Origin of the sequence: Mycoplana dimorpha (genome assembly GCF_003046475.1) — a bacterium.
GTDB classification, from domain to species: domain Bacteria; phylum Pseudomonadota; class Alphaproteobacteria; order Rhizobiales; family Rhizobiaceae; genus Mycoplana; species Mycoplana dimorpha.
This window is the reverse complement of record NZ_PZZZ01000004.1, coordinates 223,195-279,088: the sequence shown is the minus strand read 5'-3', so window position 1 is coordinate 279,088 and position 55,894 is coordinate 223,195. Positions and strand designations below refer to the sequence as shown.

General features: G+C 66.0%; 49 protein-coding genes and 4 tRNA genes (1 of these 53 cut by a window edge). 25 read left to right on the top strand and 28 right to left on the bottom strand.

Annotated elements, in window-relative coordinates:
• Positions 1–164: the beginning of an adenosylcobinamide-GDP ribazoletransferase gene (locus tag C7449_RS11490; protein WP_108003201.1), read on the bottom strand. Its footprint begins 622 nt before the window's first position; 164 of the gene's 786 nt are visible here — the first part of the coding sequence; it begins with the start codon at positions 162–164; its stop codon lies beyond the left edge, outside the window.
• Positions 165–378: 214 nt separating this feature from the next.
• Between C7449_RS11490 and cobT the strand changes: the two genes are divergently transcribed.
• The 3 genes from cobT to C7449_RS11475 all read left to right on the top strand — a co-directional run bounded on the left by cobT (position 379) and on the right by C7449_RS11475 (position 3,176).
• Positions 379–1,395, top strand: coding sequence for a nicotinate-nucleotide--dimethylbenzimidazole phosphoribosyltransferase (gene cobT, locus C7449_RS11485; RefSeq protein ID WP_108003200.1), 1,017 nt, complete (start codon positions 379–381; stop codon positions 1,393–1,395).
• 204 nt (positions 1,396–1,599) lie between these two features.
• On the top strand, positions 1,600–2,001 hold the full coding sequence (locus C7449_RS11480) for a diacylglycerol kinase (RefSeq protein WP_108002935.1): 402 nt from the start codon (positions 1,600–1,602) through the stop codon (positions 1,999–2,001).
• Between the two features lie 71 nt (positions 2,002–2,072).
• Positions 2,073–3,176, top strand: coding sequence for a hypothetical protein (locus C7449_RS11475; RefSeq protein WP_108002934.1), 1,104 nt, complete (start codon positions 2,073–2,075; stop codon positions 3,174–3,176).
• Between the two features lie 17 nt (positions 3,177–3,193).
• Here C7449_RS11475 and C7449_RS11470 read toward each other — a convergent pair whose 3' ends face one another.
• Positions 3,194–4,729, bottom strand: coding sequence for a sensor histidine kinase (locus C7449_RS11470; RefSeq protein ID WP_108002933.1), 1,536 nt, complete (start codon positions 4,727–4,729; stop codon positions 3,194–3,196).
• A 189-nt stretch (positions 4,730–4,918) separates the two neighbouring features.
• Between C7449_RS11470 and C7449_RS11465 the strand changes: the two genes are divergently transcribed.
• From C7449_RS11465 to C7449_RS11455, 3 genes are all read left to right on the top strand, one after another.
• Positions 4,919–5,476: a thermonuclease family protein gene (locus C7449_RS11465; protein ID WP_210204722.1), complete on the top strand. Its 558-nt coding sequence runs from the start codon at positions 4,919–4,921 to the stop codon at positions 5,474–5,476.
• A 16-nt stretch (positions 5,477–5,492) separates the two neighbouring features.
• Positions 5,493–6,146 (top strand): uracil-DNA glycosylase family protein, encoded by a 654-nt coding sequence (locus C7449_RS11460; protein WP_108003199.1) that lies wholly within the window; start codon positions 5,493–5,495, stop codon positions 6,144–6,146.
• Between the two features lie 158 nt (positions 6,147–6,304).
• Positions 6,305–6,790 (top strand): Lrp/AsnC family transcriptional regulator, encoded by a 486-nt coding sequence (locus C7449_RS11455; RefSeq protein ID WP_108002931.1) that lies wholly within the window; start codon positions 6,305–6,307, stop codon positions 6,788–6,790.
• A gap of 210 nt (positions 6,791–7,000) precedes the next feature.
• Here C7449_RS11455 and C7449_RS11450 read toward each other — a convergent pair whose 3' ends face one another.
• From C7449_RS11450 to C7449_RS11435, 4 genes are all read right to left on the bottom strand, one after another.
• Positions 7,001–7,873 (bottom strand): NAD(P)-dependent oxidoreductase, encoded by an 873-nt coding sequence (locus tag C7449_RS11450; protein WP_108002930.1) that lies wholly within the window; start codon positions 7,871–7,873, stop codon positions 7,001–7,003.
• 113 nt (positions 7,874–7,986) lie between these two features.
• Positions 7,987–9,270, bottom strand: coding sequence for an MgtC/SapB family protein (locus C7449_RS11445; protein WP_108002929.1), 1,284 nt, complete (start codon positions 9,268–9,270; stop codon positions 7,987–7,989).
• A 118-nt stretch (positions 9,271–9,388) separates the two neighbouring features.
• The gene (locus C7449_RS11440) at positions 9,389–10,921 is read right to left on the bottom strand and encodes a hypothetical protein (RefSeq protein WP_146165070.1); all 1,533 of its coding nucleotides are present in this window, start codon (positions 10,919–10,921) and stop codon (positions 9,389–9,391) included.
• Between the two features lie 79 nt (positions 10,922–11,000).
• Positions 11,001–11,822: a class I SAM-dependent DNA methyltransferase gene (locus C7449_RS11435; protein ID WP_108002927.1), complete on the bottom strand. Its 822-nt coding sequence runs from the start codon at positions 11,820–11,822 to the stop codon at positions 11,001–11,003.
• Between the two features lie 141 nt (positions 11,823–11,963).
• Here C7449_RS11435 and C7449_RS11430 point away from each other — a divergent pair, with 141 nt between their 5' ends.
• A complete protein-coding gene (locus tag C7449_RS11430) occupies positions 11,964–12,689 on the top strand; it encodes a DUF2270 domain-containing protein (RefSeq protein WP_108002926.1) in 726 nt (241 codons plus the stop codon).
• Positions 12,690–12,708: 19 nt separating this feature from the next.
• Here C7449_RS11430 and C7449_RS11425 read toward each other — a convergent pair whose 3' ends face one another.
• The 4 genes from C7449_RS11425 to C7449_RS11410 form a co-directional block, all read right to left on the bottom strand.
• Positions 12,709–12,975, bottom strand: a complete 267-nt coding sequence (locus C7449_RS11425) for an usg protein (RefSeq protein WP_108002925.1) — start codon at positions 12,973–12,975, stop codon at positions 12,709–12,711.
• A gap of 143 nt (positions 12,976–13,118) precedes the next feature.
• Positions 13,119–13,949 carry an ABC transporter permease gene (locus C7449_RS11420; protein WP_108002924.1) on the bottom strand — a complete coding sequence of 277 codons (831 nt, stop codon included), beginning with the start codon at positions 13,947–13,949 and terminating at the stop codon, positions 13,119–13,121.
• On the bottom strand, positions 13,946–14,749 hold the full coding sequence (locus C7449_RS11415) for an ABC transporter permease (protein ID WP_108002923.1): 804 nt from the start codon (positions 14,747–14,749) through the stop codon (positions 13,946–13,948). The genes C7449_RS11420 and C7449_RS11415 overlap by 4 nt, the downstream gene beginning before the upstream one ends.
• A 156-nt stretch (positions 14,750–14,905) precedes the next feature.
• Positions 14,906–15,688: an ABC transporter substrate-binding protein gene (locus C7449_RS11410; RefSeq protein ID WP_108003198.1), complete on the bottom strand. Its 783-nt coding sequence runs from the start codon at positions 15,686–15,688 to the stop codon at positions 14,906–14,908.
• A gap of 335 nt (positions 15,689–16,023) precedes the next feature.
• Here C7449_RS11410 and C7449_RS11405 point away from each other — a divergent pair, with 335 nt between their 5' ends.
• A complete protein-coding gene (locus tag C7449_RS11405) occupies positions 16,024–18,396 on the top strand; it encodes an OmpA family protein (RefSeq protein WP_108002922.1) in 2,373 nt (790 codons plus the stop codon).
• 117 nt (positions 18,397–18,513) lie between these two features.
• Here the strand turns inward: C7449_RS11405 and C7449_RS11400 are convergent, their stop codons facing one another.
• The gene (locus C7449_RS11400; RefSeq protein ID WP_108002921.1) at positions 18,514–19,674 is read right to left on the bottom strand and encodes an MFS transporter; all 1,161 of its coding nucleotides are present in this window, start codon (positions 19,672–19,674) and stop codon (positions 18,514–18,516) included.
• Between the two features lie 370 nt (positions 19,675–20,044).
• Here C7449_RS11400 and C7449_RS11395 point away from each other — a divergent pair, with 370 nt between their 5' ends.
• Complete coding sequence (locus tag C7449_RS11395; protein ID WP_108002920.1) at positions 20,045–20,734, top strand: pentapeptide repeat-containing protein; 690 nt, start codon at positions 20,045–20,047, stop codon at positions 20,732–20,734.
• Between the two features lie 19 nt (positions 20,735–20,753).
• On the opposite strand, the gene mobB is transcribed toward C7449_RS11395, so the two are convergent.
• From mobB to C7449_RS11380, 3 genes are all read right to left on the bottom strand, one after another.
• Positions 20,754–21,281, bottom strand: coding sequence for a molybdopterin-guanine dinucleotide biosynthesis protein B (gene mobB, locus C7449_RS11390; RefSeq protein ID WP_108002919.1), 528 nt, complete (start codon positions 21,279–21,281; stop codon positions 20,754–20,756).
• A complete protein-coding gene (gene mobA / locus C7449_RS11385) occupies positions 21,278–21,931 on the bottom strand; it encodes a molybdenum cofactor guanylyltransferase MobA (protein WP_108002918.1) in 654 nt (217 codons plus the stop codon). Before mobA ends, mobB begins: the two co-directional genes overlap by 4 nt.
• A gap of 100 nt (positions 21,932–22,031) precedes the next feature.
• On the bottom strand, positions 22,032–22,937 hold the full coding sequence (locus C7449_RS11380) for a DMT family transporter (protein WP_108002917.1): 906 nt from the start codon (positions 22,935–22,937) through the stop codon (positions 22,032–22,034).
• 404 nt (positions 22,938–23,341) lie between these two features.
• Here C7449_RS11380 and C7449_RS11375 point away from each other — a divergent pair, with 404 nt between their 5' ends.
• Positions 23,342–25,885: a methyl-accepting chemotaxis protein gene (locus tag C7449_RS11375; RefSeq protein ID WP_108002916.1), complete on the top strand. Its 2,544-nt coding sequence runs from the start codon at positions 23,342–23,344 to the stop codon at positions 25,883–25,885.
• A gap of 78 nt (positions 25,886–25,963) precedes the next feature.
• Here C7449_RS11375 and C7449_RS11370 read toward each other — a convergent pair whose 3' ends face one another.
• A complete protein-coding gene (locus tag C7449_RS11370; RefSeq protein ID WP_108002915.1) occupies positions 25,964–27,727 on the bottom strand; it encodes an adenylate/guanylate cyclase domain-containing protein in 1,764 nt (587 codons plus the stop codon).
• Between the two features lie 245 nt (positions 27,728–27,972).
• Here C7449_RS11370 and C7449_RS11365 point away from each other — a divergent pair, with 245 nt between their 5' ends.
• A complete protein-coding gene (locus C7449_RS11365) occupies positions 27,973–28,407 on the top strand; it encodes an OsmC family protein (RefSeq protein ID WP_108002914.1) in 435 nt (144 codons plus the stop codon).
• Between the two features lie 14 nt (positions 28,408–28,421).
• On the opposite strand, the gene moaA is transcribed toward C7449_RS11365, so the two are convergent.
• Complete coding sequence (moaA, locus tag C7449_RS11360; RefSeq protein ID WP_245414374.1) at positions 28,422–29,408, bottom strand: GTP 3',8-cyclase MoaA; 987 nt, start codon at positions 29,406–29,408, stop codon at positions 28,422–28,424.
• 199 nt (positions 29,409–29,607) lie between these two features.
• Between moaA and C7449_RS11355 the strand changes: the two genes are divergently transcribed.
• On the top strand, positions 29,608–29,982 hold the full coding sequence (locus C7449_RS11355; protein ID WP_108002912.1) for a gamma-butyrobetaine hydroxylase-like domain-containing protein: 375 nt from the start codon (positions 29,608–29,610) through the stop codon (positions 29,980–29,982).
• Positions 29,983–30,019: 37 nt separating this feature from the next.
• Here C7449_RS11355 and C7449_RS11350 read toward each other — a convergent pair whose 3' ends face one another.
• Positions 30,020–31,087, bottom strand: a complete 1,068-nt coding sequence (locus C7449_RS11350; protein WP_108002911.1) for a GGDEF domain-containing protein — start codon at positions 31,085–31,087, stop codon at positions 30,020–30,022.
• Positions 31,088–31,235: 148 nt separating this feature from the next.
• Positions 31,236–32,627, bottom strand: coding sequence for a class II fumarate hydratase (gene fumC, locus C7449_RS11345; RefSeq protein WP_108002910.1), 1,392 nt, complete (start codon positions 32,625–32,627; stop codon positions 31,236–31,238).
• A gap of 535 nt (positions 32,628–33,162) precedes the next feature.
• Between fumC and C7449_RS11340 the strand changes: the two genes are divergently transcribed.
• Positions 33,163–35,064 (top strand): L,D-transpeptidase family protein, encoded by a 1,902-nt coding sequence (locus tag C7449_RS11340; protein WP_108002909.1) that lies wholly within the window; start codon positions 33,163–33,165, stop codon positions 35,062–35,064.
• A gap of 115 nt (positions 35,065–35,179) precedes the next feature.
• Here the strand turns inward: C7449_RS11340 and C7449_RS11335 are convergent, their stop codons facing one another.
• A complete protein-coding gene (locus C7449_RS11335; RefSeq protein WP_108002908.1) occupies positions 35,180–35,866 on the bottom strand; it encodes an HAD family hydrolase in 687 nt (228 codons plus the stop codon).
• Positions 35,867–36,071: 205 nt separating this feature from the next.
• Here C7449_RS11335 and rpiA point away from each other — a divergent pair, with 205 nt between their 5' ends.
• The 5 genes from rpiA (at position 36,072) to C7449_RS11310 (ending at position 40,953) form a co-directional block, all read left to right on the top strand.
• Positions 36,072–36,770, top strand: a complete 699-nt coding sequence (gene rpiA, locus C7449_RS11330; RefSeq protein ID WP_108002907.1) for a ribose-5-phosphate isomerase RpiA — start codon at positions 36,072–36,074, stop codon at positions 36,768–36,770.
• 17 nt (positions 36,771–36,787) lie between these two features.
• The gene (locus tag C7449_RS11325) at positions 36,788–37,324 is read left to right on the top strand and encodes a DUF2059 domain-containing protein (protein WP_108002906.1); all 537 of its coding nucleotides are present in this window, start codon (positions 36,788–36,790) and stop codon (positions 37,322–37,324) included.
• Positions 37,325–37,469: 145 nt separating this feature from the next.
• Positions 37,470–38,858 carry a glutathione-disulfide reductase gene (gor, locus tag C7449_RS11320; protein ID WP_108002905.1) on the top strand — a complete coding sequence of 463 codons (1,389 nt, stop codon included), beginning with the start codon at positions 37,470–37,472 and terminating at the stop codon, positions 38,856–38,858.
• A 120-nt stretch (positions 38,859–38,978) separates the two neighbouring features.
• A complete protein-coding gene (locus C7449_RS11315; RefSeq protein WP_108002904.1) occupies positions 38,979–40,352 on the top strand; it encodes a class II 3-deoxy-7-phosphoheptulonate synthase in 1,374 nt (457 codons plus the stop codon).
• A 205-nt stretch (positions 40,353–40,557) separates the two neighbouring features.
• A complete protein-coding gene (locus C7449_RS11310) occupies positions 40,558–40,953 on the top strand; it encodes a GFA family protein (RefSeq protein WP_108002903.1) in 396 nt (131 codons plus the stop codon).
• A 39-nt stretch (positions 40,954–40,992) separates the two neighbouring features.
• On the opposite strand, the gene sthA is transcribed toward C7449_RS11310, so the two are convergent.
• The 5 genes from sthA to phaC all read right to left on the bottom strand — a co-directional run bounded on the left by sthA (position 40,993) and on the right by phaC (position 47,192).
• Positions 40,993–42,405 (bottom strand): Si-specific NAD(P)(+) transhydrogenase, encoded by a 1,413-nt coding sequence (sthA, locus tag C7449_RS11305; RefSeq protein ID WP_108003197.1) that lies wholly within the window; start codon positions 42,403–42,405, stop codon positions 40,993–40,995.
• Between the two features lie 347 nt (positions 42,406–42,752).
• Positions 42,753–43,592, bottom strand: coding sequence for a RadC family protein (gene radC / locus C7449_RS11300; RefSeq protein WP_108002902.1), 840 nt, complete (start codon positions 43,590–43,592; stop codon positions 42,753–42,755).
• A 6-nt stretch (positions 43,593–43,598) separates the two neighbouring features.
• Entirely contained in the window at positions 43,599–44,426 is an 828-nt protein-coding gene (gene map / locus C7449_RS11295) for a type I methionyl aminopeptidase (protein WP_108002901.1), read from the bottom strand.
• 30 nt (positions 44,427–44,456) lie between these two features.
• Complete coding sequence (gene sfsA / locus C7449_RS11290; RefSeq protein ID WP_108002900.1) at positions 44,457–45,173, bottom strand: DNA/RNA nuclease SfsA; 717 nt, start codon at positions 45,171–45,173, stop codon at positions 44,457–44,459.
• A 171-nt stretch (positions 45,174–45,344) separates the two neighbouring features.
• A complete protein-coding gene (gene phaC / locus C7449_RS11285; protein ID WP_108002899.1) occupies positions 45,345–47,192 on the bottom strand; it encodes a poly(3-hydroxyalkanoate) polymerase subunit PhaC in 1,848 nt (615 codons plus the stop codon).
• Positions 47,193–47,344: 152 nt separating this feature from the next.
• On the opposite strand from phaC, the gene C7449_RS11280 reads away from it, so the two are divergent.
• The 4 genes from C7449_RS11280 to recJ all read left to right on the top strand — a co-directional run bounded on the left by C7449_RS11280 (position 47,345) and on the right by recJ (position 52,252).
• Positions 47,345–47,662: an SHOCT domain-containing protein gene (locus C7449_RS11280; RefSeq protein ID WP_210204721.1), complete on the top strand. Its 318-nt coding sequence runs from the start codon at positions 47,345–47,347 to the stop codon at positions 47,660–47,662.
• A gap of 167 nt (positions 47,663–47,829) precedes the next feature.
• A complete protein-coding gene (locus tag C7449_RS11275) occupies positions 47,830–49,047 on the top strand; it encodes an LL-diaminopimelate aminotransferase (protein WP_108003196.1) in 1,218 nt (405 codons plus the stop codon).
• A gap of 62 nt (positions 49,048–49,109) precedes the next feature.
• A complete protein-coding gene (locus C7449_RS11270; protein WP_108002897.1) occupies positions 49,110–50,432 on the top strand; it encodes a homoserine dehydrogenase in 1,323 nt (440 codons plus the stop codon).
• Positions 50,433–50,452: 20 nt separating this feature from the next.
• Positions 50,453–52,252, top strand: coding sequence for a single-stranded-DNA-specific exonuclease RecJ (gene recJ, locus C7449_RS11265; protein WP_108002896.1), 1,800 nt, complete (start codon positions 50,453–50,455; stop codon positions 52,250–52,252).
• Between the two features lie 73 nt (positions 52,253–52,325).
• Here the strand turns inward: recJ and C7449_RS11260 are convergent.
• Positions 52,326–52,400 (bottom strand) — tRNA-Glu (locus C7449_RS11260).
• Between the two features lie 156 nt (positions 52,401–52,556).
• Here C7449_RS11260 and C7449_RS11255 point away from each other — a divergent pair.
• Positions 52,557–53,057 (top strand): L-2-amino-thiazoline-4-carboxylic acid hydrolase, encoded by a 501-nt coding sequence (locus C7449_RS11255; protein WP_108002895.1) that lies wholly within the window; start codon positions 52,557–52,559, stop codon positions 53,055–53,057.
• Positions 53,058–53,099: 42 nt separating this feature from the next.
• On the opposite strand, the gene C7449_RS11250 is transcribed toward C7449_RS11255, so the two are convergent.
• Both C7449_RS11250 and C7449_RS11245 read right to left on the bottom strand, forming a co-directional pair.
• A tRNA-Glu gene (locus tag C7449_RS11250) sits at positions 53,100–53,174 on the bottom strand.
• Between the two features lie 148 nt (positions 53,175–53,322).
• Positions 53,323–53,397 (bottom strand) — tRNA-Glu (locus C7449_RS11245).
• Between the two features lie 309 nt (positions 53,398–53,706).
• On the opposite strand from C7449_RS11245, the gene C7449_RS11240 reads away from it, so the two are divergent.
• Both C7449_RS11240 and C7449_RS11235 read left to right on the top strand, forming a co-directional pair.
• The gene (locus tag C7449_RS11240) at positions 53,707–54,981 is read left to right on the top strand and encodes a M20 family metallopeptidase (protein WP_108002894.1); all 1,275 of its coding nucleotides are present in this window, start codon (positions 53,707–53,709) and stop codon (positions 54,979–54,981) included.
• Positions 54,982–55,069: 88 nt separating this feature from the next.
• A complete protein-coding gene (locus C7449_RS11235; RefSeq protein ID WP_108003195.1) occupies positions 55,070–55,738 on the top strand; it encodes a trimeric intracellular cation channel family protein in 669 nt (222 codons plus the stop codon).
• A 57-nt stretch (positions 55,739–55,795) separates the two neighbouring features.
• Here the strand turns inward: C7449_RS11235 and C7449_RS11230 are convergent.
• Positions 55,796–55,870, bottom strand: a tRNA-Glu gene (locus C7449_RS11230).
• Between the last annotated feature and the right edge of the window lie 24 nt (positions 55,871–55,894).

Here is a 55,894-nt window from a genome sequence, read left to right as displayed (position 1 = left end):
GCTGCGGCGGGAAGCGCGATCAGGACGCCGGCGACCGGAAAGGCGCGGACGGTGCGGCTGAGACGCCCGTCGTGGCCGGCGAAATGCCGCTGCGGCACGCGGATCCGCGAGAGGAAGGCGACGGAGCGCGCCACGTCGTCGATGTAGTCGCGGATGTCCACCAGCTTTTCCTCCTGGGCGCCATCGGCCGGCGCGGGCGCACCGGTCGCAAGACCGGAAGGCGATCGCACGCGGCCTGCAATGTATGCCTGTCCTGCATGCCGCAACGCACAGGCGGCGACAAGAACCGCCGCAATTGCGGTTGTCGGACTGGTTACCGATCTCTAATAGGAGGCATCCTCTCCTGCTTTGGAAGCTGAAAACAAGGAATTCCCCAAGATGAGTGCCAGCGGCCTGCCCTTCGATGATTTCCGTGAATTGCTGCGCAATCTGCCGGGCCCGGATTCGGCGGCGCTGGTCAAGGCGCGCGAACGCGACGCGCAGCTGACCAAGCCGGCCGGTGCGCTCGGCCGGCTCGAGGAGATCGCCTTCTGGCTGGCCGCCTGGACCGGCCGGCCGCCGGCGGTTACCCGGCCGCTGGTGGCGGTGTTCGCCGGCAATCACGGCGTGACGAAGCACGGCATCACCCCCTATCCGCCATCCGTCACCGCGCAGATGGTGGAGAACTTTGCCGCCGGCGGGGCGGCGATCAACCAGATCTGCGTCGCCTACGATCTCGGGCTGAAGGTGTTCGACCTGGCGCTCGACTATCCGACCGGCGACATCACCGAAGAGGCGGCGCTTTCCGAGCGCGACTGCGCCGCCACCATGGCGTTCGGCATGGAGGCGGTGGCCGGCGGCACGGACCTGCTCTGCATCGGCGAAATGGGGATCGGCAACACGACGATCGCCGCGGCGATCAATCTCGCCCTCTACGGCGGCACGGCGGCGGAATGGGTCGGGCCGGGCACCGGCTCGCAGGGCGAGGTGCTCGCCCGCAAGATCGCAGCCGTCGAGAAGGCGGTGGAGCTGCATCGCAGCCACCTCTCCGATCCGCTCGAGGTGCTGCGTCGGCTCGGCGGGCGCGAGGTCGCCGCGATGGCAGGGGCGATCCTTGCCGCGCGCATGCAGAAGATTCCGGTGATCCTCGACGGCTATGTCGCGACCTGCGCCGGAGCGATCCTGAGGGCGGCCAATCCGTCTGCGCTCGACCACTGCCTGATCGGCCACGTCTCGGCCGAGCCGGGGCATATGGCGGCCATCGACAAGCTGGGCAAGACGCCGCTTCTGGCGCTCGGCATGCGGCTCGGCGAGGGGACGGGGGCGGCGCTTGCCGCGGGCATCGTCAAGGCGGCGGCCGCCTGCCATTCCGGCATGGCGACCTTCGCCCAGGCCGGCGTCAGCAACAAGGACTAAGGCCGGCCCTTCACGGGCACGGCAGGGGCCGCAGATGCGGGCGGGTGCGCGCAGGCACGCTTGTCTGCGTTGCTCGATTTGCGGCCATGTTTCCGCCATCTAGCCCCGATACGGGGCCGATGCCGCCCGCAATGGTTTTTTTGTGCTTTGCTGGCATCATGTCATGTGCCGGCTTCCGAGACCGGGATAAGCGAGAGAAGAACGATGTCCATGGCTGAAGGCAGGATCGACAGGGGACCGGTGAAGAAGCAGACGGGGCTGCGGCATCTGTTCGCCGCCGCAAGCTACTCGCTCGGCGGGGCACGGCGCCTGCTCGGCGAGGCGGCCTTCCGGCACGAACTGATCGCCTTCGGCCTGGTGATGGCGGTCTTCGTGCTGGTCGGGGCGACCTTCTTCCAGTACGTGGCGATGGCGATCCTGTTCCTGCTGATGATGGCGTTCGAGGCAATCAACACGGCGATCGAGGAGATCGTCGACCGGGTGTCGCCGGAGATCTCGGAAATGGGCAAGCACGCCAAGGATCTCGGCTCGTTCGCCGTCTTCTGCCTGATCCTGGCGAACGGGGGGTATGCGGTGTACGTGATCGCTCTCGGGTTGTATTTTTGATTCCGACAATTTCACGTTGACTTGACATTTTCTGCGGGCGTATCCTCCTGCAAAGAGGGGGAGGGCAGTCCGTGCAGGGAATTGTTCTCGGAACCAATCTCGCCGAGCGGGCGGAGCACAATCGAAACCGGAAGGCGCTGTTTCTCGGCGAGGTGGCGCTGGCGCTGGTTGCTGCCGCTCTGCTGTTCCTGATCATCTCGCAGACGAGCGGACTTTCGGCCGCGATCGGGGTTGGCGGCCTGATCCTGGTCAGCTCGGCCGCCATCGGCGGCATGTTCGGCTTTCTCTTTTCCGTTCCGCGGATCCTTGCAAAGGACCCGCTGGCGCCGTTGCCCGACAACGAAGTGCGCCGGCCGGAGGAGGAAGGCAGGGGGAAGGATCGGAAGGTCAGCCTCCTGCGCTCGAATTCCAATCTGGAGCGGATCTCCGAATGGCTGACGACCATGCTGGTCGGCGTCGGCCTGACGCAGATCGGAACGATCGACGACCATCTCGCCGCCTTTTCCGGTTATCTGCGGACTGAAACCAGTCATCTGGGACCAGCCGGCGCGACGATTCCGGTCATCGGCCCGCCTATCCTCCTGTTCGGAATGGTGGCCGGTTTCATCTTCTTCTACCTCTACACCCGGCTCTATCTCTCGCCGCTGTTCCAGTATGTCGAGCAAATCTTGGGCGATGAGCCGGATGGTACGGCCAAGCTCGAACAGGGCGCCGAGGCGGTCATCAAGGAAGCCGCGCAGTTAAGCGATGAGAGCGAGGATCCGTCGGTCAAGCTGGTCTCGGGCGGCGCCGCTCCTTCGGTCAACCAGGGCCTCGATATCATCCGCTCCCTTCTCTACGTAGAGGGCGGCTATCAGCGGGCGATCGACCTCGGCAACAAGATCAGCGGCAGTTCGGCGCGCGGCAGTGCGGAGTACTGGCTGCTGATGGCTTGCGCCTTCGGGCAGAAGTACCATGCGTTGTTGAAGAGTCCGGATAGCGAGTCGCTGCCGGAACCGGAACGGCAAAAGCAGCTGAGCGAAACATCGAACAGCGTCCTGACCTGCGTCCGCAACGCCGTCAACCTCGATCCGGCCTACAAAGCGCGGCTTAAGGCGCTCTCCAATCCCGGCTCCTACGACAATGACCTGCAGGACTTCAAGGACGATGCCGCGTTCCTGGCGCTCGTGAGCTGACGGCAGCCGGCCACCCCTCAGGCGAAGCTGCGGCGGCGGGGGGCGACCGTCTTGATCGATTCGACCGGCGGCAGGCTTTGCAGCACCCGCTTGGCCGGGAGGATGGCGATGGCCTCGGTGCCTTCGCGCAGCTTCGACTTCAGGATGAACTCGCCATTGTGCTTGGCAAGGATCGCCTGGACGATCGGCAGGCCGAGGCCGGTGCCCTGTTCGGCGCTCTTGATGGCGATGGCGCCCTGGCCGAAGGCCGACAGCACGACCGGCATCTCTTCCTCGGGAATGCCCGGACCATTGTCGCGGATGGCGACATACTGGCCGCCGCCGGCGGTCCAGCCGACCCGCATGGTGATCTCACCGCCTTGCGGGGTGAACTTCACCGCATTCGAGAGCAGGTTGAGCACCACCTGCCGCATCGCCTTCTCGTCGGCCCAGACATCGGGCATGCCGGTCTCGAACTGTTCGGTGATGGAGATGTTCTTGGCCTGGGCGCGCAGCTGCACCATGCCGATGCAGTCCTCGCAGATGTCGACGAGCCGGATCGCCTCTTCCGTCAATTCGTAGCGCCCGGCCTCGATCCGCGAAAGGTCGAGGATCTCGTTGATGAGATTGAGCAGGTGCTTGCCGGAATTGTGGATGTCGGCGGTGTATTCCTTGTAGATCGGGTTGTCGAGCGGGCCGAGCACCTCGGTGGACATGACCTCGGAAAAGCCGAGGATGGCGTTCAGCGGCGTGCGCAGCTCGTGCGACATCGAGGCGAGGAAGCGGGACTTGGCGAGGTTGGCCTCCTCGGCCCGGCGGCGGGCCTCGTCCGACATCGACTTCGCCACCTCCAGTTCGACGATCAGGTCGTCCTTCTCGGACTGGAAGGACAAAAGTTGCGTGCTGGTGCGGCGGAGCCGGCCGGTGAGGATGGACAGAAAGACCAGTGCGACCGAGAGGATCGCCGTCATGCCGACGATCATCGGCTCGGGGGTGACGACGGCATATACGGCGAGGGCCGCCACGGTCGGGAGGAAGGCGCAGAGGACGGCGTGGCGCAGCATCAGCGCGGTCATCGTCGTGACGCAAAGGGCGACGAGCAGCGCGGTTCCCTTGTAGAAGGCGAAGGCGTTGCCGGTGCAGGGGTCGCATTCCTGCAGGGCGAAGACGGCCCATGCGGCGCCCATCAGCAACTGGGTGGCCAGAAGCAGGCGCCGCCAGCGTTGCAGTTCTTCCGGCGCAAGTCCCTTCGAGCGCACGTGGCGGGCCAGCAGCAGCCCGATGGCGTGCATGCTCAGCGCCATCACACCCCACATGACGTAGGTGGAATCGCGGCTGAAATGGGTGCCGATGCCGACCAGCGCGAAGATCAGCACCGGCATCGCAAGCGCGCCGCTCAGCACGGCGTCGATGTAGAGCAACAGCATCTCGCGCTCGAACACCGGCGGGGCTCCGGCGGCCGATTGCAGGCGCTCGCGGGTGACGCGGACGGCGCGCGAAACAGCCCGGTTGCGGTGGCTGCGCGATCGGTCGACGATGTTCTTGTCGGTCGTGGTGGTGGCCCCGGTACCCATGGGTTGTCTTGCGGTTGTGATCACGCGCCGGAGTGTAGAGGCAATTTCTTAAAAAGATGCTGCCGGGCGTTAGGAATTTGCAAAGGGTTTCGCCATTATGCGCGGCGCACCACACGGCATGAACGCCGGTCCGAGGCGCACCCGCTTCGGATACATCGAATGATTGAGGATAGTTTGGCGCGCAGTGGCATGAAGAGGCGCGACCTGGTGGTCGCGGTCGCCATCCTGATGCTGATGGCATTGATTGCCGCGCGGCTCGAGCAGCACGCCGGTTCCGAGGTTCTCGGGGGCACGGCCCGGGCGGCCGACGGCGACACGCTGACGATGAACGGCCTGCGCATCCGGCTGTCGGGCATGGATGCACCGGAACTGACGCAGCCCTGCCGCAGGGACGGGGCGGAATGGCAGTGCGGCGCGGCGGCCCGCGCGCGGCTGGCGGAACTCCTGCGGCAAGGGGCGATCGCCTGCACCCTCATCGGCACCGACCGCTACAACAGGACATTGGCGCGCTGCCGCGTCGGCGGCGAGGACCTTGGCGCGCGCATGGTGCGCGAAGGGCTTGCGGTTTCCTACGGCGACTATGAGGATGCGGAAGCGCTGGCGCGGGCGGAGCGCAAGGGCCTCTGGGGTAGCAGCTTCGAACGGCCGCAGGAGTGGCGGCAGCAGCACGGCCGGCCGCAGGAAGAGCCGCACGAGGTGGTCGGTGGCATCCTGGCGATGGTGCTGCGGGCGATCGGCCTGCAATGACGTGAGAGGCATGACGATGGCGGGCCAGGACGACGGACAGGGACGACCGCCGGAGACCGCCGCGCTGGCGGCCGCGATCGCCGCATGCCGCCTCTGCCGCGACGCCCCGGCCGGTGGGTCGGCCTTTTGCCTGCCGCACGAGCCGCGGCCGGTGACGGTGCTGTCGGACAAGGCGCGCATCCTGATCGCCGGGCAGGCCCCGGGCCTGCGGGTGCATCAGACCGGGCTTCCGTTCAACGACGCCTCCGGGGACCGGCTGCGCGACTGGCTGCAGGTCAGCCGCGAGCAGTTCTACGACCGTGACCTGTTCGCGATCGTGCCGATGGGGTTCTGCTTCCCCGGCTACGACGCCAATGGCGGCGACCTGCCGCCGCGGCGCGAATGCGCGCCGCGCTGGCGGGACAAGGTGATGGCCGCCATGCCGCAGATCGAGCTGGTGCTGGCGGTCGGCCAGTATGCGCAGGCCTGGCATCTGGGCGCCTTGCGCGAGAAAACCATGACGGAGACCGTGGCGGCGTGGCGGCGTTTCCTGTCGCGCAACGACGGACCGGCGGTGCTGCCGCTGCCGCATCCGAGCTGGCGCAACACCGGCTGGCTGAAGCGCAACCCATGGTTTGCGGAGGACCTGCTTCCGGAGTTGCGAAAGCAGGTGAAAACCCGCCTCGGCTGAAATGATGTTCTTTATTTCGCCACGAGAGTCGTCCTAATAGGAAATTCGTTTCAAAGGGCATCAATGCCGGTGGCCGGTTGCGGTCTCCGCGCGGTGCGCCGTGAGGATTGCCGCCGCACCGGCCCAAGGGGCAGGGCGGCGCGACAGGGAGAATTTACATGGATCGCCTCGACCGCAAGATACTTCGGCTGCTGCAGGAGGACTCCACCCTTGCCGTGGCGGATCTTGCAAAGAAGGTCGGCCTGTCGACGACGCCGTGCTGGCGGCGCATCCAGAAGATGGAGGAAGACGGCGTCATCCGCCGCCGCGTCGCGCTGCTCGACCCCGTCAAGATCAACACCAAGGTGAACGTCTTCGTCTCGATCCGAACGAATTCGCACTCGATCGAATGGCTGAAGCGCTTCTCGGAAGTGGTGGTGGATTTCCCCGAGGTGGTCGAGTTCTACCGGATGAGTGGCGACGTCGACTATCTCCTGCGCGTGGTGGTGCCCGACATCGCCGCCTACGATGCCTTCTACAAGCGGCTGATCGCGCGGATCGAGATCCGCGACGTCTCCTCCAGCTTCGCCATGGAGCAGATCAAGTACACCACCGAGCTGCCGCTCGACTACATGATGGTGGACAGCAAGTCGGCCGACGACTGACGCCGGCCGGATCCGGCTTTGACGGCCGATCTGAACTGGAGTGCAGTCGTGGGCGCGCGTTCCATGGCGGCGATGTCGGCCGGACCCGAAGTTGGTTGGGCGAGACATTCTTTCCAGGCTGAGGATGTCACCCGAAAGCCCGCAACGGCGTCCGGGCCAAGGCATGGAGCAGATCGCCTGAGATTTGTGTCAGGCGATCTGCTCTAGAATTTACTTCCGATCCAGCCGCGCCAGCAGCGAGGACGTATCCCAGCGGTTGCCGCCCATCTCCTGCACGTCGCCGTAGAACTGATCGACCAGGGCGGTGATCGGCAGCTTGGCGCCGTTGCGGCGGGCTTCCGCCAGAACGATGCCGAGATCCTTGCGCATCCAGTCGACGGCAAAGCCGAAGTCGTACTTGCCTTCGTTCATCGTCTTGTGGCGGTTCTCCATCTGCCAGGAGCCGGCCGCCCCCTTGGAGATCACCTCGACCACCTTCTCGATGTCGAGCCCGGCCCGCTTGCCGAAATGGATGCCCTCGGCAAGCCCCTGGACGAGGCCGGCGATGCAGATCTGGTTGATCATCTTGGTCAGTTGCCCCGACCCGGCCGGGCCCATCAGGCCGACCATGCGGGCATAGGCGTCGATGACCGGCCTGGCCTTGTCGAAGGTCTCCTGGTCGCCGCCGCACATGACGGTAAGCACGCCGTTCTCGGCACCGGCCTGGCCGCCGGAGACCGGGGCGTCGAGGAAGGCGCAGCCGCGGGCCCGTGCCGCTTCGTAAAGTTCGCGGGCCACTTCGGCAGAGGCGGTGGTGTTGTCGATCAGGATCGCGCCCGCCTTCATGCCCGCCAGCGCGCCGTCTTCGGCCGTGGTGACCGAGCGCAGATCGTCGTCGTTGCCGACGCAGACGAAGACATAGTCGGCGCCCTCGGCGGCCGCCGCGGGCGTGCTCGCGGCCTTGCCGCCGAACTGTTCGGTCCATTTCTCGGCTTTGGCGAAGGTCCGGTTGTAGACGGTGACGTCATGGCCGCCCTTGACCTTGAGATGGCCGGCCATGGGGTAGCCCATGACGCCGAGACCGATGAACGCGACTTTTGCCATGCTGGGTTCTCCTCTTTATCCGTGGTGATGTATCGGAAAGCGGGGCTCGGCGGAAGTGCTGCCGCCGGCCTCGGGTGTCGCTGCGTGGCCGAGGCTGCGGCTCGGGCAGCGGTTCAGGCGGGTGCCGGCGCGGGAACGAGCGGCATGAGCAGGAGGTAGCCGGCCAGGCCGCAGCCGATGCAGAACAGCGTCGCGCCGCCGAGCCGCGCAGTGAAGGCGCCTGCGCCGGCTCCGGATGCCGCCAGCCCCACTTTCGTGAGGAGATTGACGACGACGGCGATCAGAATGGCTGTCGCCGCCGTATCCAGCGAGATCGATCCGCCCGCCAGCCGAGCCGTTGAAAGCGTGATCGCATCGATATCCATGGTTCCGGAGATCGCGGCGACGGCGTAGAGCATGGTCGGACCGGTGTCCACGAGGACCTTGGAGACCCAGGTGATCGCCCCGAGCAGCAGGCCGAACTGCAGCACGACGCGGAGATCGAACGGGTTGGTCATGGTCAGTTCGGGGGCCTTGCCCCCCTCCGCGCCATGCCGGGTCGTCCAGAACACCACGGCGAGCATGGCCAGAAACCCAGGCACGAGCGATGCCGCCAGCGCAAGGGCGAGGGCAGGCGCCAGGATGAAGCTGAGGACGAGAACGCGCGCAAGCGAAAGCGCGCCCGACAGGATCGCGCCCGCGGCGAGCTGCCGGCCGCTCTCCGGTGCCTTCCTCGCGAAATTGGCGAAGGCCACGGTGAGCGCCGTGGAGGAGGCCAGTCCGCCCGCCGCGCCGGCGAACAGTACGCCGCGCTCGGAGCCGGCCACCCGCACCGCGATGTAGCCGGCGTAGGAGATCGCGGCGATCATCACCGTCATCAGCCAGAGCGTGCGGGGGTTGAGGCCTCCCCAGGCGTCGATCGGGCGATCCGGCAGCAGCGGCAGGGCCACGACCGTCATGGCGAGGAGGACAAGGGCGGAGCGCAGTTCGAGCCAGGTGAGCCGCCTCAGGAAGCCGTGCAGCCGGTCGCGGGCGGCGAGGAAGCCGGCGGTCACCACGCCCGCTGCCGCCGCCACGCGGGGATCGGCCACGACCGCGGCTGCGCCGAGCACGAACACCAGGATGGCGGCGATGACGCCGGTGACGCTGTAATCCTCCTCCTCCTCGGCTTCGCGGCGTTTGAAGAGGGTGAAGATCGCGCCGAACAGAAGCAGCAAGGCGATCGCGAAGGCTGTTCCTAAATAGGGCTGGAGATAGCCGGTCAGGCCGCCAAGCAGGCCGACCAGGGCGAAGGTGCGAATCCCTGCCGTGCGACCGCCGGCGCGAACGCTGCGTTCCTTCCAGCCGCGTTCGATGCCGACGAGGAGTCCGATCGCCAACGCGACGCCAAGGCGTTGAAATGCTTCGACAGTATCCATTCGGGCAGCATACCCGCCTGCCGGTCTGAAACAAGTCGCCCCCGGAGCACCGGCACAGTGCTCAGCAAGCCGGACAAGCGAGCGGCGGCAGGGGAGGCAGAAAGGGTCAGCGGGGCGTTCAGATGCCGGCGCCGCGTTCGAATACGGTGTGAGGGCGAACATCCTGCAGTGCCCAGGCGCGTGGCCCAAGGGACCTCGAGATATCGTTCCAGACCAACCGCAGCCGGCGGACATGGAGATCATCGCCGATCCAGCGCATGACGTGCTCGATGCATCTGCTCGTCTGTTCCGGCGTGGTGCCGATCACGGTGCGCGCCCAGGCGCAGTAGTCATCGATCGAGACGGCCGAGACCCTGCCGTCTTCGACGATGAAGGGCCGGCTGTTGCCGATCGTGGACACCGAACGCAGGTTATCGGTGGCTGCAAAGAGGATTCCGGCATAGATCGTGTCGGCTTCGTTCGGTTCTCCCGCGCTGTCGATGGCCCGCTCCAGGTCGAAGATCGTCCGGATGTTCAGTTCGCGCATCATCAGGAATTTTTCGATGCCGAGAATATGGCAGAGCTGGGCCTGCGCGACCCAATCGATGCACTGGTAGATGCCGTACGGCGATTCGATGTGCAACATGATCGGATTGGTGGAGGCCAGGTTCTGCACGTCGTAGATGCCGCAGTCCTCCAGGCGGAAGCGCGTCGCAAAGTCGATGCCGTCGATGACGTCCATCGGAGTGATGCGCGTCACGCTGTCGAACCGGTCGTCTTCAGACTTGAACCAGGCGATGAGATTTCTCGTCTTCGTGTAGACGAACTGCGTTGCAGCCCGCGGCATCAGGCCCAGGATCGGGGCGAGGGCGATCCAGACGCGTGGGATCGCCCCGCTGCGTGCCGGGACGCTGTCTTGTACCGGTGCCGTGAACACCAAGAACGGATCGTCCAGGGCCGCAAAGGCGATCATCGCGAAGATGCTGGCGGCGACGATCTCGACGGTCTGCTTGAGGAAGGTGAACGAACTGAGGTCATAGACGGCCAGGTGGCGCAGGAAGCTGCGAGCGGCGCCCACATAGGCGCCCACAAAGGCGAGGGCGCCGATGACGATGAGATTACCGTAGCCGGCTTCCGTCGCGCCTGCCGCCGCCGGCGCCGGTGCGTTGCAGCCGGCAAAAACGGTGCTGCCGCAGGTGCACGACACACTGATGAGGTTGCAGCGAAACGCCGCCATCAGCGCATCAAAACCGAGGTAGGTCACGATGATCAGTCCGATGGATGACACCAGGAGACGCAGGTCCCGGAGCAGCCCCTGCCGGCGGATGCGGTTCAAGAGGTCGTTGAGCGGGATGCCCGTCGGCAGGGCGGATCTCTTTGTCTCCCAGCCACCATCCGCGTCGACGTCGGACAGGTATTTGCTGCGGACGAACTCGAACGACGGATTGATCCGGTCCTCACCGGAGGATCCCAGGTGGTCGAAGGTGCGCTCGAAGTCGACGATCTGTCGAACACGGCGAACGCGGATTTCCTGGCGTCCGAAGATGATAAGGGCTGGCGTAAGAAGGGCCACAAGGAGGGCCCAGCCATTTATTCTCGCCCAGATGTAGAGAAGAGAGCTCGCAACATAGCCATGTGCTGCGGCGTCCGTTGCCGCTGTGACGTTCTCCATCGGCCGCGGTCCCCTCGGTGTGCGGGACATAGGCTAGGGAAATTGCCGCAGCGGCGCCAGAAGGTTGTGTCCCTCTCTCTTATGCGTCGCCCCGACGCCGTGCGACCACCAGGTGGCCGGGCGTCGGCTCGCCGTCCTCCATGCGCACGGTGATGTCGGCGATTTCGACCAGGTCGAAGCCGGTGGCGTCGAGCCGGTTGCGCACATAGTCCTCCGCGTGGGCGAAACGCTGGTGCGGCCCGACCATGAAGCCGCGGCCGGCGAAGGTGTCGGCGGACAGGGTCTCGGAGGAGAAGATGAACAGGCCGCCGGGGACGAGATTGTCGGCGGCGCCGAAGAACAGCGGCTCGAGCGCGCCGAGATAGGGCAGCACGTCGGTCGCGGTGATCAGGTCGAAGGGCTCTTCGTCGTTGTCGTCGAGGAAATCGACGGCTTCGGCGACGTAGAGGGTTTCGTAGAGATCCTTCTCATGGGCGATCTCGACCATGTTCTCCGACAGGTCGATGCCGGTGAGGTCCTCCACCATGTCGCGCAGCGTGCCGCCGGTGAGGCCGGTGCCGCAGCCGAGGTCGAGCATGCGCTTGAAGGGGCCGAGGCCCAGCGTCTGGAGCCGCTGGCGCACGAGCACCGGCACGGCATAGCCGAGCTGCTCGACGAGAACGTCCTCGAACACTTCGGCGTGCTGGTCGAACAGCGTCGTTACATAGGCATCCGGTGCCTTTTCCGGCGTCTCGCCGCGGCCCATCGAGGCGAGGCGAACGGCGGCGCCGCCGTGGTCGTCGGGATCGAGCGCCAGCACCTCGGCATAGGCCCTGGCGGCCGCGTCGAGATCTCCGGATTTCTCCAGGGCGAGGGCACGGTCGTAGGCTTGCGCGAGCGCTTCTTCGTCGATCTTTTTCATGGCCGTCGTCATAGGCCCGACAGCGGCGTTTGGCAACGGCGCGCAAGGGTGCAGGGCCGCTCGGCGGGGAAATTGACATTTCACAACGGGAACAAAGAGGAGCATCATTCTTTTCAACGGAAGGACGAAAAGGAGGAGACGATGGCGGGCGAGATTGCCGCGTTGTCCGCGCAGACCGACAAGAGTGACGTTTCCTCGCCGCGCCTGCCGGCGACGTCGATGGAATCGATGAACCTGATGGTGCATTACTATCGCGGCGAACTGGCGCGAATGGCCGGCTGGCGCGACCGGATCGACCGTACCAGCAACTGGGCGATCACGGTGGTGGCGGCGCTGCTCTCGGTGTCGCTGTCGACGCCGAGCTCGCACCACGGGGTGCTGCTGTTTGCGATGCTGCTGATCTCGCTGCTGCTGGTGATCGAGGCGCGGCGGTACCGCTTCTTCGACGTCTACCGGGCGCGGGTGCGCCAGATCGAGAAGCGCTACTTCGCCGAATTCCTGCTGCCGCGCGGCGACCTGCAGCCCGACTGGGCGGCCGCGATCGCCGCCAGCCTGCGCAAGCCGACCTTCCTGATCAGTTATCGAGATGCGGCGTGCCGGCGGCTGCGGCGGAACTATTCGTGGATGTACCTCATCCTGCTGCTGGCCTGGGCGCTGAAGATATCCTCGTCGAACCTGGCGGAGGGCAGCGGCGGTTTCGACGTGGCGATGTCGATCCATCGCGTCCTGAAGAACGCGGCGCTCGGGCCGATCCCGGGCGGGCTGGTGCTGGTCATGGTCGCGGCGTTCTACGGGCTCATTCTTCTCGCCGTGCTGCACAGGGAAAGCTCCGAGGGCGAGCGCGTGCGCGGCGAGGCGCACGTGTGAGATAGCCACCTGGCCCCCCTCAGTGCAGGATGAACTCGCCGTCCAGCGCCCGCCACTCGCTGGCCGAGATCAGCTTGCGGTGCACGTAGCGGACCGAGTGCAGCGGCCCGTCCAGTTCCTCCTGCCAGAACTTCAGGAACTGGCGCATCTCGGGAAAATCCGGCGCAAGGTCGTAGTGCTGCCAGATGAAGGTTTGCAGCAGGGCGGGATGGTCCGGCATGCGATAGAGGATCTGGGCGGTTGTGAGGCCGTAGCCCTTGAGCTGCAGTTCCAGGTCCGGTGTCATTCGTTCCTCGCCAGTCGGTGAATGATGACCTCATCATCGAACCGCTGGCGCGACGACGCAATCGCCGAAATGACGCCGAAGAAAAAATATCTTGTGGAAACAAGCCGTTGGCAGCAGAGCTAGGGGAGTGCTGCCAGCCGGCCTCAGCGCTTCAGGTGGCGGGTCAGCCGTGCCTCCAGCCACGCCCAGAGATTGCGCATCAGCTCGACGATCATCAGGTAGAGCAGCGCCGCCCAGAGATAGGTCTGGTAGTCGAAGGTGCGCGAGAAGGCGCGGCGCGTCTCGCCCATCAGGTCGAAGACGGTGACGATGGCGACGATCGCCGAGCCCTTGATCATCAGGATGATCTCGTTGCCGTAGGGGCGCAGCGCCACGATCAGCGCCTGCGGCAGGATGATCTTGAAGAAGGTGACGCGCTTGGACAGGCCGAGCGAGGCGGCGCCCTCATGCTGGCCGCGCGGAACGCTCTCGATTGCGCCGCGCAGGATCTCGGCCTGGTAGGCGGCGGTGTTGAGCGTGAAGGTGAGCAGCGCGCAGTTCCAGGCGTCGCGGAAGAAACCCCACAGGCCGATCGCCTTCAGTTCCGCCGAGAAGCTGCCGAGGCCGTAATAGACGAGGAAGAGCTGCGTCAGCAGCGGCGTGCCGCGGAAGAAATAGACATAGGCATAGGCGAGCCAGGACAGGATCTTGTTGTTCGACATCCTGGCGAAGGCGAGCGGCAGCGAGACCACCGCCCCGAGGCTGATCGACACGGCGACGAGCAGCAGCGTCACCCCGAGGCCCGACAGATAGCTCGGGCCGTACTTGGCGAACTTGTCCGGATCCCAGCCGTTGACGACGGTGAGGAAAATGCCGACGGCGAGCGCCAGCCAGATGCCGAGCGCGACGCTGCCGAAAAAGCGCGACAGCGTGTAGGGCCGCGGCGGTGCGGGCGGCGGCGCCTGCGGCGGAATGAGAGTGGTGACGACGCTCATCGAGCCACCTCCGAGCGCTTCACGCGCCGCTCGATCGCCGTGAAGGCGACGGACGACAGGAAGGCGAGGACGAGGAACAGGCCGCAGGCGAGGCTATAGAACAGGAACGCCTCCTTGGTGACGCGGGCGGCAATGCCGGTCTGGCGCAGGATGTCGGGCAGGCCGACGACTGAGACCAGCGCGGTATCCTTCAGTAGCGCCATCCAGAGGTTGCCGAGGCCGGGCAGAGCGATGCGGACCAGTTGCGGCAGCACGATCAGACGCATGGTGCGCCCCCCGTGCAGCCCCAGCGCATAGCCCGCCTCGTACTGGCCGCGCGGGATCGCCCGGAAGGCGGAGAGCAGCACTTCCGAGCAGTAGGCGGAAAAGACGACGCCGAGCGCGATCATGCCGGCGACGAAGGCGTTGATCTCCACCGCACCCTGGTAGCCGAGGGCGGAAAGCAGGTTCTGGGCGAGGATCTGCAGGCCGTAATAGACGATGAACAGCGTCAGCAGTTCGGGCAGGCCGCGGAAGATCGTGGTGTAGACGTCGGCGGCCAGCCGCAGCGAGCGTTCCTCGGACTGCTTGGCGAGCGCGATGAAGAAACCGACCAGCAGACCGAGCGGCAGCGTGGCGACGGCAAGGCTGGCGGTGACCAGGAAGCCGATGGCGATCTCGTCGCCCCAGCCGGTGTCGCCGCAGGCCAGCAGCGTGTTGCCGGCAAACCAGCGGAACACCCCGGCCGGGCCGCACAAGGGATCGATCAACCTGAGAAATGCGGAGATCGCCTCCGCTATGGCGGAAAAGAACCCGCTCATGCCCAAAGAACCCCCGGCGCGTCGCGCCCGTCGTTACGGCGCTTGCGCACGCCTTTGTTTGAGGTTGTTCTCAAACAAAAAAGACGGGAGAGCAAGCCCTCCCGTCGATACAAACCCGCAACGGGTCACAATTTTCCCCGCATTAGCGGGAACGCCTCATTCCTCGCCGTAAACGTCGAAGGGGAAGTACTTGGCGTTGATCTCCTGGTACTTGCCGCTGGCGCGGATGCCCTGGATGGCCTTGCTGAATTTTTCGGCCAGCGGGTCGCCCTTGCGGACGGCGATGCCGGCGCCCGCGCCGTTGATCACCGGATCGACCGGCAGCGTGCCGAGCAGCTTGCAGCAGGCGCCTTCACTGGTCTTCAGCCATTCCGAAAGCACGACGACGTCGTCGATGACGGCGTCGACGCGGCCGTTGGCGATGTCGAGCTTATACTCGTCGGCGGTCGGGTAGAGCTTGAGCTCCGCCCCCTTCATGTGCGCCTCGGCATAGTTGGAGTGGGTGGTCGAGGACTGGGCGCCGAGCGTCTTGCCGGCCAGCGCCTCGGCGGTCGCCTCGGTGATGTCGGAATCCTTCGGCACCACGATCGCCGGCGGGGTGTTGTAGTACTTGGCGGAGAAGTCGACCTTCTGCTTGCGCTCCTCGGTGATCGACATCGAGGCGATGATGGCGTCGAACTTCTTGGCCACCAGCGCCGGGATCATGCCGTCCCAGTCCTGGGTGACGAAGGTGCACTGGGCTTTCATCTCCTCGCAGAGCGCCTTGGCGATATCGATGTCGAAGCCCGTCAGGGTGCCGTCGGACTCCAGGACGTTGAAGGGCGGGTAGGCGCCCTCGGTGCCGATGACGATCTTTTCACCATCGGCCATTGCGGCGCTGGAAAGCAGAGTAAAGATGGCCGCGGACGCAGCCATGGTGAGACGTTTGGAAATGCGCATGTTCATCCTCTCTGTTTCAGACCCCGCCGGCTCTTGTGTACTCGGCGGTTACGGGGGCGGTCGCCCCGCTTGCGGCGATAATCGACCTGTTTGACAACAAAAATCAACTGTCATTTGCCGCCTTTAACCGTCACGGTATTCAAACCGCCGAGAGGCATTCCGACGGTGACGGCTGAACGCCAAGCAACGGCGTGTTCATCACGAGTTCACGTCCTCCCCAATAGCTTTCCCCCAGGCCTGCCGACTCGGTTCGTGGGGCGAACCACAAATTCGCCCGGAACTACTGGTTGACGACCGCCGTTGATCAGGAGCCACTGGTAAGACAAGGAAACACGATGGGTAACCGAACCAAATTGCTCGCAACGGTAGCGTTGCCGATAGCCTCGATCATCTGGCAGCCCGCGGACGCCGCGGCATTCCGTATCATGCCGCCGGCCGGGACCGGGCAGCAGGTGATTCTCGCCCAGGCCGACGAAGGCCAGCTCAGCGAAGAAGAACTGCGCAAACTGCGCCGCAAGCAGCGCCAGGAGGCGCAGCAGGGCGAAAGCCAGAATGGCGAGCAGCAGTCCGACAAGCAGAAGTCCCGCGAGGAGCGGCGCAAGAAGCAGCAGCAGGCCGAGGAACAGAACGGCGCCGCCGAAGAGCAGAAGGCCGCCGACGAGCAGCAGCAGTCCGACAAGCAGAAGGCCCGCGAGGAGCGGCGCAAGAAGCAGCAGGCCGAGGAACAGAACCGCGCCGCTGAAGAGCAGAAGGCTGCCGAGGAGCAGCAACAGTCCGACAAGCAGAAGGCTCGCGAGGAGCGACGCAAGAAGCAGCAGCAAGCGGACGAGCAGAACCGCGCCGCCGAAGAGCAGAAGGCTGCCGAGCAGCAGAAGGCCGCCGAGGAGCAGCAGCAGTCCGACAAGCAGAAGGCCCGCGAGGAGCGCCGCAAGAAGCAGCAGCAGGCCGAGGAGCAGAACCGGGCTGCCGAAGAGCAGAAGGCTGCCGAGGAGCAGAAAGCTGCCGAAGAGCGGAAGGCCGCCGAGCAGCAGAAGGCTGCCGAGGAGCTGAAGGCTGCCGAGGAGCTGAAGGCTGCCGAGGAGCAGCAGCAGTCCGAGCAGCAGAAGTCGCGCGAAGAGCGGCGCAAGAAGCAGCAGCAGGCCGAGGAGCAGAACCGCGCCGCCGAAGAGCAGAAGGCTGCCGAGCAACAGAAGGCCGCCGAAGAGCAGAAGGCCGCGGAGCAGAAGGCTGCCGAAGAGCAGAAGGCTGCCGACGAGCAGCAGCAGTCCGAGCAGCAGAAGTCCCGCGAGGAGCGGCGCAAGAAGCAGCAGCAGGCCGAGGAGCAGAACCGCGCCGCTGATGAGCAGAAGGCCGCCGAGGAGCAGAAGGCTGCCGAGGACCAGAACGTTGTTGAAGAGCAACAGCGGTCAGAGGAGCAGAACGCCGCCGAGGAGCCTCAGCAGACGGACCGTCAGAAGGCCCGTGAGGAGCGCCGCAAGAAGGCCGAGGCCGAGCGGGCGCGCAACGCCGACGAGACCAATCGCAACCGGCCGCGTCCGGAGATCGACCCCGCGCGCGAGGAAATCGCCCGCGATCCGTCGCGCACCAACCAGACCATCGACCTCCCGGTGGTGGGCGGGGCCGCCGTGCTCGACAGCGACAAGGAAGCGGACAACCGTGGCCAGGGATCGCGCGAGGAGCGGCGCAAGCGTCGGGCCGAGGAGCGGCGCAACGTCAGGGTCGAGGTCCCGACCTCGGATGCGGATGCCCAGATGATTCGCGACGGAGAGCCTCGCCGCGTGGAATACGGCGCGATCGAGCGTGAGCGCGGCGAGCGGTTCGATCGCCGCCCGGGCTATCGCGCGCCCGACTACGCCAAGGTCGAGAAGCGCGAGAACAACCGCGTCATCATCAATATCGACAACCGCACCTTCGTGCGGCACTACGACAGCGACCGGCTGTCGCGCCGGGCTGACGACGTCTACTACGAGCACCTCAGCCGTGGCCGGGTGCGCGAGACGATCACGCGTCCGGGCGGCATCCGCGTCGTGACGATCCGAAACAGCTATGGCGAGATCATCCAGCGCTCGCGCTTCATCGGCGACCGGGAATACGTGCTGTATTACGCCCCGGACGTCGAATACATCGACGACCGCCGGCCGTTCTACGACCCTGGCCGGGACCTGCCGCCGATGCGGCTGACGATCCCGGTCAACGACTACATCATCGATACGTCCACCGACTACGACCGCGATTACCGCGCGTTCCTGCGGTCCCCGCCGGTCGAGCCGGTTGAGCGCGTCTACACGCTGGACGAGGTGAAGTACTCGGCCCGTATCCGTGACAAGGTGCGCCGCATCGACCTCGATACGATCACCTTTGCGACCGGCAGCGCCGAGATCTCGATGGAACAGGCCAAGACGCTGCGGCGGGTGGCCGACGCGATCAACGACCTGCTGGACGAGAATCCGGACGAGACCTTCCTGATCGAAGGTCATACGGATGCGGTCGGTTCGGACGAATCGAACCTGATCCTGTCGGACGAGCGGGCCGAGTCGGTCGCCACCTTGCTGACCGAGGTCTACGACATTCCGCCGGAGAACCTGTCGACGCAGGGCTACGGCGAGCGTTACCTCAAGGTCGAGACCGACGGGCCGGAACAGCTCAACCGTCGCGTCACCATCCGGCGCGTCACCCCGCTGGTCAAGCCGGTGGCCTCGGCCCAGTAAGACGAGACATCGGATCGACAGAACAAGGGCCGCCGGGGCAATCCGGCGGCCTTTCTGTTCGACCAAGCCTGCCGGTCATGCCGGAGCCGATCCGGCGAGACGCGCCCCGGGCTCGTTCTAGCGGCGCCGGGCCAACAGGAAGGCGGCGGTGAAGACGGCCAGTGCGGCGCCGACCGACAGCGGGCCGGCGTCCGGTCCGCCGATCTCCATGATGGCGCCGGTGAGGCTGGACCCGGCGCCGCTGCCGATCGCATAGATCAGCGCATAGGCGGCGCTGCCGGCGACCAGCATTCCGCCGCGGAAACGCTCGCCCAGCATGGTGAGCGCGCAGGTGTAGAGCGAGAAGGTCGCTGCCCCCAGCATGGCGAAGGCGACGAGAATCAGCGCCGGCGCGTCGAGGAAGGGAATGGCCAGGTAGCTGAGCGCCGCGACCGCCGCGGTCCCGACGGCGACGCGATGGCGCGGCAGCCGGTCGAGGGCGTAGCCGATGAAGGGCTGGGCGACGGCGGTCGGCAGCGCCAGCACGGTGACGCTGATGGCGGCGAAGGCCTCGGTGTGGCCGGTCCTGACGAAATAGACCGGCATGGCGGAGATCGCCGCGATGTCGGCGAAGCCGAAGGCGAAGACCATGGCGATCAGCATCGGCGCCTGGCGGAAGAAGCGGAAGATGTCGCGCGTCGAGGTCGGCTCGGGCGTGGTGCGGGTCGAATACATCAGGGTCGCCGTGGCGAAGGCGACCAGCGCGAGGTAGACCGCGGTCAGGGCGAAGCCGAAGCCATCCGCAGTGCCGAACAGCGGGATGGCCAGCGGGCCTGCGGCAAAGCCGGCGCAGATCGATGCGCCATAGAAGCCCGAGACCCGCCCCCGCAGCCGGTCCGGGCAGGCGACGTTGAGCCAGGCCTCGCTCAGCATGAAGATCAGGCTGGCGCAGAAGCCGAGCAGGAAGCGGGCGACGAACCAGACGAGCGTCGAGGAAAAGACGGCGAAGGCAGCCAGGCACAGCGAGCAGCCGACGAGCCCGGCGATGATCAGGTGGTTGGCGCGAAAGCGTTGCGTCAGCCGTCCCAGCATCAGCGTCGCCGCCGCGAGGCCGAGCGCAAAGCCGACGGCATTGACCCCGATCATCGTCGAGGAGACGCCGCGTGCCGCCAGGACCAGCGAGACGAGCGGATAGGTGACGCCCTGGGCCACTGAAAAGGCCGTGACGCCCAGGACGATTGCGACGATCGCCGGCCAGTCCGGCGCGGCATGGGCCTCAACGGCCGGATTGGATTGCATGAAGTCTCCCTGTCCGCTCCCCGGCGGACGGGAGTTCTTAGCGGAGGCGAAGCCCGAAGGAAATGCCCACCGCACCCGTGCTCGCAAGACAGCGATCCCGAGGCGCGACGCACTGCCCGCCGGGCTATCTCGGGGATGCGCCGCCGCTGTCGGCCGAGCATCCAGCGGCGGCGATGTTCTTCCAATTTCCACCGGCCTGTGCGAGAACAAAGCTGGTTGCAGCGACGCACGGGGCGAGACCCCGCAAGGTCCACCACAAGCCGTGGAAATGGAGTGTCGCATGAGCATTCGTCGTCAGCCTCGGGCGCGATGGGCGCCATCAGAAGCGCCTTCATCCGGCGGCCACGGGCTTGGACACGCGTCTTGTGCGATGCCGCTCGGCCCGATCCTGGCTGTCGCCCTCGCGCTTGTCGCGATCACGTTCCGCCCGGCGGTGGCGGCGAACTGCTCGCAGACGCCCGGGCCCGGCGTCGACTGGAGCGAGTGCTCGAAGAAGGCGCTCATGCTGGGCGGAAGCAACTTCGAGGGCGGCAATCTCACGGGCGCCGATCTCACGCTGACCGATCTCAGCCGGACGAACATGAAAGGCGCCGACCTGGAAAAGGCGTCGCTGACGCGCGCCTGGTTCACCGGCGCAACCGCCGACGGGGCGAAGTTCGACCGCATCGAGGGCTACCGTACCGGTTTCGACAAGGTCTCGGCGGTCGGTGCGTCCTTCGCCCTGGCCGAATTGCCGCGGGCCAGTTTCAAGGGGGCGCTTCTCATCAACGCCAATTTTGAAAAGGCGGAACTGGGGCGGGCGGATTTTTCCGGCGCGGTGCTGACAGGAGCCCGCTTTGCTCTTGCCAATCTCTCCAGGGCGGAACTCGGCAGGGCCAAGTTCGAGGGCGGCCTCGACTTTTCGCGCGCCTTCCTGTTCCTGACGCGCATCGAGGGACTGGACCTTTCGTCCTCCACCGGGCTCGAACAGGAGCAGATCGATATTGCCTGCGGCGATGCCGCCACCAAGCTGCCCTCCGGCCTCACCGTTCCGACGAGCTGGCCCTGCCCATTCGATTGACCCCGCGGAATGGCCCCGCTTACTTGCCGGCCTTGGGGGCGAGGCCGACGGCATGGAGGATGAAGTCGGCGATCGTCTCGGTGTCGTTCAGGTCAAAGACGGGCAGGTCGCTGTCGGTGATCGGGTGATCGGCGGCGATGGCGACGATATGCGGGTCCTGCGGGGCGAGTGGGGCGCGGTTCGCCGATTCGAGCCGCCGCGCCTCGATCTTCGGGATCGGCTCGCGCTTGTAGCCCTCGATCAGGACCAGGTCGCAGGGGGACAGTCGGGCCAGAATCGATTCGAAGCTGGGCTCCGGTTCGCCGCGCAACTCATGCATGATGGCATAGCGCGTGCCCGAAACGATCGTCACCTCGTGCGCACCGGCCTGACGGTGGCGGTAGCTGTCGGCGCCGACCTTGTCGATGTCGAAGTCGTGATGGGCGTGCTTGATGGTGGAGACCCGCAGGCCGCGGGCGACCAGCGTTTCGACGAGCCTGACGGCGAGGCCGGTCTTGCCGGAGTTCTTCCATCCGGCGATGCCGAAAATGCGGGGGCGGTCGGTCATGGTTCGAGCGTCCTGAGCCAGGTTTCCGCCGTGGCGAGGTCGTCCGGCGTATTGATGTTGAAGAAAGGGTCCAGCGGGCCGCGCCGCGTCTCCAAGTCGGCGAAACGCACCTGGGCGGCGCCATGCCGGTCGAGCCAGGCGCGCAGCCGCAGCGATTGCCCGCTTCGCAGCCATTCGGCCAAGTCGTCTGCGAGGGCCAGCGGCCACAGGCCGAAAACCGGGTGCAATCCGCCGGAGGAACAGGCGACGACGATCCGGTCGGCGCGGTCGATCGCCGCGGCGAGGCGGTCGACCAGGTCGGTGGGGAAGAAGGGGCTGTCGGTCGGCACCGTCGCCACATGGCTCGCGGTCGGATGCCGAAGCCGGCCGTCGGCGAGCGCGGCGAGGATGCCGCCGAGCGGCCCGGAACGCACGCCCTGAAGGTCCGGGAACACCGGTCCGGCGAAACCGGAGAGGGCAGGGAGCGGGTCGTTGGCGCTGATCGAGAGCGCCGATACCTGCGGGCGCAGGCGGTCAGCGGCGCGCTCGAGCAACGGCACGCCGCCGAGGCGGACAAGCGCCTTGTTGGCGCCCATGCGGCTGGATAGTCCGCCCGCGAGGATCACCCCGGGGAACGTTTCCGTGCCGCTTGCCGTCCCTTGCGTCTCCATGCTGCTGTCCCGGTCCTTTCTCGTTAACGCCAATCCGATCGGAGTATACCGTCGCGCGCGAGCTTTCGCGACGCGGCCGAGGGCGGCGAAAGCTGCCGCTCTACGGCGATTCGGGCTGCGGTTCCTGGCCTACGGTCTTACGGCGCCGGCGGTTCTCGCGGTAGAAGGAGTAGAGCCCGGAGGCGACGATGACGGCGACGCCGGCGCCCATCCACAGATCGGGCTGCTCGCCGAAGAACAGCATGCCGATGGCGATCGCCCAGAGCAGGCTGGTATAGCGAAACGGAGCGATGAAGGAGATCTCGCCGGTGCGCATGGCCATGACGATGCCCTGGTAGCCGGCGACGAGGGCCAGGCTCGCGCCGGCGATGCGGAGGACCGGGGCCGGGTCCATGGGACGCCAGCCGCCCATCGGAACGACCAGCAGACCGCCGACCACCGTGATCGCGATCGAGGTAACGGCGGTGATCAGCAAGGCGGGGATGGCCCTGTCGATACGGCGGGTGCACAGGTCGCGCATCGCGGCGAAGAAAACGGAGGCGACGACGCAGATCGCGCCCAGCGAGAAGCCGTCCGGGCCCGGGCGGAGCACGATGAGCACCCCGACGAACCCCGCGAGGATGGCCAGCCAGCGCCGCCAGCCGACCGCTTCGCCGAGATAGAGCGCGGCGCCGAGCGTCACCGCCAGCGGCAGCGCCTGCAGGATGGAGGCGGTATTGGCGAGCGGCATCAGCCCCAGCGCCGACACATAGGTGACCGCAGCGGCGATCTCGCCAACGGCGCGCAGCACCAGCGCACGATCGCGCAGCGCCTCGAGCGGCCGGAACGCGCCGGCGAGCCAGGCGAGCGTGACGACGATCGCCGAGGTCATCAGCCCGCGCACGAAGATGATCTGCCCGGCGTTCATCGCGTCGGTCACCGACTTGACGAGCGCGTCGTTGATGGTGAACCCCGCCATGGCCAGGACCATGAAGAGGGCACCCTTGTGGTTGGCGGAGCGATTCATGCGCGCGTTCCTGAACTGACCGCTCCTTCTTAGGACGGTTGTTGGCGAACTGTCATCGCCGCAGCGACGGATGCTTGCGTGAAAACCGCCCTGTCGGATCGATTTTGGTCATAAACCGCCGGTTTTGCCGACATTGGCTGCACAATCTGACCGGACGACGCGGCCATTGCGCCGAAATGCCGCGGTCGCTTCGTACTTCGTTAATGTATTGGGCCATATCGTAACGTCACCCAAGCACCATCGCATGATGCGACGGATGGTGGACGCACGCCCTAAGTGCGCCCCTTCGCGGTGTCGTCGTTCACGCCCGGGGTCGGGCCTGTCGGGGGCGCATATCGCACAGGCGGACCTGCCGCCATCGGACGGGTATGAGGTCGGTAAAAAATAAAAATGCCGGGGAACCCATGTCCTTCATCGATCGTCTGCTGCAGCGCCGCCGCATCGTCACCAAAGTGCTGCTGTTCGTCATTCCGCTGGTCGCGCTGATCGCCGGGATCGGCCTCGTCGGCTTCTTCACCGCGCGAACGCTGAACGGCCACATGACCGTCACGCGCGAGACCATCAACAGCCTGTCGGACTTCCAGCGACTGCGAAACGCGTTGCAGGATTTCGCCGATCATCCGAGCGAGGAGGGGCTGAAGTCGCTGGTCGAACGGATCGACGAGCAGGAGGAGGGCATCCAGACCCTCAACGCGCTGCTGCCGGATGAGGCCGAGAAGGCGAAGATCGCCACGGTCGTCGAACTGGCCGACAAGATGCGCGGCCAGACCGAGCTGTTGTGGTCGATCCGCACGGAGCAGGAGGCGGTCACCGCCGCGCTGGAGACGGCGTTGACGAGCATGGCCGCGGAGGGCGACATCGCTGAAAAGCAGATCGACGTCATTCGCCGTGAATCGGACGAGAAGGAGAAATTCGCCAAGACGCTGCTGTTCGATGCCGCTGCCTACCAGGGGCTGGCCGAACGCGTCGGCAAGTTCCGCAAGCCGGTCGTGCTGGCAATGAAGCCGGAGGACGCGATCAAGGCGGCCGAAACCTACCTGCCGCGTCTGCTGAAGGAGTTTGAAAGCTCCGAGCGGATCGCATCGCCGAAGGCTCGGGAACACTTCGCGCTTCTGAAAACCGAGATCGAGGCGATCCAGACGATCATCGCCGGCAGCGGCGACGCTGAGAGCAAGAAGCAGACGCTGTCGCCGATCGTCTCGAAGCTTTCGAAGTTCGAGGCCGACTTCGCCAAGGCGGCGCAGCAGAACTCCGACACCGCGGCAAAGCGCTATGTCAGCATGGGGGCCGAGATCGCTCTGATGAAGCGGCTGATGTCGCTGATCAGCGAGACCTTCACGCAGGTCGATCGCGCCAGCCTTCATATCAGCGAACTGCACCGCAAGCCGGATCAGGAAAGCCGTACGGTTGTGCTGAAGGATATCCAGGTGATTGCGTCGAAGGCGGCCGACCTTGCCAGGCTGGGCGGCAAGAACGCCACCCTCCACAACCTTCCCGGCAAGCTCGCGCCGCTGCTCGGCGCGGTCGGACAGCACTCGCAGGACCTGATTTCCGTTGCCGAACGCTGGCGGGAGGCGCGCGCCGGCGCGCGGACGCTGATCACCGACGCGAGCCAGACGCTCGAGGCGTTCGTCAGCAGCGCCCAGGAGGCCGGCAAGAAGGACAGCCAGCGCTCGGCCAACGTGTCGCTGATCGCCATGGTCGCCGGCACGCTGCTGGCCATCATCGGCGGCCTGATGCTCGTCGAAACGCTGCGCGGGCCGCTGCGGCGGATCACCGAGGTGATGTCGCGGCTGGCCGGCGGCGAACTCGACGTTCCGATCGAGGGCCGCAACCGCGGCGACGAGATCGGCGACATGGTCCGGTCCGTGGCCGTGTTCCGCGACGCCGCGCTGGAGAACGTGCGGCTGGAACGGGAGGCGGAAGCCCAGCGGGCGCTCTCCGAAGAGGAGCAGGCGCGGCGGGCCGCCGAGCGCGCCCGTATCGAGGCGGAGCAGATGGAAGCGTTGACCGCGCTCTCCGAGGTGCTCGGCAAGCTGGCCGAGGGCGACCTCGAGGAGAGCATGACCGAGGCGCTGGCGGCCGAGTACGTGGCCATGGCCCGCACCTACAACCATGCCGTCGAGGCGCTCCGGGCGACGCTGTCGGACGTGCGCGCGACTACCGTGGAGATCAGCGGGGGAGCCGGCAATCTCGCCGCGTCGGCCGACGACCTGGCGAAGCGCACGGAGCAGCAGGCCGCCGCACTGGAGCAGAGCACCCGGGCGCTGCGCCAGTTGACCGAGATCGTCCGTTCGACCGCGGAGAGCGCCCAGTGTACCGCCGTGTCCGTCAACGAGACGCACGTCTATGCGATGCGGTCGGGCGAGGTGGTTGCCAAAGCGGTTGACGCCATGGCCCAGATCAACCGCTCGTCGGAGAAGATCGGCACGATCATCGGCGTGATCGACGAGATCGCCTTCCAGACCAACCTGCTGGCGCTCAACGCCGGCGTCGAGGCGGCGCGAGCCGGCGAGGCGGGCCGCGGCTTTGCCGTCGTCGCCCAGGAGGTGCGTGAACTCGCACAGCGCTGCGCGGGCGCAGCGCGCGAGATCAAGGGACTGATCTCCGACAGTTCCGCCCAGGTCCGCAGCGGCGTGTCTCTGGTCGAGGAGACCGGCAAGGCGCTGGCGGTGATCAACGAGCACATTTCGTCGATCCACCAGCTCGTCGGCAACATCGAGCAGGCCACGGCCGCGCAGTACGAGGGGCTGAACGAGGTCAACCAGGCCGTCAACGAGGTCGAGCTCATCACCCAGCAGAACGCTACGATGGTCGAGGAGAACACCGCCGAGATCCACGGGCTGCGCAGCCGCGTCGAGGTGCTGAACGCCAAGATCGACCACTTCAAGACGCGCGACCTCGGCAGCCGTGACCTGGCCGACGGAGAAGATTACTACGCCGCGTGAACCGGCGACGGCCACAGAAAAGCCCCGCGACGATCGTCATCGTCGCGGGGCTTTTTTTCGTGCAGCATGAATACACACTCAATCGGCAAGCCCCAGCCGCCTGATTCCTTCGACACGCAGCTCGAAGTCGGCGGGGTTCTTGAACGGCAGCATCTTCCGCCGCCGTTCGATCGAAAAGCCGGGATCGGTCCTTTGCACCTGCGCCCACGCGCTGCGGCCCTGATCGATCCGGCCGAGATGCCCGTAGCAGGACGCCAGCAGCGCGTAAGCCGTCGGGGCGTCGGGATTGCGCTCCAGCCGCCGGCGCAGGGTTTCAGCCGCCATGTCGAACCGTCGCAGCTGGAACTGCGCCTCGGCAAGAAACTGCAGGGCAATCTCCGGATAGACCGGGTCGAGCCGCATGTAGGCGTCGATGGTCTCGATTGACCGGGTCGGCCGACCGGTGAACATCTCGATATGGGCCCGCAGCAGCAGCCCCTCGGCGGAACTCGGGGCGAGCGCTATGCACCGTTCGACCGCCGCCATCGCCTCGTCCGGGCGCCTGCTCCAGAGCAGCGCCACGCCCATGACGAAATGCCCCTCTGCCAGGCTTTCATCCATTGCGATGGCACGGCGTGCGAGGTCCAGCCCGGTTGCGAGCGCCTCTGCCGGGTTGGCCGCCCAGCCGTTGATGTAGTCGTTGATGTGCGCGAACGCGCTGAGGGCATAGGCGGCCGCGAAGGCCGGATCGATCTCGATCACGCGTGCCATCTGGGCGCGCGCGTTGATGTTGCCGGTACGGGTGTGCAGCCACACCTGTTCGCGGCCGCGAAGGAAGCAGTCGTGGGCGGTGACGTTGGCGGGGTGGCGGCCGAACAGGCGGTCGGTCTCGGTGCGGGTCAGGCGGACCTTCAGGGCGGCGACGATCTGCTGGGTGATTTCGTCCTGCACGGTGAAGATGTCGGTCATGTCGCGATCGAAGCGGTCGGCCCAGGCGTGGCCGCCGGTCGCAGCGTCGATGAGCTGCGCGGTGACCCGGACCCGGTTTCCGGCCTTGCGCACGCTTCCTTCCAGGACATAGCGCACGCCCAGGGCTTCTGCGACCTGGCGGATGGAGACGGGGCTGTTCTTGTAGACGAAGGAGGAGTTGCGGGAGATGACGTGCAACTCTGCAACCCGGGCGAGGTCGGTGATGATGTCCTCGCTTATGCCGTCGGAGAAATACTCCTGGTCGGCATCCCCGCTCATGTTGTTGAAGGCGAGCACTGCGATCGACGTCTTCTTTGCCGGCTCGGCCCTGTCGGGAGCGGCCGCGGCCGGACGGTCCTGAGCGGCGGCATCGACGAGACAGAAGATTTCGATGGGCCGGGCGATGTTCTTCACCGACTGCGATCCGAGACTTTCGATGCCGACCGGAACCTTGTCGCGCACCTGGTCGGCGGCCGCCCGGGAGATGTAGATGCAGCCCGGCTGTGCGAGTGCCTGCAGGCGCGCGGCGACATTGACGCCGTCCCCGTAGATGTCGTCGCCGTCGACGATGACGTCGCCGACATTGATGCCGATGCGGAACCGGATGCGGGCGTCGGCGGGGACGGCGCGTTCGAACTCGGCCACCTGCTTCTGGATTTCCATGGCGCAGGTCACCGCCTCGACGGCGCTGGCGAACTCCAGCAGCGCGCCGTCGCCCATCAGCTTGACCATGCGGCCGGAATGCCGCGCAACGGCCGGGTCGATCACGTCGACGCGCAGCGTCTTCAGGCGCGCCAGCGTCCCGGCCTCGTCGGCTTCCATCAGCCGCGAATAGCCGACGACGTCGGCCGCAAGGATGGCTGCAAGCCTGCGCTGAACCCGCTCGGCCGTCATGGCGAAAATCTCGCTATCAATGGCAATGGGGCGCCACGCGCAACTGTAGCCCCGATCGCCCGGTCTGGCTATCGACGACAGGTGGTCGGGTCCGTCGCGGCGCGGCTGTAGAGCATCGAAGCCGCCCCGCGCAGGCGAGGCGGTGGCAGGCCCGGCCCACCGGGCCGCGTCAAGAAGAGCGAATCCGGTGCGCATCGTCGGCAACCAGACTATGATGCGCCCTTGTCGAGAAAGGGAGCAATTGCATGAAAGCGCGCGTCAAATGGGTGGAGGACCGGACCTTCATCGGCCAGTCCGGCAGCGGGCACACGGTCGTGTTGGGCACGGCATCCGGGCCGGAGGGGCACACGCCGGGGCCCAGCCCGATGGAACTGGTGCTGATCGGGACCGGCGGCTGCACCGCCTTCGATGTGGTGCACATCCTGGAAAAGGGCCGCGAGAACGTCGAGGATTGCGTCATCGAACTCGATGCGGACCGTGCCGAGCAGGATCCGAAGGTGTTCACCCGCATTCACATGCACTTTGTCGTCAAGGGCCGTGGCCTTTCGGCGAACAAGGTGGAACGCGCCATCGCGCTGTCGCTCGAAAAGTACTGTTCGGCCTCGGCGATGCTCGCCAAAAGCGCCACCATCACCCACGACTTTGAAATCGAGGACACAAGCGACGGTCCAAAGGCCTGAGGTGAGAGTGGCCGTCAGCCGCCGGTGACGCTCATGTGGCGGGCAACGGCGGGGCGGTTGTTGCGGCCGATGACGAAGTCATGCCCCTTGGGCTTGCGGCCGATCGCCTCGTCGATAGCCTGCGACAGCAGCGCATCGTCGTCGGAGGCGCGAAGCGGCAGGCGCAGGTCGGCGGCGTCGTTCTGGCCGAGACACATGTAGAGCGTGCCGGTGCAGGTCAGTCGCACCCGGTTGCAGCTTTCGCAGAAATTGTGCGTCATCGGCGTGATGAGGCCGAGCCGGCCGCCGGTCTCCGCGACGGTCACGTAGCGGGCCGGGCCGCCGGTGCGGTAGTCGATGTCGGTGAGCGTGAACTGCTCCGACAGCCGCGCCCGCATCTCAGACAGCGGCAGGTAGTGCTCGGTGCGATCCTCGTCGATCTCGCCCATCGGCATCGTCTCGATCAGCGTCAGGTCCATGCCGCGGCCATGTGCCCAGCGAAGCATGTCGGGGATTTCGCGGTCGTTGAAATCCCTCAGGGCCACGGCGTTGAGCTTGACCTTGAGGCCGGCCGCCTGGGCGGCATCGATGCCCTCCATCACCTTGGATAGGTCGCCCCAGCGGGTGATGGCGCGGAACTTGTCGGGGTCGCGCGTGTCGAGGGAAACGTTGATGCGGCGCACGCCGCAGTCATAGAGCTCGGCGGCGTGCCTTGCGAGCTGCGAGCCGTTGGTCGTCAGCGTCAGCTCGTCGAGACGGCCGGCTTCGACATGGCGGCCGAGCTCGCGCACCAGATGCATGATGTTCTTGCGAACCAGCGGCTCGCCGCCGGTCAGCCGCAGCTTGCGCACGCCCTTGGCGATGAAGGCGGTGCAGAGCCGGTTCAGTTCCTCCAGCGTCAGCAGGTCCTTCTTCGGCAGGAAGGTCATGTTCTCCGCCATGCAATAGGTGCAGCGGAAATCGCAGCGGTCGGTGACCGACACGCGCAGGTAGGTGACGGCGCGACCGAACGGGTCGATCATCGGCGCCCCGGATGTTGCCAGTGCCGTTGCCGTGTCCGATGGTCCTGCATAACTGTTCACGTCATTCCTCCTGCTGCCGCGGAATGTCGGGCGTGGCGTGCCGCCCGTCAAGACCGCCTGGGTATTATCGCACCAATTTGCCGCTTGCCTATGTGCCGCGTGCGGCATAGTGCTGCCAGAAAGCGCGTGGAGGACGACGATGAGCGAGAATTGGCCCACCGAATTGCGGGTTTCGCAGGACCGTCAGCGCCTGACGGTCGCCTTCGAGAATGGTGCACGCTACGAGCTGTCGGCGGAGATGCTGCGGGTGCTGTCGCCATCGGCGGAGGTGCAGGGGCACGGGCCCGGCCAACGGGTCACGGTGCCCGGCAAGCGGAACGTCTGCATCATCTCCGTCGTCCCGACCGGAAACTACGCCGTGCGGATCGGCTTCGACGACTTCCACGACTCTGGCATCTATACCTGGAGCTACCTGCGCGAGCTCGGCGAGAAGGGCGACGAGCTCTTCGCCGCCTACGAGCAGGAGCTTGCCGACAAGGGCATGACGCGGGACCGGTCGGAAAAGCCGCGGTAGGCGAGCCAAGGCGGCGCGCCGCGACGACCCGGCGCCACTATTTACGGTAGATCAGCCAGCTCTTGGAGAAGTCCTTCTTCATGCCCTCCTCGAAGGCCATGGTGCGGTTGCGGCCGCCGTTCTTGGCGCAGTAGAGGGCGATGTCGGCCTTGCTGTAGAGCTCGGACGGGCTTTCCGCGTCGCTGGCCATGCAGAGGCCGAGCGAGATGGTGACCCGGCCGTAGTTGACGCCGGTCCTGGAGTTCTTGAACGGGGTGTGCTCGAGTGCGATGCGGACCCGCTCGGCCATCGCGACGACCTCGTCGAGGGTATTGCCCTCGACGATCAACGCGAATTCCTCGCCGCCGGTGCGGGCCAGGAAGACGTCCTTGCGCACGCTGGCCCGGATGATGCTGCCGACGCTGGCCAGGATCTTGTCGCCGACCGGGTGGCCGTAGGTGTCGTTGATCTTCTTGAAGTGGTCGATGTCGGCAAGCACCAGGGCGGTGACGCCGTGCAGCATCGGATTGTTGTAGATGGCGGCCAGCTTGTCGTCGAAGGCGCGGCGGTTGGAGAGCTGCGTGAGCGAGTCCGTGTTGGCGATGCGCTTGTATTCGTCCAGTTCGCGGCGGACGAGGTCCATCTCGCGTGACTTCTGGGCGACGTTCTCGACCATCTCCTTGCCTTGCGTGATGGTGTCGCCGGTCGCCGCAGACAGGACGTTGATGGCGCTGCGGATGATTTCGGCGCTTGCGTGGTTCTTGTCGTTGATGCGGCTGTAGGTTTCGTCCAGCAGCCGGTTGTAGCTTTCCAGCGAGCTTTGCTCCTGCTTAAGCAGATGCAGCAGAGCGTCGAGCTGCGAGACCATCTTCGTGTGAGCGCCGTCGATCGCCTCGGCGCGGTGATGGCCGAAATGCTTGGCGCCGATCGCATCCAGCTCTTCCTGGGTGGCCTTGCTGCCGAGCGCGGCGACCTCGCGCGTCAGCTGCGGGCTCGAGCCGATATAGGCCTCGTAAAAGAGCTCATAGTTCCGCGGTATCGGCGCGATGCCCATGATGCGCATCGCATAGGTCACCTGCGCCGCGATGTCCGGCACCTGGACCTTCGGCGCTGCAGGCGTGTTCATGGGCGGCTCCCGTCGTGGCTGCTTATGCGAGTGATAAAAATAGGTGGAAAAGATTTGGAAACGATTAACGATGCTGTGACTTTGGTCGCGAAAAAAAGACCCCGCGGGCGGACCCGCGAGGCCGTAAATTTCTGCCGATGGGGGCTGATCAGCCCGGCATGATCATCTTTTCCGGACGGACCGCCTCGTCGAATTCCTCGTTGGTCACATAGCCGCCGCCGACGGCTTCCTCGCGCAGCGTCGTGCCGTTCTTGTGGGCGGTCTTGGCGATCTTGGCAGCGTTGTCGTAGCCGATCTTCGGGGCCAGCGCAGTGACGAGCATCAGCGAACGCTCGAGCGCCGCCTTGATGTTGTCCTCGCGCGCCTCGATGCCGACGACGCAATTGTCGGTGAAGGAGACGACCGCGTCCGACAGCAACTGTACGGACTGCAGGAAGTTGTAGGCCATCAGCGGGTTGTAGACGTTCAGTTCGAAGTGGCCCTGGCTGCCGGCGAAGGTGAGAGAGGTATGGTTGCCGAAGACCTGCACGCAGACCTGCGTCAGCGCCTCGCACTGGGTCGGGTTGACCTTGCCGGGCATGATCGACGAGCCGGGCTCGTTTTCCGGCAGCGACAGTTCGCCGAGGCCGGAGCGCGGGCCGGAGCCGAGCAGGCGGATGTCGTTGGCGATCTTGAAGAGCGCGGCGGCGGCGGAATTGATCGCGCCATGCGAGAACACCATCGAATCGTGCGCGGCCAGCGCCTCGAACTTGTTCGGGGCGGTCTTAAAGGCGATGCCGGTGATCTTGGCGATTTCCTCGGCGACCTTCTCGGCAAAGCCGACCGGGGCGTTCAGGCCGGTGCCGACGGCGGTGCCGCCCTGGGCGAGCTCGCACAGGCCGGGCAGGGTCATCTCGATGCGCCTGATCGACGAGGCGACCTGGGCGGCGTAGCCGGAGAACTCCTGGCCGAGGGTGAGGGGCGTTGCGTCCTGGGTGTGGGTGCGGCCGATCTTGATGATGTGGTCGAAGGCCTTGACCTTGGCCTCGAGGGCAGCGTGCAGGTGCTTCAGCGCCGGCAGCAGGTCGTGGACGACGCGCTCGGCGCAGGCGATGTGCATGGCCGTCGGATAGGTGTCGTTCGACGACTGGCTCATGTTGACGTGGTCGTTCGGGTGGACCGGCTTCTTGGAGCCCATTTCGCCGCCGAGCATTTCGATCGCGCGGTTGGAGATGACCTCGTTGGCGTTCATGTTCGACTGGGTGCCCGAGCCCGTCTGCCAGACGACGAGCGGGAAGTGGTCGTTGAGCTTGCCGTCGATGACCTCCTGGGCGGCGGCGGCGATGGCCTCGCCGATCTTCGGGTCGAGACCCGAAAGCGCCATGTTGGCACGCGCCGCCGCCTGCTTGACGATGCCGAGCGCGCGCACGATCGAAAGCGGCTGCTTCTCCCAGCCGATCTTGAAGTTGCCGAGCGAGCGCTGGGCCTGGGCGCCCCAGTAGCGGCTGTTGTCGACTTCGATGGGGCCGAAGGTGTCGGTTTCCGTGCGCGTAGATGTCATGTCGCTTCCCGCTTGTTTCCATGCGTTGTCGGAGCGGTCGTCGCCGCCGCATGGCGCGGCGCGGCCGGACGGCGCAGGTTGGGCTGCGCCGTGCTGGAAATCCGGGCCTTCTCTGGCCCAACAGGGCGGCGCTTGTAAAGGGTCGGCGGGACGGGCGACGCCCGGCATGCGGGCTAAAATCGATTAGGGCCGCGCAGGCTGCGGTCGAGCGATGGCTTAGCCCGGATTCCGGCCTTTGCCGGGACTGTGGCCGCGCTGCTACAGAATGCGCGAAATCGCCGGCCAAGTCGATGCCGGCGGAACCCGGATCGGGCGTTCGCAAGGGTGATTGCCGCCGAAATCTTCGTTGCATTTCAGATTTTTGCACCGCGTCGCACGGAACGGCTGCGGTGGCGCGGCCGACCGCAAATGCGACCGGGACAACGGGGTGCATTTCCTTTTCATTCACCATCCCGCCCTATAGTTTCCGCACTCGCGTATGCGGGTGGATGCCGGCTCGCCGCTGCTGTCGGCGGTACATGGGAATGAAGCAGTCATGAAGTTTAGAAAGTCCGCGGCGCTTACGGCGCTCCTGGTAACCTGCGCGTTTGTCGTGGTCGATGCGGTGCCGGCACGCGCCGAGGCGCCGAACCTTCTGCAGATGCTGTTCGGCAAGCGCAAGCGGCAGGAGCCGGAGCCCGCACGGCTGCCGGTCGCGCTCGGGCCGGCCGCCATTGCAGTCCCGGGGGCGCGGAAGGATGCCAAACCCGCGGCGCTGCCGCGCGTCACCGGACCCCAATACTATACCTACAAGCCCGAGCCGTTGCGGGCGATCGCCATGGACAAGCTCGCCGATCCGGTGGTCACCGGCTCGATCAAGGAGCGCGGCATGCCGCTGGTGCAGTACTCGTCCGAAAACGAGATCCGCCGCGATTTCGCGACCGTCAACGCCATGGCTCCGGCGGAGAGCGCCAGGGCGGTCGAAGAGTATTACAGCCGCAATGCCGGCCTCATCTGGGTCTCGGGCAGTCAGATCAGCGCCCGCGCCCGTGCGGCGCTTTCGGTGCTTGCCGACGCCGAGGCGGTCGGCCTCGACCCGAAGGACTACATGGTGGAGGTTCCGTCCGCCGTGTTCGACGGCGCCAACATGGCCGCCCGCTACCAGGACCTTGCGGCATTCGAGGTGAACCTGTCCTCGGCGGTCACTACCTATGTCCTCGATACGGTGCGCGGCCGGATCGATCCGAACCGTATTTCCGGCTATCACGACTTCGCCCGCAAGAAGGTCAATCTCGTCGCCGCGCTCAGCATCATCTCGCAAAGTCCGGACGTGGCTGCCTATCTCCGCAGCCGCGCGCCCTCCGGCCGCCATTTCCAGGCGCTGGCGGCCGAGCTTAAGCGGCTGCAGGCGTCGGCGGACGCTTCCGATCCGGTGGTGATCGCCGCCGGCACGCTGCTCAAGCCGGGCCAGAGCAACCCGGAACTCGCAAACATCGTCAAGGGCGTGGTCCGCCACGGCTCGGAGGCGCTGAAGACGGAGCAGGCGGCGACGATCGCGGCCTACAAGGAGTCGCCGGAGTACACGCCCGAGCTGGTGGCGCTCGTCGAGGCGTTCCAGAAGGAGAAGGGGCTGAAGCCGGACGGCGTCGTCGGCCAGGCGACCATCCGCCACCTGACGGGCGGCGACAGCGTCGCCGACAGGATCTTCAAGATCAAGGTGGCGATGGAGCAGGCGCGATGGCTGCCGGCCGAGCTCGGCAGCCGCTACGTGTTCATCAACCAGCCGGCCTACATGGCCTACTACCACGACAAGGGGGACGAACAGTTCGCCATGCGCGTGGTGGTCGGTTCGAAGGCGAACCAGACCTATTTCTTCCAGGACGAGATCCAGACGGTGGAATTCAACCCGTACTGGGGCGTGCCGCAGTCGATCATCATCAACGAGATGCTGCCGAAGCTGCGGTCGGATCCCTCCTATCTCGACCGCCTCGGCTACGAAGTGGAGTTGAACGGCCGGACCGTCTCCTCGACGCAGATCGACTGGAGTTCGACGAAGGGCGTGGCGGTGCGCCAGCCGCCCGGCGACGACAATGCGCTGGGCGACCTGAAGATCCTGTTTCCGAACGCGCACGCCATCTACATGCACGACACGCCATCGAAGAGCTATTTCAAGAAGGACATGCGGGCACTGAGCCATGGCTGCGTGCGACTTTCCGATCCGCGCCGCATGGCGGCGGCGGTGCTCCGCACCAGCGTCGACGACGTCGGCGCCCAGATCGCCAAGGGCCGCAACAAGGCGGTGAGCGTTCCGGAGCGCGTCCCGGTCTATGTGTCCTACTTCACTGCCTGGCCGAACAAGGACGGCAAGGTAGAGTTCTTCGACGACATTTACGGCCGCGACGACTACATGCGCAAGGCGATGGAAGCGACCCGCGCGGTGCGGCAGGCCCAGAGCTAACCAGCCGGAGGCGTGACCGGCTGCTGCAGTTGGCCGGTGAAAGATGAAAGGGCTCGCTTCGGCAACGGAGCGGGCCCTTTGCGTCTGCCGGTTTCCTCGGCTTGGATCCGATCGGTCAGGCAGCCGCCGTCCTTGCGATCAGGGAGTGGACGAGGTCGGGACCCAGTTCGTCGAAGCTTTCGATGACGTGCGTCGGTTCCAGCGCGTCGATCGCCACGTCCGAGTAGCCGAACGGCACGCCGATCGAGGGTACGCCGGCATTGCGGGCGACGAGCACGTCGTTGAGGCTGTCGCCCACCATCACGGCGCGGGCCGGGTCGCCGCCGGCGAGGCGCACGGTTTCCAGCAGATGCGAGGCGTCTGGCTTGCGCACGGGAAAAGTGTCGCCGCCGGTGATCGCCGCAAACCGCGCCGTCAGGCCGAGACCGTCGATCAGGCGGCGTGCGAGGCCTTCCATCTTGTTGGTGCAGACGGCGAGCCTGAAGCCGGCAGCGTCGAGACGGGCGAGCGCGTCGATCAGGCCCGGATAGGGCCGGGATTCGCCCGGCATGCCCTGCGCGTAGTGATCGACGAAAATTTCCAGCATGCCGGCGAGATCTTCCCGGGCAAGCTCGCGGCCGCGCAGCTTGAAGGCACGCTCGATCATCACCTGTCCGCCGTGGCCGACCAGATAAGTCAGGTCGGTATAGGTGACCGGCGCGAGGCCGGCGGTGCCGATCGTATGGTTCAGGCTGGACACCAGGTCGGGGGCGGTATCGACGAGGGTTCCGTCGAGATCGAAGACGACTAGGGGCGGGGTCACGTCGGTCCTTTCTGCTGGGCAACAGCGTCTGGAGGTAGGCGATGGGCGGCGCGATTGCAATCGCGGTCCGCGACCGATGCCCACAGCCGTTATCGCCCGAATCGCGCGGCGGCTGAATTTGGCTTTTGTTTGCGCCGGATGGCGTGTAAGTGTCACACCGGAATCTGCCCGCAGACGGGCCCTGTTTACGAGGAGCGAGAGGCGGATGGACGCCCGCGAAATGAAGATAAAAGCCGCTGCGGCGGCGCTGGCTCACGTCGAGGACGGCATGCGCCTTGGGATCGGCACCGGATCGACGGCCGAGGAATTCGTCCGGCTGCTTGCCGAGCGGGTCGCAGGCGGCCTTTCGGTGATCGGCGTGCCGACGTCGGAGCGCACGGCGCGGCTCTGCGTCGAGCTCGGCGTGCCGCTGATGTCGCTGGACGAGCTGCCCGAGCTGGACCTGACGATCGACGGGGCGGACGAGGTGGACGGCCGGCTTCGCCTCATCAAGGGCGGCGGCGGCGCGCTGCTGCGGGAGAAGATCGTGGCCGGCGCCTCGAGCCGCATGATCGTGATCGCGGACGAATCGAAGGTCGTCGAGACGCTCGGCGCGTTCAAGCTGCCGATCGAAGTCAATCCGTTCGGCATGGTGGCGACGCGAATCGCGATCGAGCGCACGGCCTCGCGTCTCGGTCTTTCAGGGGCGATCGAACTGCGCCAGGCGGGCGCCGGCCATTTCATGACCGATGGCGGGCACCTTATTCTCGACGCATCTTTTGGCCGTATTCCTGATGCAGAGGCGCTGGCGACCGCCCTGAATGCGATTCCCGGCGTCGTCGAGCACGGGTTGTTCATCAACATGGCGTCTCTTGCCATCATTGCCGGGCCGGCAGGTGCGCGGACGTTGACAGCGGACACTTAGACAGGAGCACAGACACCATGACCATCTTTGCCGGCCTTGGCCGCACGCTTGCCGCAACGCTCATCGCCTCCGCCACCTTCGCGGGCACCGTCATGGCGCAGGACGCAACCGAAGAGCAGATCAAGGCGGCGCGCGCGGCGATGGATGCGCTGAACGCGACCGCCCAGTTCGACGGCATCCTGCCGGAGATCGCCGAGAAGCTGAAGAGCACGCTCATCCAGTCGACGCCGAACTATGGCGACCTGATCAACAAGACCGTCGACGAGGAGGCGCTGGCGCTCGCCTCGCGCCGGGCCGACCTCGAGCGCGAGGTGGCAAACATCTACGCCAAGACCTTCACGGTCGAGGAACTGAAGGCGATTTCCGACTTCTACGCGTCGGAGGCCGGCAAGAAGCTGCTGCGGTCCGGACCGCTTGCGGCACGCGAGGTGATGAAGGCTGCGGACATCTGGGCGGCGGGCATCTCCCGCGACCTGGCCGTCAACAGCGACAAGAAGCTCGAAGCCGAGATCGGCGCCCAGAAGAAGGCCGAGGGCGCGGCGCCGAAGAACTGAGGCTGCGCCCCACCGAATTCCTGTTTCTCAAAGCCCGGAGCGATCCGGGCTTTTCCTTTTCCGCCCCCTCAGCCTATATCACGGACGCTGGCCGGCGACGATCGGCCTGTCGCAATGACCGCCAACCGCCATATGGAGTGCCCCGATGCCCGTGTTCGACTATGACCTCTTCGTGATCGGTGGCGGTTCGGGCGGCGTGCGCAGCGCGCGGCTCGCCGCGGGACTGGGCAAGAAGGTGGCGATCGCCGAGGAGTTTCGCTACGGCGGCACTTGCGTCATCCGCGGCTGCGTGCCGAAGAAGCTCTACGTCTATGCCTCGCAGTTCAGCGAGCACTTCGAGGATGCGGCCGGGTTCGGCTGGAGCGTCGGCGAGACGACGTTCGACTGGAAGGCGCTTGTCGAGGCCAAGGAGCGGGAGATCACCCGGCTGGAGGGACTCTACCGCAAGGGCCTCGACAATGCGGGTGCGGAAATCCTCAACTCCCGGGCGGTGCTCGTCGGCCCCAACACGATCCGGCTGACGGCGACGGACCAGCTGGTGACCGCCGAGCGCATCCTGATCGCCACCGGCGGACATCCCGCACCGCACCAGGATCTGCCGGGGCGCGAGCTGTGCATCACCTCAAACGATGCGTTCGACCTGCTCGAGCTCCCGAAGTCGATCCTGATCGCCGGAGGCGGCTATATCGCCGTCGAGTTCGCCAACATTTTCCACGGCCTCGGCGTCGAGACGACGCTGATCTATCGCGGCAAGGAAATCCTCTCTCGGTTCGACCACGACATGCGCCAGGGGCTGCACAAGGCCATGGTCGACAAGGGAATCCGGATCCTCTGCGAGGACATCGTCGTCGAGGTCGCCGAGACGGAGGGCGGCGGCCGCCGCGCCAAAACGTTGAGGGGCGAGACGCTGCTGGTCGACCACGTCATGCTGGCGCTCGGCCGGGTGCCCAACACGACCGACCTCGGACTGGAGATCGCCGGCATCCATACCGATGCCAGGGGCGCGATCGTCGTCGACGAGTACTCGCGCACGAATGTTCCGGGCATCTTTGCCATCGGCGACGTCACCGATCGCGTGCAGCTGACGCCGGTGGCGATCCACGAGGCGATGTGCTTCATCGACACCGAATTCCGCGACCGGCCGACCTCGCCGGACCACGACCTGATTCCGACGGCCGTGTTCTCGCAGCCGGAGATCGGGACGGTGGGCATGAGCGAGGAAGCGGCCGCCAGGAAATATCCGGAACTGGAGGTCTACCGTGCCGAATTCCGGCCGATGAAGGCGACGCTGTCGGGCCGGCAGGAGAAGACGATCATGAAGATCATCGTCAATGCGGCCGACCGCCGGGTTCTCGGCGTGCACGTGCTCGGCCACGACGCCGGCGAGATGGCGCAGCTGCTCGGGATCGCGCTGAAGGCGGGCTGCACCAAGGACGACTTCGATCGCACCATGGCGGTGCACCCGACGGCGGCCGAGGAACTGGTGACGATGTACCAGCCGAGCTACCGCATCCGCAACGGCGAGCGCGCCTGAGCCGGGCGAGAGCCGGACGTGCCCGCTAGGCAAGCGGGCCATTCCGGTTTATAAGCCCGCATCCCCAATGATAGACGGGCATACGGCCGCTCGGCTGTGGCCGGTAGACAGGTGAGTTACATGGCACAGAATTGGACCCCGGACAGCTGGCGGAACAAGCCGATCCAGCAGGTGCCGGACTATCCGGATGCCGCGGCGCTGGCCGCGACCGAAGAGCAGCTCGCATCCTATCCGCCGCTCGTCTTCGCCGGCGAGGCGCGACGCCTGAAGAGCGCGCTTGCCAACGTGGCCGAGGGCAGGGGCTTCCTGCTGCAGGGCGGCGACTGCGCCGAGAGCTTCGCCGAGCACGGCGCCGATACGATCCGCGACTTCTTCCGCGCCTTCCTGCAGATGGCGGTGGTCCTGACGTTCGGCGCCCAGCAGCCGGTGGTCAAGGTCGGCCGCATCGCCGGTCAGTTCGCCAAGCCGCGCTCGTCGAACGTCGAGACGCAGGGCGATGTGACGCTGCCGTCCTACCGCGGCGACATCATCAACGGCATCGAATTCACCGAAGAGGCACGGGTGCCCAATCCCGAGCGCCAGATCATGGCCTACCGCCAGTCGGCGGCGACGCTGAACCTTTTGCGCGCCTTTGCGATGGGCGGCTACGCCAATCTGGAGAACGTGCACCAGTGGATGCTGGGCTTCGTCAAGGACAGCCCACAGGCGGAACGTTACCGCGCGCTCGCCCACCGCATCTCCGAAACCATGGACTTCATGAAGGCGATCGGCATCACCGCCGACAACCAGGCGAGCCTGCGGGAGACCGATTTCTTCACCAGCCACGAGGCGCTGCTGCTCGGCTACGAGCAGGCGCTGACCCGCGTCGATTCGACGTCGGGTGACTGGTACGCGACCTCCGGACACATGATCTGGATCGGCGACCGGACCCGCCAGCCTGACCATGCCCACGTCGAGTACTGCCGCGGCATCAAGAACCCGATCGGCCTCAAGTGCGGCCCGTCGCTGACCGCCGATGGCCTGCTGGAGCTGATTGACATCCTCAACCCTGCGAACGAGGCCGGCCGGCTGACGCTGATCTGCCGTTTCGGTCACGACAAGGTGGCCGAGCACCTGCCGCGGCTGATCCGCGCCGTCGAGCGCGAGGGCAAGAAGGTGGTCTGGTCCTGCGACCCGATGCACGGCAACACGATCACGCTGAACAGCTACAAGACGCGGCCGTTCGAGCGGGTGCTGTCGGAGGTGGAAAGCTTCTTCCAGATCCACCGTTCCGAAGGCACGCATCCGGGCGGCATCCATATCGAGATGACCGGCAAGGACGTGACCGAATGCACCGGCGGGGCGCGCGCGCTCTCCGGCGACGATCTCGCCGACCGCTATCACACCCATTGCGATCCGCGCCTCAACGCCGATCAGGCGCTGGAGCTTGCGTTCCTGCTCGCCGAGCGGCTGAAGACCGGCCGCGACGAGAAGCGGATGGTTGTGAACGGCTGATCGCCGTTCGTTCACGATTTGGCGCCATGCATCAACGGCGTTGAAACGACGAGTGAATTTTCTGCAATTGACCGGACCGGGTCGGCTGAGGAAGCTGGCCCGGTCTTTTTGTTGCGCCGCGGAGACTGGCGCGGGCGAAGACCGATGGTGCGATTTTACTTGTCCGGTGAATGGCGGCCGGCGAGGCTGCTGGAGGAAGCGAGACATGAGCGAGGTTCACACCGGCCACTGCCTTTGCGGCACGGTCCGCTTCCGCACGACGGGACCGCTGCGCGAGGTGATCGCCTGCCACTGCAGCCAGTGCCGCCGGCAGACGGGGCATTTCTACGCGGCGACCAACGTGAGAGACGAGGACCTCGCGCTCGAAGGAGCGGACAATGTCGGCTGGTACCGGGCGAGCGACACCGCCAGCCGCGGCTTCTGCCGCACCTGCGGTTCGGCGCTGTTCTGGAAGGGCGACGGGGCCGCCTACACGTCGATCATGGCCGGCGCCTTCGACCAGCCGACCGGCTTCAAGATCGCCTGCCACATCTATTGCGCCGACAAGGGCGACTATTACGAGATCGGCGACGGCGCGCCGCAATACGAGCAGAACTGCTGAGCGCAGGACGGCCGCGGGAGCCGCCGCCCCGATTGCCGGCTAAAGCGCCGCGGTCGCCTTGATCTCGCCCATCCGGTTCCAGGCGTCGAGGCCGGCGATCTTGTAGGCTTCGGCCAGCGTCGGATAGTTGAAGGTGTTTTCGACAAAGTACTCGACGGTGCCCTTCAGGTTCAGCACCGCCTGGCCGATGTGGACCAGTTCTGTGGCGCCTTCACCGACGATGTGGACACCGAGCAGCCGGCGCGTCTTCAGCGAGAAGATCAGCTTCAGCAGGCCCGAATTGAGCCCCATGATGTGGCCGCGCGACGTTTCGCGGAACCGGGCGATCCCGCACTCGTAGGGGATGCCGCGCTCCTTCACCTCCTCCTCGGTCAGCCCGCAGGTGGAGATTTCCGGAACCGCATAGATGCCGTAGGGGAAGTACTTCTGCGGCTCCTTGGCGATGGCGCCGACGGCGACGCGGGCGGCGATGCGGCCCTGCTCCATCGAGGTGGAGGCGAGGCTCGGGAAGCCGACGACGTCGCCGGCGGCATAGATGTGCGGCACGGCGGTCTGGAACGTCTCCGGATCGACCTTGAGGCGGCCGCGATCGTCCGCGGTGAGGCCGGCGGCGGCCAGGTTCAGCGCGTCGGTGGCGCCCATGCGGCCGGCGGCGTACAGAACCATGTCGGAGACGACAACCCGACCGTTGTCGAGCGTGATCGAACACTTGCCGTTGTCGAGCTTTTCGACCTTGTCGGCCGTCGCGCCCAGGATCAGCTTCATGTTGTGGTCGCGAAGCTGATAGGTGAAGTCATCGACGATCTCGCGGTCGATGAAGTCGAGGATGGCCGGCTTCGGATCGATGACGGTGACGCGCACGTCGAGCGCGCTGAAGATCGTGGCGTATTCGATGCCGATGACGCCAGCGCCGATCACCGTGAGCGAGCGCGGCACTTCGGCGATGTCGAGCAGCTCGTCGCTGTCGAGGATGGTCGTGCCGTCGAACGGAATGCTCGCCGGACGATAGGGCTTGGTGCCGACCGCCAGCATGATGCTCTTGGCGGTGACGTGAAGGGTCTCGCCGTCGTCCATGACGACCTGCAGGGTCTCCGGCGTCAGGAAGCTGGCCTTGCCGCGGATGTGCTGGACGCGGTTGCGGGCGAACTGGTGTTCCAGGACCTCGACCTCGTGGTCCAGCGTGATGATGAGACGGCGGCGCAGGTCGTCGGCGCTGATCTCGTCCTTGACCCGGTAGGCACGACCGTAGAAGCCGCGCTCGCGCCAGCCGGTCAGGTTCAGGGCCGTCTCGCGCAGCGTCTTTGAGGGGATCGTGCCGGTGTGCACGGACACACCGCCGACGCGCTTTCCCTGTTCGATGACGAGGACCTTGTGGCCGAGCTTTGCCGCCTGGATCGCGCCCCTGCGTCCTGCGGGGCCGCTGCCGACGACGACGAGATCATACTCTTGCATGGAGAACTTCCGGAACTGGTAGAATCTGGATGCGAAGCCGCAGTCTTCGTCCGCGACGGCCGTAGCGTCAACGTCATGGCTTAACAAAGCCTTGGCAGGCGCGCCTTCCCGCATCATTATTTTGCGGGATTGCGTCATGCCGATGAAGCCGCGGATGCGGCGAAGTGGGGCGGGAACGCGGCGGCGGGAGGTCGAGGCGGTTGGCGAGGCGCGGGCGGCCACCTGCGCCGCAGCTATACCTGATCGGCCGGAGTGCGCCGGCGCGTCGGCGCTTCTCCACAAGCCGCCGTTGATCAGCTAAAGCTCTGCATCCAGAAGCGCGTTCAAGTTGCTGAAATGGCATCAACCTATATCAGCCGCAAGCCCTTGAGGCTGGCATGGCCGTCGCGGCCGATGATGATGTGGTCGTGCACGGTGATGCCGAGCGGTCTTGCGGTGTCGATGATCGTCTTCGTCATCTCGATGTCGGCCCGCGAGGGCGTCGGGTCGCCGGAGGGATGGTTGTGCACCAGGATGATGGCGGTCGCCGACAGCTCAAGGGCGCGTCTCACCACCTCGCGCGGGTAGACGGGGGTGTGGTCGACGGTGCCGCGGCCCTGCACCTCGTCGGCGATCAGGACGTTGCGCTTGTCGAGGAACAGCAGGCGGAACTGTTCGCGGTCCTCATGCGCCATGGCGGCGTGGCAGTAGTTGATGACGGCGGACCAGGAGCCGAGCACCTGCTTGTTGCGCAGCTCGCTCTTCAGCATGCGCTGTGAAACGGTCGCGACCAGCTTGAGGTCGAGCGCCACCGCCTCGCCGATGCCGTCGACTTCCTGCAACAGCGCCGGGGAGGCGCCGAACACGCCGGCTAGCGTGCCGAACCGGTTGAGAAGGGCCTTGGCGATCGGTTTCGTGTCGCGACGGGGGATCAGCCGGAACAGCAGCAGTTCGAGAATTTCGTAATCGGCCAGGGCCGCCTCGCCCTGTTCACGATAGCGGCTGCGCAAGCGCTCGCGATGACCGTGATAATGGGCTTCATCGCGGCTGCCGGGCGCTGGCCGCTTTCCAATCGCCGTTCCTCCTGCCTGTTCGGCGAAGTGATCCCGGTCGCCGGCGCCATCGAACAACGGGCCGCCGTACTCCGCCTCGCGGTCCGCGTCGGCGGCGGCTGTCGGTTCGCCAGTCGGTGCGGGAGGCTTGGCCATCTGGTCCTATCCGGGAAGGCCGGGGCGATCGAGGCCGCCGGGCGACAGCGTGAAGATCTCGCAGCCGTCGGCCGTGACCCCGACGGCGTGCTCGTACTGGGCCGATAGCGACCGGTCGCGCGTGACCGCGGTCCAGCCGTCGGAGAGAACCTTCACGTGCGGCCGGCCGAGATTGATCATCGGCTCGATCGTGAAGATCATGCCTTCCTTCAGCTCCGGACCTTCGCCGGCGCTGCCGTAGTGCAGGATGTTCGGCGCGTCGTGGAACAGTCGGCCCAGGCCGTGGCCGCAGAAGTCGCGCACCACCGAGCAGCGCTCGGCTTCGGCAAACTGCTGTATCGCCTCGCCGATCGCGCCGGTGCGTACGCCCGGCTTTACCGCCGCCACGCCGCGCATCAGGCATTCGTGAGTCACTTCCAGCAGTCGCTCGGCCGCCCGCTTGATCTGGCCAACCGGATACATGCGGCTGGAATCGCCATGCCAGCCGTCGAGGATGTAGGTGACGTCGATATTGACGATGTCGCCCTCGCGCAGTGGCTTGTCGTTCGGAATGCCGTGACAAACGACGTGGTTGATCGAGGTGCAGCACGACTTGGTGTAACCGCGGTAGTTCAGCGTCGCCGGGATCGCACCATGATCCATGCCGAACTCGAACACGAAGCGGTCGAGCGCGTCGGTGGTGACGCCGGGCTGGACGAGCGGATAGAGTTCGTCGAGCGCGCGTGCCGTCAACTGGCAGGCCTTGCGCATGCCCTCGAAGGCGTCGCTGTTGTAAAGCCGGATCACGCCCGTGTTCTTCATCGGGGCGGAAAAGGCTTCGATATAGGTTACCATCGTCGAACTTTCGAATTGTCAGTCAGGATTTCATAAAGCAGCTATGACGGCTTCGTCCATGCCGATCAATGCCGCGGGCCGAATTTCGAACGGCGATACGGCGCATGCCACGGCATAGGCCTCGACGCCGCGGGCGCGGGCCCGCACATAGGCTGCCGCATAGACCGGATCGAGATCGAGGCAGATGCTGAACCGGTCGCAGTCGGCGCGCTGTACAAGATAGAGCATGATCGCGCGATGGCCACTCTCGGCCATGTCGCCGAGTTCCTCCAGATGCTTGGCCCCGCGCGCGGTCGCCGTGTCGGGAAATTCGGCAAGGCCGGGGTCCCGGCAGAAATGCACGTTCTTGACCTCGACATAGGCCGACGGGCGACCGGGACCGGACAGGAGCAGGTCTATGCGCGAGTTGCGGCCATATTTGCGCTCGCGTTCGACGACCGGGTATTCGGCGAGGTCGCCGAGCAGGCCGGCGCGGATCGCCTCTTCGGCCAGCCGGTTCGGCAGGGCGGTGTTGATGCCGACGATCGTGCCGTCGGCCTCGACCAGTTCGAAGCGGTGGCGGTACTTGCGCACGCCGTCGTGCTCGGAAAGCCAGATGCGCGAGCCGGGCGCGGTCAGGCCGCGCATCGAACCGGTGTTCGGGCATGAGCCGGTGATCGTTGTTCCATCCGCAAGCGTCGCATCGAAAAGGAAACGCTTGTAGCGCTGGATCAGGGTGGCGGGAACGAGGGGCGGGTCAAAGATCATTCGCGGTTCTTGCAGGCTGTGAAACGAGAGGGGCGTCGGTTTTCGTCCGGGAGGAGCGAGGGCGGGACGATGGGAAAGGGTCGGGAAGGCCGGGGGGACGGCGAAATCGCACCGATCGCTGCATCATTCGGCGAACGTGGCGGCCTGGCGGTGCGGTTAGTGGGTTACGGCTCAGGCCCTGACCCGCACGTAGGATCCGGGTGCGTCCTCCAGAGGTTTCAGCGGGCCGCCCGGCTTGCGGGCAGGCACCTTGCGGCGATCCCGCGCCACGACCCAGGCGTGCCAGTGCGGCCACCATGAGCCCGGCGTCTCCTTCGCCTTCTTCACCCAGTCATCGTATTCGCCCTTCGGCGCGCCGCCGGTCCAGTACTGGTACTTCATCCTGTCGGGCGGATTGACGACGCCGGCGATGTGGCCGGAGCCGGACAGCACGAAGGTGACCTTGCCGCCGAAGGCGCTGCTGCCGACGAAGACGGAGCGGGCCGGGGCGATGTGGTCTTCCCTGGTGGCGAGATTGTAGACCGGGATCTTGACGTCCTTCAAAGAGATCTTCTTGCCCGCCAACACCATCTCACCCCGGCTGAGATTGTTCTTCAGATAACAATTGCGCAAGTAAAACGAGTGGTTGGCGGCGGGCATTCGCGTGGAATCTGAATTCCAGTAGAGCAGGTCGAAGGGCAGGGGATCCTGGCCCTTGAGGTAGTTGTTGACGAAATAGGGCCAGATCAGTTCCGAGGCGCGCAGCATGTTGAAGGCGGTCGCCATCTTCGAGCCCTCGAGATAGCCGACCGTCGCCATGCCCTGCTCGAGGGCGGTTATCTGGTCCTCGTCGGCGAAGACCTTGAGGTCGCCGGCGTGGGTGAAGTCCACCTGGGTGGTGAAGAAGGTGGCGGAGCGAATGCGCTTGTCGCCCTCCTTTGCCTGCAGCGCAAGCGTGGCGGCCAGCAGCGTGCCGCCGACGCAGTAGCCGATCGCGTTCACCTCTTCCTCGCCGCAGGCCTGCTTGATGGTGTCGAGCGCGAAGCCGATGCCCTCGCGGGCATAGGCCTCCCAATCCTTCAACGCATGGCGCTCGTCGGGATTGACCCAGGAGATGACGAACACGGTGTGCCCCTGGTCCACCGCCCATTTGATGAAGGACTTCTGCGGGTTGAGATCGAGGACGTAGAACTTGTTGATCCACGGCGGACAGATCAGCAAGGGCCGCTTCAGCACCTCGCTGGTGGTCGGCTCGTACTGGATCACCTGGCAGACCTCGTTTTGCGCGATCACCTTGCCGGGCGTGATGGCGAGATTTTCGCCAACCGCGAACTTGCTGGTGTCGGTCTGGCGCAGCCGCAGTTCGCCGCGGCCGGCGGCGATGTCTTCTGCGAGCATGCGCATGCCGCGTACGAGGTTCTCGCCGTTGCTGGCGACGGTCTCGCGGTAGAGCTGCGGATTGGTGGTGATGAAGTTCGACGGCGAGATGGCGCTGGTGATCTGCCGGACATAGAAGGCCGCCTTGTGGCGGGTGTGCTCGTCGAGCCCTTCGGCGTCGCTGACCATACGTTCGGCCCAGTCGGAGGTGACGAAATACACCTGCCGCAGGAAGTCGAAGAAGGGATGCTTCACCCAGTCCTCGTCTTCGAACCGCTTGTCCTTGCCGTACCGGTCGTCGAGCGGCTCGTCGCCGGCCTCGCCGCCGAGCTTTTGCAGTGTGCGCGACCAGATGCCGAAGTAGCTGCCGAGCAGCAGGGTCTGCGCTTCCAGGGTGCGGCGCGGATCGGAAAGCCAGTATTCGGAGACTTTCGACAGCGTCCTGACCATGTCGACGACCGGCTCGGCGCCGGTGTCGACCTTATGGCCGCGCTCGCGCGGCTCCAGCCAGGCGGACGCCGCCTTGCCGAGCTGTTCGAGCGTGCGGGCGAAATTGACGGCGAGCGCCTCGGGGTTCTTGACGATGTAGGGTTCGATCGATTTCGGGTCGAAGCCGCCGAAACCAGAGGTCTCGCGCGTTTCGCCGTTCCTTTCCTGGCCCAACCCGACGCCTCCGGATTTTCCTGTCAGTTTCCGTTTTTACATCCTGCCCGAAAAAGATTACAAGGGCCATACAGCTTTTGACGACACCGCTTCCCGCGGTGGTTGGGCGCACTGCGTGGGGCAGCACAGGAATGAAGGCGGAATTCAGCAGGGTGGGCGCGATGATCGTGCTCGGCGGACTGGCGGGGGCAATTCTCGGAGGTTGCTCTCCGACATCGACGGTATCGCCGGAGATAAACCGGGGCGCGGACCGTTCCGCCACCTTTCCCGACATCACAGCCCGCGTCGGCGCTGCGACAACGCAGATGAGCAACGACGAGGCGGCCTCGATCAGCGCGCGGCTTTCGGCGCTTGCCGCAAACCGGCAGGCCGGTACGATCAGCGACGCCGATTACCAGCGCGAGGTGCTGGAATTGCAGGCCCTGGCCGCGAATCACGGCGCCGACACGCTCAAGGAAATCGCGAAATAGCTCTTGCCTTTGACGGCGATTGGCCGCAAAGCCTTGAGTGGTCCAACGGGCCGCTCCGGGCGGCGAAGCGTCATCATTTAGGTCGGATTCGCCGCTACCCGGAGATCTTGATTGCGCGGAGAGCCGGGCGGATGCCGCGGCCGTGCCGTGCCCAACGAGGTCGAATGATGGAAGAGTTTCACAAGGTCCGGCGTCTGCCGCCATATGTTTTCGAGCAGGTCAACCGTTTGAAAGCAAGCGCGCGAGCGGGCGGGGCCGACATCATCGACCTTGGCATGGGCAATCCCGACCTGCCGACGCCGAAGGCGATCGTCGACAAGCTGTGCGAGGTGGTGCAGGACCCGCGCACCCACCGCTATTCGTCCTCCAAGGGTATTCCCGGCCTGCGCCGCGCACAGGCTGCGTACTACGCTCGCCGCTTCGGCGTGAAGCTCAATCCGGAAACGCAGGTCGTCGCGACGCTGGGCTCGAAGGAAGGCTTCGCCAACATGGCCCAGGCGATCACCGCGCCCGGCGACGTGGTGCTCTGCCCGAACCCGACCTATCCGATCCATGCCTTCGGCTTCCTGATGGCCGGCGGGGTGATCCGCTCGATCACGGTGGAGCCGGACGAGAGCTTTTTCCCGCCGCTCGAGCGCGCCGTGCGGCACTCGATCCCCAAGCCGCTGGCGCTGATCCTCAACTATCCGTCGAACCCGACGGCGCAGGTCGCGACGCTGGATTTCTACAGGGACGTCGTGGCGTTCGCCAAGAAGCACGACATCATCGTGCTGTCCGACCTCGCCTATTCGGAAATCTACTTCGACGGCCCGCCGCCGCCCTCCGTCCTCGAAGTGCCGGGTGCGATCGACGTCACCGTCGAGTTCACCTCTATGTCGAAGACCTTCTCGATGCCCGGCTGGCGGATGGGCTTCGCCGTCGGCAACGAGCGGCTGATCGCGGCCCTGACGCGCGTGAAGTCCTACCTCGATTACGGCGCCTTCACGCCTATCCAGGTGGCGGCGACGCATGCGCTGAACGGCGACGGCTCGGACATCGAGGAGGTGCGCAACGTCTACAAGCGCCGGCGCGACGTGCTGGTCGAAAGCTTCGGCAAGGCCGGCTTCGAGGTGCCGCCGCCGGCCGCGACGATGTTTGCTTGGGCGAAGATACCGGAAATATTCCGGCATCTCGGGTCGCTGGAGTTCTCCAAGCTCCTGGTCGAGAAGGCGGACGTGGCGGTCGCTCCCGGCGTCGGCTTCGGCGAGCAGGGCGACGATTTCGTGCGGATCGCGCTTGTCGAGAACGAACATCGCATCCGCCAGGCCGCCCGCAACATCAAGCGCTTCCTTTCCTCCGCCGACGAGACGATGCACAACGTTGTCTCGCTCAGCGCCCACCGCTAATATTTTCGTCCACCGGCGTCCGCCGGTGGATGCCAGCACCAATTCGATAGGAATATTTAATCATGGCTGATGCCCTGAAGATCGGCATAGCGGGCCTGGGGACCGTCGGGGCCTCGCTCGCGCGCATTCTCCTCGAACGCCGCGAGATGCTGACGACGACCTGCGGCCGGCCGATCGAGATCGCCGCCGTCTGCGCGCGCGACAGGAGCCGTGACCGCGGCGTCGATCTCTCGCATGCCATCTGGTTCGAGGACGCCGTGGCGCTTGCCGAGCAGGCCGAGATCGACGTGTTCGTCGAACTGATGGGCGGCGCCGGCGATCCGGCCCATGCGGCGGTCACAGCGGCGCTGTCGCGGGGCATCCACGTGGTGACCGCAAACAAGGCGCTGCTGGCGGCCCACGGCGTCGAGCTGGCGATGCTGGCGGAGGAACGCGGCTGCCTGCTGAACTACGAAGCGGCGGTGGCCGGCGGCATTCCGGTGATCAAGGCGCTGCGCGAATCCCTGACCGGCAACACGGTGTCGCGCGTCTACGGGATCATGAACGGCACCTGCAACTACATCCTGACGAAGATGGAGAAGGAGGGCTTAAGCTTTGCGGAGTGCCTGAAGGAGGCGCAGCGGCTCGGCTATGCCGAGGCGGATCCGACCTTCGACATTGAGGGCAACGATACCGCCCACAAGCTTTCGATCCTGACGACGCTGGCCTTCGGCAACCGCATCTCGGCCGACGACATCTACCTCGAAGGCATCAGCAACATCTCGATCGAGGACATTCGCGCCGCCGCGGACCTCGGCTATCGCATCAAGCTGCTTGGCGTCGCGCAGAAGACCGATACCGGCATCGAGCAGCGCGTGCACCCGACGATGGTGCCGATCGAATCGGAGATCGCCCAGGTCGACGGCGTCACCAACGCGGTGGCGATCGAATCCGACATTCTCGGCGAACTGCTGATGGTCGGCCCGGGCGCCGGCGGCAACGCCACGGCGTCGGCGGTGCTCGGCGACATCGCCGACATCGCCAAGAGCCGACCCGGCGCGCAGAAGGTGCCGGTGCTCGGCCGGCCGGCTAAGTCACTGGAGCCATATGTGCGGGCGCAGATCCGCAAGCACCACGGCGGCTATTTCATCCGCATGACCGTCGAGGACCGCGCCGGCGTCTTCGCCAACATGGCCGGGCACATGGCCGAGAACGGCATCTCGCTCGAATCGATCGTCCAGCACTCGAAGCATTTCACCGAGAGCGTCGAGCCGAAGACGATCATCCTCGTCACCCATGCGACGATGGAGGACAGCGTCCGCCGGGCCGTGGCGGCGATCAGCAAGGAGGGATACCTTGCCGGGCCGCCGCAGGTGATCCGGATCGAGCGGCCCAAATCGGCCTGAAGCGGCAGCGGGGCGCATCGTTGAACCAGGAAGTCGATCCCGTCCACCGCGCCTTCCTCGGCGTCGAGCAATCGGCCACCGGGCAGCGCTGGGTCGCGCGGCTCGACCAGGCGGGCGAGAACCGGGCGCTGGCGATGAGCCAGACGCACGGCATCGCCGACCTGATCGCCCGGGTGCTTGCCGGACGCGGCGTCGGCTTCGACGAGGCGCTGGAGTTCCTCGATCCGACGCTGCGCCGACTGATGCCGGATCCCTATACGCTGACGGATTGCGAGGTGGCGGCAGAGCGCATCGCCGCGGCGATCGCGCGGCGCGAGCGGGTGGCGATCTTCGGCGACTACGACGTCGACGGCGCCTGCGCTTCGGCGATCCTGTACCGCTTCCTCAGCCATTTCGGCGTGGAGGCGGAAATCTACATCCCGGACCGGATCTTCGAGGGCTACGGCCCAAACCCGCAGGCGATCAACACGCTGATCGAGCGCGGCGCCAGGCTGATCGTCACCGTCGACTGCGGCTCGACCAGCTTCGATTCGCTCGCCCATGCCAGGGAGCGCGGCATCGACGTCGTCGTGATCGACCATCACCAGGTCGGCGAAGAACTGCCGCCCTGTGCGGCGCTCGTCAATCCGAACCGGGACGACGATCTTTCGGGGCAGGGGCATCTGTGCGCCGCCGGCGTCGTGTTCCTGGTGCTGGTGGCGCTGCAGCGGCTGCTGCGGGGGCGTGACCCGCGCGCCGGCAGCCTCGATCTGCTTGCGATGCTCGACCTCGTGGCGCTCGCCACCGTCTGCGACGTGGTGCCGTTGAAGGGGCTGAACCGCGCCTATGTGGTCAAGGGGCTGGTGGCGGCGCGCCATCTCGCCAATCCGGGCCTGGCGGCGCTCCTGAAGCACGCCGGCATCGGCGGGCCGGTGACGCCCTATCACCTCGGCTTCATGGTCGGCCCGCGCATCAATGCCGGCGGGCGGATCGGCGACGCGGCACTCGGCAGCCGGCTGCTGACGCTGCAGGACGGTACGCAGGCCGAGGCAATCGCAACCCAGCTCGATGGGCTGAACCGCGAGCGACAGGCGATCGAGGTCGCCATGCTCGCCGAGGCCGAGGCGGAGGCAATCGCCGAGTACGGCACCGGCGAGAACGCTTCGGTGATTGTCACCGCGCGCGAGGGCTGGCACCCGGGCGTCGTCGGCCTGCTCGCCTCGCGGCTGAAGGATCGCTTCCACCGGCCGGCCTTCGCGATCGCCTTCGACCCTTCCGGCAAGGGCACCGGCTCCGGCCGCTCGATCAACGGCTTCGATCTCGGGCGGATGGTGCGGGCAGCGGTGGACGAGGGGATCCTCGTCAAGGGCGGCGGCCATGCCATGGCGGCGGGCCTGACCGTCGAGCGCGCCAATCTCGGCAGGCTGCGCAGCTTCTTCGAGGAGCGGGCCGCAAGGGTGGTGAAGGAACTGACCGCGGTGCGCACCTTGAAGATCGACGGGGCGTTGTCGGCCACCGGCGCGACGCTGGCGCTGGCCGACCGGCTCGAGCAGGCCGGCCCCTACGGCTCGGGGCACCCGCAGCCGGTCTTCGCGCTTGCCGCGCATCGGCTCGTCGATGTCCGGCACGTCGGTGTCAATCACCTGAAGCTGACACTGGAGGGGCCGGACCGCGGCCGGATCGAGGCGATGGCGTTCAGGGCCGCCGACGCGCCGCTCGGCGCCTTCTGCCTGCAGCGCCGTGGCCAGGTGCTGCACGTCGCAGGTTCGGTTTCAGCCGACCATTGGCAAGGCAGCCGCCGGGTGCAGTTTCGCGTCAGCGATGCGGCAGAGGCGTTTTAGACAGACCGGCCTTGGGCAGGCCAGGCCCGTTTGCTGCTTTGCGCGGTGATTTGTCGAAAGTCACTCGAGAAAATGGTACGCCCAACGGGACTCGAACCCGTGTTGCCGCCGTGAGAGGGCGGTGTCCTAACCGCTAGACGATGGGCGCCCGTGGATTCCGGCAATATAGGGGCTTACCGCTCGTCCGGCAAGCCGGCGGCGGGGACGGCTGCGAGGGCAGGCCTGCAAGGCGGCGGCCCGTGATGGCCGGACCGGTTGCGTTCGATGCCGGCGATCGCTTACGGTCTCGGCGGGACATGGTTGCATGGAGAGCATTGCAATGGACGACAAGCCGCTGGAAATTCCGGTGCTTCTGAAACGCCGCCTGCAGGCGCAGGTGATCGGGCCGATCCACGCGGAGATGGTTGCGGCGATCGGGCAGGAGAAGGCGGACGCCATCCTGGACAGCGCGATTCGCAAGGCGGCGATCGCCGAGGGCCAGGCGTTTGCCGCGAAGGAGCCCGGCGGCGAAACGAGCATGGCGAGCTTCATCAAACTCTACGAACTGTGGACCGCCGACAGCGCGCTCGAGATCGAGGTGCTCCAGGCGACCGACGAGGCCTACGACTTCAACGTCACCCGCTGCCGCTATGCCGAGACCTACCGGGAGATGGGGCTGGCCGGGATCGGCCATCTGATGTCCTGCAACCGGGACGGCACGTTCTGTGAGGGCTACGATCCGAACATCAGGCTTGAGCGCAAGGAGACGATCATGGCGGGCGCCTCCAGCTGCACCTTCCGCTATCGCTACCAGCGGACGGAGTAAGCCCGTCTGCGATCACTTCCGGCTTTGACTTTCGGAGGAGGGTGGCACGCCCTAGGGGAGTCGAACCCCTCTTTTCAGAATGAAAATCTGACGTCCTAACCGATAGACGAAGGGCGCGTGCGATGGCCGTCTTCTAGCCAGAGCCCCGACGTTATGCAAGGCCTAAAACGATGATTCGACAAATTATTTTGCCCGCGGGACGCACGCGCGCGCGAATGTCGATCGCCTGCGGAAAGCCGGCCCATAGCCGCTAAGGAAGGGGAGGTGGCACGCCCTAGGGGAGTCGAACCCCTCTTTTCAGAATGAAAATCTGACGTCCTAACCGATAGACGAAGGGCGCGTGCGGGGGTGCTTCTACTCAGGCCCCGCCGATTGCGCAAGGGCAAAAATGACCGGCTGTCGCATTTTTGTTGCGTTGCCCCGAAGGTCAGCGCAGCGGGCGTAGCAGCGGCCTAGCAATAGCGATGGCAGCCTACGGTACGGCTGGCTTTGAACCCAGAATCGCAGGAAAGGTCACAATCGCTTGATCGCCGCAAACGGGCTTGCCGTCTCCGCCACTCGCCATGAAAATGTACGTGGCCTGTCCGATGCCTCAGGCGCGGAAGCTTGAGCGCAGGCAAAGAAGGACAGGCCGGTGGAGGTTACCGCCATGGCCAAGCATGCATCCCCGGATGGAATTTCGTCCGTTCTGGCAAATCTGCACGCGATTCTGCCGGAAATCGAAGCCCTCTACAAGGACATCCACTCCCATCCCGAATTGTCGATGCAGGAGACGCGAACCTCAGGCATTGCCGCTGACAGGCTCCGCAAGGCGGGCTTCGAGGTGACGGCGGGGGTGGGCAAGACCGGCGTTGTCGGACTGCTTCGCAATGGTGACGGTCCCACCGTGATGCTGCGGGCCGACATGGATGCGCTGCCGATCGCCGAAGGCACCGGCCTGGACTACGCCAGCACCGTGACGGTGAAGGGCGCGGATGGAAAGACGGTGCCGGTGGGGCATATGTGCGGCCACGACATGCATGTGGCCTGGCTGGTCGGGGCGGCGACATTGCTGTCGCAGGCGCGCAACGCCTGGAAGGGCACGCTGATGGTGGTCTTCCAGCCGGGCGAGGAGACCGCCGAGGGCGCCCGCGCGATGATCGACGATGGTCTGCTCGATCGCTTTCCCAAGCCGGTTGTCACGCTTGGCCAGCACGTCATGGTTGGGCCGGCCGGTTTCGTCGCCGGCAGCGCCGGACCGATAACCTCGGCCGCCGACAGCCTGCAGATCCGCCTGTTCGGGCGCGGGGCGCACGGGTCCATGCCACAGGCGAGCATCGATCCCGTTGTCATGGCCGCATCGGTCGTGTTGCGGCTGCAGACCGTCGTGTCACGCGAAGTCGCCGCCACCGATGCGGCGGTGCTCACGGTCGGCGTGCTGCAGGCGGGAACGAAGGAGAACGTCATCCCCGACGACGCGCTGATCAAGCTCAATGTGCGCACCTTCGATGCCGGGGTACGCGAGCACGTGCTCGCCGCAATCGAGCGGATCGTCAATGCCGAGGCGGAGGCCTCGGGGGCGCCGCGCAAGCCGGAGATCACGCAACTCGACAGCTATCCGCTGAACGTCAACGACGAGGCTGCCAGCCAGCGTGTCGCCGAGGCCTTCCGCGGCTATTTCTCGCCCGACAAAGTCAGGCACACAGGTCCGGCGCCGGCGAGCGAGGATTTCGGCTGCTTCGGAACCGCCTGGCAGGTGCCCTCGGTGTTCTGGTTCGTGGGCGGCACCGATCCCAAGACCTACGCCGACGCCAAGGCAGCGGGCCGGCTGAACCAGCTACCGGTCAATCATAGCCCGCAGTTCGCGCCGGTCCTGCACCCGACCTTGGAAACAGGCGTCGAGACCATGGTGGTGGCCACGCTGGCCTGGCTCGGCGCCACCTGATCCTGTACGGTCAAGCGTTCGCGGCGGCGGCCGCATCGCGCCAGCTGCTTCCGACGCTTCGGGGGAGGCCGTGCCGGGTGGAATGACCATGATCACCATCGACACCTTCACGCGTGTCCTCGACCTTGGAGGCACGTTCGTGTTCGCAATCAGCGGTGCGCTGGCGGCGGTCAATCGCAGGCTCGACCTGTTCGGCATCCTCGTCCTGTCGTTCGTGGCCGGTAATTTCGGCGGAATAACCCGCGACGTGCTGATCGGCGCGGTGCCGCCGGCAGCCTTGACCAATGGGCTGTACCTGCTGGTTTCCGTCATCGCCGGGCTCATCACCTTCCTCGCCTATGCCGGTATCGACCGGCTGCGCAGCCCCGTCCTGATGTTTGACGCGGTGGGACTATCGTTCTTCGCCGTCGCCGGCACGCAGAAGGCGCTCGCATTCGGGGCAAGCCCGGTGACCGCCGCGCTCCTCGGGATGCTGACGGGGATAGGCGGCGGCATGACGCGCGACGTCCTCCTCAGGGAAATTCCCCAGGTCCTGCGCTCCGACCTCTATGCCGTGGCCGCGCTCGCCGGTGCCGCCGTCGTCGTCGGCGGTTCCGAGATCGGCGCGTCCTATGGCTGGTCGGCGCTGGCGGGAGGCGCCCTGTGCCTCGGCATCCGCTTCATGGCGATCCGCTATGGATGGCGACTGCCGGTCGCGCACCTTTCGGCCCGCGGTCGACGGAAGGCCGCTTGTTCCAAGGAAGACAAGCCGCGCTGAAGCCGGTGCCGTGATCCGAAGCGGTTCGTCCGGAGATATGCATCGCTGGGGAAGGGGTGGCACGCCCTAGGGGAGTCGAACCCCTCTTTTCAGAATGAAAATCTGACGTCCTAACCGATAGACGAAGGGCGCGTGCGGGGGTGCTTCTACTCAGCC

What these genes read in the sequence shown, in the direction of transcription:
- cobT (WP_108003200.1), top strand. Translation starts at nt 379, where the DNA reads ATGAGTGCCAGCGGCCTGCCCTTCGATGATTTCCGTGAATTGCTGCGC.
- C7449_RS11480 (WP_108002935.1), top strand. Translation starts at nt 1,600, where the DNA reads ATGTCCATGGCTGAAGGCAGGATCGACAGGGGACCGGTGAAGAAGCAG.
- C7449_RS11470 (WP_108002933.1), bottom strand. Translation starts at nt 4,729, where the DNA reads ATGGGTACCGGGGCCACCACCACGACCGACAAGAACATCGTCGACCGA.
- C7449_RS11465 (WP_210204722.1), top strand. Translation starts at nt 4,919, where the DNA reads ATGAAGAGGCGCGACCTGGTGGTCGCGGTCGCCATCCTGATGCTGATG.
- C7449_RS11460 (WP_108003199.1), top strand. Translation starts at nt 5,493, where the DNA reads ATGGCGGGCCAGGACGACGGACAGGGACGACCGCCGGAGACCGCCGCG.
- C7449_RS11455 (WP_108002931.1), top strand. Translation starts at nt 6,305, where the DNA reads ATGGATCGCCTCGACCGCAAGATACTTCGGCTGCTGCAGGAGGACTCC.
- C7449_RS11450 (WP_108002930.1), bottom strand. Translation starts at nt 7,873, where the DNA reads ATGGCAAAAGTCGCGTTCATCGGTCTCGGCGTCATGGGCTACCCCATG.
- C7449_RS11445 (WP_108002929.1), bottom strand. Translation starts at nt 9,270, where the DNA reads ATGGATACTGTCGAAGCATTTCAACGCCTTGGCGTCGCGTTGGCGATC.
- C7449_RS11440 (WP_146165070.1), bottom strand. Translation starts at nt 10,921, where the DNA reads ATGGAGAACGTCACAGCGGCAACGGACGCCGCAGCACATGGCTATGTT.
- C7449_RS11435 (WP_108002927.1), bottom strand. Translation starts at nt 11,822, where the DNA reads ATGAAAAAGATCGACGAAGAAGCGCTCGCGCAAGCCTACGACCGTGCC.
- C7449_RS11430 (WP_108002926.1), top strand. Translation starts at nt 11,964, where the DNA reads ATGGCGGGCGAGATTGCCGCGTTGTCCGCGCAGACCGACAAGAGTGAC.
- C7449_RS11425 (WP_108002925.1), bottom strand. Translation starts at nt 12,975, where the DNA reads ATGACACCGGACCTGGAACTGCAGCTCAAGGGCTACGGCCTCACAACC.
- C7449_RS11420 (WP_108002924.1), bottom strand. Translation starts at nt 13,949, where the DNA reads ATGAGCGTCGTCACCACTCTCATTCCGCCGCAGGCGCCGCCGCCCGCA.
- C7449_RS11415 (WP_108002923.1), bottom strand. Translation starts at nt 14,749, where the DNA reads ATGAGCGGGTTCTTTTCCGCCATAGCGGAGGCGATCTCCGCATTTCTC.
- C7449_RS11410 (WP_108003198.1), bottom strand. Translation starts at nt 15,688, where the DNA reads ATGCGCATTTCCAAACGTCTCACCATGGCTGCGTCCGCGGCCATCTTT.
- C7449_RS11405 (WP_108002922.1), top strand. Translation starts at nt 16,024, where the DNA reads ATGGGTAACCGAACCAAATTGCTCGCAACGGTAGCGTTGCCGATAGCC.
- C7449_RS11400 (WP_108002921.1), bottom strand. Translation starts at nt 19,674, where the DNA reads ATGCAATCCAATCCGGCCGTTGAGGCCCATGCCGCGCCGGACTGGCCG.
- C7449_RS11395 (WP_108002920.1), top strand. Translation starts at nt 20,045, where the DNA reads ATGCCGCTCGGCCCGATCCTGGCTGTCGCCCTCGCGCTTGTCGCGATC.
- mobB (WP_108002919.1), bottom strand. Translation starts at nt 21,281, where the DNA reads ATGACCGACCGCCCCCGCATTTTCGGCATCGCCGGATGGAAGAACTCC.
- mobA (WP_108002918.1), bottom strand. Translation starts at nt 21,931, where the DNA reads ATGGAGACGCAAGGGACGGCAAGCGGCACGGAAACGTTCCCCGGGGTG.
- C7449_RS11380 (WP_108002917.1), bottom strand. Translation starts at nt 22,937, where the DNA reads ATGAATCGCTCCGCCAACCACAAGGGTGCCCTCTTCATGGTCCTGGCC.
- C7449_RS11375 (WP_108002916.1), top strand. Translation starts at nt 23,342, where the DNA reads ATGTCCTTCATCGATCGTCTGCTGCAGCGCCGCCGCATCGTCACCAAA.
- C7449_RS11370 (WP_108002915.1), bottom strand. Translation starts at nt 27,727, where the DNA reads ATGACGGCCGAGCGGGTTCAGCGCAGGCTTGCAGCCATCCTTGCGGCC.
- C7449_RS11365 (WP_108002914.1), top strand. Translation starts at nt 27,973, where the DNA reads ATGAAAGCGCGCGTCAAATGGGTGGAGGACCGGACCTTCATCGGCCAG.
- moaA (WP_245414374.1), bottom strand. Translation starts at nt 29,408, where the DNA reads ATGATCGACCCGTTCGGTCGCGCCGTCACCTACCTGCGCGTGTCGGTC.
- C7449_RS11355 (WP_108002912.1), top strand. Translation starts at nt 29,608, where the DNA reads ATGAGCGAGAATTGGCCCACCGAATTGCGGGTTTCGCAGGACCGTCAG.
- C7449_RS11350 (WP_108002911.1), bottom strand. Translation starts at nt 31,087, where the DNA reads ATGAACACGCCTGCAGCGCCGAAGGTCCAGGTGCCGGACATCGCGGCG.
- fumC (WP_108002910.1), bottom strand. Translation starts at nt 32,627, where the DNA reads ATGACATCTACGCGCACGGAAACCGACACCTTCGGCCCCATCGAAGTC.
- C7449_RS11340 (WP_108002909.1), top strand. Translation starts at nt 33,163, where the DNA reads ATGAAGTTTAGAAAGTCCGCGGCGCTTACGGCGCTCCTGGTAACCTGC.
- rpiA (WP_108002907.1), top strand. Translation starts at nt 36,072, where the DNA reads ATGGACGCCCGCGAAATGAAGATAAAAGCCGCTGCGGCGGCGCTGGCT.
- C7449_RS11325 (WP_108002906.1), top strand. Translation starts at nt 36,788, where the DNA reads ATGACCATCTTTGCCGGCCTTGGCCGCACGCTTGCCGCAACGCTCATC.
- gor (WP_108002905.1), top strand. Translation starts at nt 37,470, where the DNA reads ATGCCCGTGTTCGACTATGACCTCTTCGTGATCGGTGGCGGTTCGGGC.
- C7449_RS11315 (WP_108002904.1), top strand. Translation starts at nt 38,979, where the DNA reads ATGGCACAGAATTGGACCCCGGACAGCTGGCGGAACAAGCCGATCCAG.
- C7449_RS11310 (WP_108002903.1), top strand. Translation starts at nt 40,558, where the DNA reads ATGAGCGAGGTTCACACCGGCCACTGCCTTTGCGGCACGGTCCGCTTC.
- sthA (WP_108003197.1), bottom strand. Translation starts at nt 42,405, where the DNA reads ATGCAAGAGTATGATCTCGTCGTCGTCGGCAGCGGCCCCGCAGGACGC.
- radC (WP_108002902.1), bottom strand. Translation starts at nt 43,592, where the DNA reads ATGGCCAAGCCTCCCGCACCGACTGGCGAACCGACAGCCGCCGCCGAC.
- map (WP_108002901.1), bottom strand. Translation starts at nt 44,426, where the DNA reads ATGGTAACCTATATCGAAGCCTTTTCCGCCCCGATGAAGAACACGGGC.
- sfsA (WP_108002900.1), bottom strand. Translation starts at nt 45,173, where the DNA reads ATGATCTTTGACCCGCCCCTCGTTCCCGCCACCCTGATCCAGCGCTAC.
- C7449_RS11275 (WP_108003196.1), top strand. Translation starts at nt 47,830, where the DNA reads ATGGAAGAGTTTCACAAGGTCCGGCGTCTGCCGCCATATGTTTTCGAG.
- C7449_RS11270 (WP_108002897.1), top strand. Translation starts at nt 49,110, where the DNA reads ATGGCTGATGCCCTGAAGATCGGCATAGCGGGCCTGGGGACCGTCGGG.
- C7449_RS11255 (WP_108002895.1), top strand. Translation starts at nt 52,557, where the DNA reads ATGGAGAGCATTGCAATGGACGACAAGCCGCTGGAAATTCCGGTGCTT.
- C7449_RS11240 (WP_108002894.1), top strand. Translation starts at nt 53,707, where the DNA reads ATGGCCAAGCATGCATCCCCGGATGGAATTTCGTCCGTTCTGGCAAAT.
- C7449_RS11235 (WP_108003195.1), top strand. Translation starts at nt 55,070, where the DNA reads ATGATCACCATCGACACCTTCACGCGTGTCCTCGACCTTGGAGGCACG.